This is a genomic window from Streptomyces sp. NPDC026394 (genome assembly GCF_055567735.1).
This window is the reverse complement of the sequence record NZ_JBVHPX010000021.1, coordinates 67,869-125,539: the sequence shown is the minus strand read 5'-3', so window position 1 is coordinate 125,539 and position 57,671 is coordinate 67,869. Positions and strand designations below refer to the sequence as shown.

Here is a 57,671-nt window from a genome sequence, read left to right as displayed (position 1 = left end):
GGGTCATGGCAGGTGTCCGTGTGATGGCCCGTTTATCAATTGCTTTACCGGTATTACGTATTCCGGATTGCTGATACCTATTGTCGGCAGCCTTCCGTTGCTTCCTCGTAGGGTGTCGTCTCCCTGTGTCCCCCTCTTTGTGCTGCGCAATTGCCAGTAGGTGGCCGCTGCGTCATCCCTTTGCTGTGCGTGCTTTCTGTCGGTGGGATCACGCGGTTCTGCGCCTGCTGGCCGCGGTTCGGTGCTGCCGTCCGCGGCATTCTCGGCAGCGTTCCTCCTCGGCTCGCATCCGCCTTTTCGGTCAAGCGAAATCGGCCGAGACGGAAACCGGCCACGAACCGCTGGACACCGCGGTGGCAGCGACTGGCCGTTCTCGCCGGCGGTGGCAGAGCGCGTCACATAGCCGACGCTGATCGTGCCCTTGACGGGCTCCTTGACGGTGGCGTCCCCTCGATGACGACCGCGCCCAGCTCCCCGGCCCGGTCCAGGATCAGTGAGTTCAGGTCGGCCCGCCGGGTGCGGAAGGCGTATTCGTGCCCGCCGCCGTCGATCAACGAGAAATTCCACGGCACCTGTTTGCCGCCCCAGACCAGCGTGCCGCCGTATTTCCGCTCGAATCCCCGGGTGTCCATGCGTTCGGTTATGTCCATCTCCTGCATGGGCCGCATGAAGGTCGGGATGAGCGATTCCCGGCTTTGTGGTCGCGTCCAGAAGCCGGAAAGGGAACCTTCGTATCCGGCCGGAACGCGCAGCCAGTGTGCAGGAGCCGTTCTGCAAGGGGTCTACATGTTGTCTGGAGCCTTTCTGGGGCGGAGGAGGCCCGGACTCGGAAACGCCGGGCGACGGCAGGCGCACCACGGGTTCGGTCGCCCTGTTGCCGGATCTGCGGCTGCTGTCCGGGCCCCGTCCGTGATATCGGTGAACGAGGTGAATGGCCGGTGTGCCGGACCTCCGGCGGTGCCGGGCGGTCCGGACGGACGAAGGGCGTCAGCGCATGGAGCAGCCGTGACCAGGGCCTGGGAAGTGGCCGTCGCCGCGCCGGCCCGGCTCGGTGAGGGCCCCACATGGGACGCCGGCGCCGGGCGGCTCATCTGGGTGGACATCCTCTCCGCCCGCGTCCACACCTTCGACCCGGCCACCGGCCGCCGTACCGTGCTGGCCACCGAGCAGCACGTCGGCGCGGCCAAGCCCCGTACCGGGGGCGGACTGGTCGTCAACCTGCGGGACGGCGTGGGCGCCTACGACGCGGCGGGCGCCTTCACATGGCTGTGCCGCGAACCCGTGGCGGGGTGCCGGGGCAACGACGCGGCCGTGGCGCCCGACGGGGCGCTGTGGGCGGGCACGATGGCGTACGACGAGGCGCCGGGCCGCGGCACGCTCACCCGGGTCGCGCCGGACGGCCGGGCCACCCGGGTCCTGTCGGACGTCACGGTGAGCAACGGCACCGGCTGGAGCCCGGACGGCCGGCGGATGTACTACATCGACACGCCCACGCGGCGGGTCGACGTCTTCGACGTCACGGACGACGGACTGGTGACCGGCCGCCGTCCCTTCGTGCGGATCGAGGACCCGGCGGACACGGCGGGCTACCCGGACGGGCTGACGGTGGACGCCGACGGCGGCGTGTGGGTGGCGATGTTCAAGGGCGCGCAGGTGCGGCACTACGGCGCCGACGGCGTACTGGAACGGGTCGTGCCGATGCCGGCCGGCCGCCCCACGGCCTGCGCGTTCGGTGGCACCGCGCTCACCGACCTGTACGTCACCACGGCGCGCGGCGGGCCGGGGCGGTCGCCGCTCGGCGGGTCGTTGCTGGTGGTGCCGGGCGCCGGGCAGGGGCTGGAGCAGCCCGGGTTCGCGGGGTGACACGGGGGGCCTCGGAGGCGGCTGTGCGAGCGGAAGAAAATGAGGGGCGTACGGGTGGGGCGGCCGGGTACACGGAGCGCAGTTGATCCTGGACGGTGGCGAACAAGGAGGCCCCTGATGTTGCTGGCTCACCCTGCTGTACTGCGTGATCTGGTCGAGCAGTACGAGACGCTGCGCGTACTGAACGCGGCGGACGGGAGCCCGGAGGTCCGGCAGCGGATGGACGACGTCGCCTACACCCTGTGCGTCTCCACCGGCACCCGCGACGTCGACACGGCCCTGATCGCGGCCCGGCACCGGCTGCCCGGCGCCCGGGTCCAGGACGATTCCGTGCTCTCCGCCGCACCTGCCCCGGGAGACGCGGTGGCTCCCATCGCGACCGCCGAGGCCGGCAGCGGGACAGCGCTTCCCGCCGCGTGACCGCCCTACGGGCGCGCAGCGCCGGGCCGGAACGCCCGCCGTGCGCGCCACCACCCGACACGCCGGGGCCCCGCCGATCGACGGCGGGGCCCCGGCGCGTTGTCGGCGGCACACCACCCACTCGGCCGAGCCGTCCGGCGTTCCGCACCCCGCCCGGGGCGCGGTGCGGGCGGCCCGAAACGATACTGGGCAGAGCTGCTCAATCCATGATCTCGGGGGCACCCTGGGGAGTCGCCGTAGGGTTGCTGACGGCGCAGGACCCGGTCGGCGAGTCGAAGGGGCGAAGCGATGGACGCACCGGTGCCGGAGTTCACCGAGCGGCCGGAGGACCCGTTCGCGCTGCGCCGGGCCGCTTCGGCGGTGCTCGACGACGAGGGCACCGTCGTGGGCTGGAGCGAGCGCGCCGAGACCCTGCTCGGCCATCCGGCGCGCGAGGCGCTCGGGCAGCGGGCGGACACGTTCCTGCTCGCCGCGGACGGCCGGGCCGCCGCCGCGGAAGCCGCCCTGGTGGCCCGGCGCGAGGCGGGCTGGTCCGGCATCCTGCCCGTCCGGCACCGTGACGGGCAGCGCGTCGAGCTGGGCCTGCGGGTCCGCCCCGTCGAGCGGGGCGACTCCCGGCACGAGTGGTTCGTCGTCGCCGCGCCCGCCGCGGAGGTCGTCCAGTGGGAGATCGACCGCTCGGTCCTGGACGGCCTGTTCCGGCGCTCCCCGATCGGCCTGGCCGTGCACGCCCCCGACCTGAGCATCATCCGCATCAACCGGGCCATCGCGGGCATCAGCCGGCGACCGGCCGCGGCGCACCGGGGTCTGCGCATGGAGGACTTCCTGATCGGCCCGGACGTGGCCACCATCGAGGAGCGGCTGCGCAGGGTGCTGGAGACGGGCGAACCGCTGATCTTCACCGAGCAGTCCTGCCGCCTGCGGGCCGATCCCGGCCATGAACGGGTGGTGTCCGTGTCCGCGTTCCGGATGCGGGACGCCTCCGGCGCGGTGCTCGGCGTCACCCAAATGGTGGAAGACGTCACCGACCGGCACCGGGCCCAGCACCGGCTCGCGGTGCTCAACCGGGCGAGCGCCCGCATCGGGACGACGCTGGACGTGTCCCAGACCGCCCGTGAACTCGCCGAGGTCGCGGTCCCCGACCTGGCCGACGCGGTCTCCGTGGACCTGCTGGAGCCGGTCACCCGTGGCCAGGACCCCACCCGGGGGACGTATGTGCCGGTGCACCGTACGGCCGTACGGTCCGTCGTGCCGGAGGGTCTGGACGTGATGTACCCGGTGGGCGAGGTGTTCCGCTTCGCCCCGGGAACGCCGCAGGCCCGGTGCCTGACCGCGCAGCAGCCGATCCTCGAACCGGAACTGGCCGACAGCCCCGGCTGGTACATCCAGGACCCCGAACGGTCGGAGCGGGCCCTGCGCCTGGGCGCCCACTCGCTGATCGTGGTGCCGCTGGCCGCCCGCGGCCTGGTGCTGGGCCTGGTGAGCCTGTGGCGGGCGAAACGGCCGCAGGCGTTCGAGCAGGACGACCTCGTACTGGCCCAGGAGTTCGTCTCCCGCGCCGCCATCTGCATCGACAACGCCCGCCGCTACACCCAGGAGCACTACGGGGCCCTGACCCTGCAACGCAGCCTGCTGCCGCGCGAGCTGCCCGAACAACTGGCCGTCGAGGTCGCCCACCGCTACCTGCCCGCCGACCCCGCGGCGGGCGTCGGCGGCGACTGGTTCGACGTCATCCCGGTCTCCAGCTCCCGGGTCGCCCTGGTCGTCGGCGACGTCGTCGGGCACGGGCTGCACGCCGCCGCCACGATGGGCCGGCTGCGTACGGCGGTGCACACCCTGGCCAACCTCGACCTCGCGCCCGACGAAGTCCTCTCCCACCTGGACGACCTCGTCAACCGGCTGGCCGAGGAGCAGGAGACGGCCGACGGCGGCCCGCAGAGCCCGCAGGTCATCGGCGCGACCTGCCTGTACGCGGTGTACGACCCGGTCTCCCGCCGCTGCAACATCGCCCGCGCGGGCCACCTGCCGCCCGCCGTGGTCGCTCCCGACGGCCGGATGACCCTGCCCGACCTGCCCGCGGGGCCGCCGCTCGGGCTGGGCGGCCTGCCGTTCGAGTCCGTCGAGATCGAACTCGCCGAGGGCAGCCTGCTGGCCCTCTACACCGACGGGCTGCTGGAGGTACGCGGCCGGGACCTCGACGCCGGGCTGGCGCTGCTCCGCGAAGCGCTGGAGCGGCCCGCACGCGGCCTGGAGGACTGCTGCAAGGCTGCGGTCGACGCACTGCTTCCCGACCACCCCCGGGACGACGTCGCGCTGCTCGTCGCCCGGACGCGTGCGCTGCCTCCGGAGAGTGTCGCCTCGTGGGAGCTGTCCGCCGAGCCGACCGCCGCGGCGGAGGCGCGCGAACTGACGTCCGCCAAGCTGACCGAGTGGGGCCTGGAGGAGCTGGCGTTCACCGCCGAGCTGGTGGTGAGCGAACTGGTCACCAACGCCTACCGGTACGGCGGCACGCCGATCACCCTGCGGCTCATCCGCGACCGCTCACTGATCTGCGAGGTCTCCGACCCCAGCAGCACCGCCCCGCACCTGCGGCGCGCCCACAGCACGGACGAAGGAGGCCGCGGCCTCCTCCTGGTCGCCCAGCTCACGGACCGCTGGGGCGCCCGCCACACCCGCGACGGCAAGACCGTGTGGACGGAACTCCCGCTGCCGTCGCCCGCGGACGACTCGGACGATTCGGGCGGCTGAGAGGGCTGGGGTGGCTGGGGTCGTCTCTGGGGTGGCCGGGACGGGCGACCGAGTGGACCGAGGCGGCTGAAAAACGTCTGTACTTCCGGGCGGGCGGGAGGCAATGTCGTCCCCGTACTTGCCGAAATGGAAAGTACTTGGCGGCTCGGCAAGGCTGAGCGGTGGGTCCGGATGACGCGGTGCGTGACGGAGGGCAGATCGTGTACGGAGCCGGTGACAGCAGGGGCGCCTTGGACCGGGCCGCCGCGACGGAGAGAGCCGCGCGGGCGCGAAGCGGCTGGTACGCGCGCTATCTGTGGATCTTCGCCGCGGGCCAGTCGGTGCTCGTCCCGATGGCGCTGCTGTGGCACGGGCCTGCCGCCGCGCTGACGTTCACGCTGGCCATGACCGCCCTGGTGACCGGGCTTTCGCTGTACGCCGTCCGGCAGCGGATCGTGCGCCGCGGGTTCGGGGTCCGGCACGGTGTGCTGATCGGCAGTTGGGCCGCGGTCTACTCCGCATCGATCCTGTTCGGGCAGTTGGTGTTCGTGGACAGTCGTCCGTTCGCGGTCGTGGCGGCGTCGGCGTGCGCCCTGCCACTTGTCGCAGGGGCCGTCCTCGAAAGGCGACGGTCGTCGTGACGGAGGGGAACGCCCAGGCCGGTCCGGGCGGCAGCCACCCCCGGCACGCCCTCGTGCCGCTGCTCAACTCTCCCGTCCGGCTGTCCGTGGTGGCGGCGCTGTCGCCGGTGGACCGGGCCGGGTTCGCCGTGGTGCGCGATCTGGTCGAGGTCACCGACTCCGCCCTCTCCAAGCAGGTCTCCGCGCTGGAAGCGGCGGGCTGGGTGGCCGTGTCCAAGGACCGGGTCGGCCGCCGTCCCCTGACCTGGCTGGCGCTGACCGCCGAGGGGCGCGCCGTGTACCAGCGGCACCTGGCGGCGCTGCGGGCGATCGCCGAGGGCGACGGAGCGGGGTGCGTTCCGGGTCCGGCCGGAGCTGCCCCGGGCGCAGGCGCCGGGTTCAACGGCGTTGTCAGTGCCTCGTGTCACGATGACGGACATGAACACACCTGAACGCATGTTCCCGCCCATGACCGCCGATGAGCGGACCACCCTGGAAGCCTGGCTCGACTTCTACCGCGCCACCCTCGCCCGGAAGTGCGACGGCCTGACGGAGGAGCAGCTCCGTACGGCGTCGGCGGAGCCCTCCTCGCTCACCCTGCTCGGACTCGTCCAGCACCTGACGGAGGTCGAGCGGACCTGGTTCCGCAGGGTGCTGACCGGGGAGGACGCCCCGACGGTCTTCAGCGCCGACGCCGATGTCCAGCCCGCCGACCGCGGTTTCGGCCTCGAAGCGGACGCCACCTACGCGAAGTCCTGCCTCCTCTGGCAGGCCGAGGTGGAGCACGCCCGGAAGAACTGCGCCGCCCACGCGCTGGAGGACACCGGTCTGTGGCGGGAGAACGAGGTCAGCCTGCGCTGGATCTACTCCCACATGATCGCCGAGTACGCCCGTCACTGCGGTCACGCCGACCTCATACGGGAGCGCATCGACGGCAGTACGGGCGTCTGACCGCCACTGGGCACCGGCAAGCCGGACCCGGGCGAGGAACGGGGCAGCGGGGGAGGGGAGTGGAGGCTGGGACGAGGGGAGGCGGGCACGGGGGCGTCGGACATCGGGACACCGGGACGGTGAGGCTTCGGGGTCAAAGGTGCGGGCAGGGGCGGGCGGTGAGGCGGGTTTACGTATACCGCGCGGCAGCCGGGACTCAGCAGACTGGCGCGCGAGCACGGGACACCGCGCCACCGGTGCGGTGCGACGGCAGCGGTACCGCACGCCGGCGCGGCCGCCCACCGCACCCCAGGTCACACCGAGCGGAGGGCATCGTGGCGGACGACTCGACGGCACAGGACCGGCAACTGCTGCACGACTACTCCCGGGAGACCCGCGACCCGTACGTCCAGCGTCTGCTCGGGGAGCTGCTCGGCCACGTCAACCGGGCGGAGTTCGAGCGGACGGCGGGCGCGGGCGGCGGCAACACCCGCGACCTCGGCCAGGGGCGGTACACCATCTCCTACGCCCACACCCCGGGCATGTCGCGCGGCGACCACCTCGCGGTGATGGTCCACGAGCTGACCCACGTCGCGGTCGACCAGGCGTACGACTCCCGAATGCTGAACTTCCCGGTGCCACGGCTCTCCGCGGCGGAGGAGGACCGGGTGCGGAACGAGACACCCGGCCGCGAGGAGGACCACCAGAACGCCCGGCTGGGGCGGGTGGACGCGCGGCGCCGTGACGCCTTCGTGGACCTGGTCGTCGGCAATGTGCAGCGGCTGCTGGACGAACTGCCCTCCTCCCGGCTGACGCCCGAGCGGCAGCGGGCGATCCGGACCAAGCTCACCGACCACATGCGGGCCCGCCCGTACCACGAGTACGACGGCGTCCTCTCGCACCTTCTGACCTGGGCCGACCTGGACGGGGCCGACCGGTCCTCGGCCTTCTACCGGAGCCTGACCGCGATGGTGGCCCAGGCGGCCGACTGGCGGGCCGCCGGCGCCGTCACCCCGTCCCGGCGCCGACGCGGCCTCGTCCGCCGGATGGTCGGCGCGCTGGGTCGGTCGCTGCACATCTTCCGCCGCTGAGCGCGCTGTCCGGTCGGACGGAACCGTTGGTGACAGGTGTCCCGAACCTGTGAATCATGACGGTTCGATTGACGTGCCCAGCAGCCCGCGGGGATAAAAGATTGCATCGATATCGGATGCGCTCCGTCCTCGGGAGGTCGTCATGGAAGAACAGGAAGCTCCGCAAACCGTCTACCAACCGCCGATGCTGGTCGAGCTCGGCGAATTCAGTGAAGACACGCTGGGAATCGGCCACTTCTTCTCGGACGGCGCCGGCGGTTACATCGTTGTCTGAATCCGTGCCGGGACCGGGATTCGCGGTGCTGCCGGACACGCCTGCCGGAGCGGCCGCGCGATCGGCTGTCCCGATCGCCGCACCGCAGGTGGTGGCGCACGCGTCCGGGCGCCCCTGGCTGGTCGGCAGGTGGGGCCGTGACCAGTGCGTCACGGCCGCGGCCGGACCGGTACGGGTGGCGGTCATCGGCGTCCGTCCGATGACCGCCGCGCAACTGTCCCGCCTGGCCGCCCAGGTGGGCTCGCCGGCCGACGTGGACCGCCTGGCGGCGGCCCTGCCCGGCGCCTGCCACCTGGGGGTTTCGCTCGACGGGCGGATGCGTCTGCAAGGCAGCGCCACCGGGCTGCGCAGGGTCGTCCATGCCCGGCTGCACGGCACCACGGTGGCCGCCGACCGGGCCGACCTGCTCGCGGCGATGACCAGGGCCCAAGTGGACGAACACGCCCTGGCGGTGCGGGCGGCCTGCAGGGGCGTTCTGCCGTCGCCGCTGAGCGAACAGACCATGTGGAACGGGGTCGTCCCGCTGCCCCCGGGACACTACCTGGCCTGGGACGGGGACCGGACCCGTGAGGGACGGTGGTGGCGTCCCCCGGAACCGCGGGAGCCGCTGGCGGCCGGTGCGCGAGCGGTACGCGCCGGACTGGAGGCCGCGACAAGCCGGCGGCCCGCCGCCGGAGAGGGCCTGAGCAGCGACCTGTCGGGCGGGATGGACTCGACCTCGCTGTGCTTCCTCGCCGCCCGCCACACCCCGGACCTGACGACCGTGCGCTGGGCCGAGGCCGAGGCGGGCAACGACGACCCCGCCTTCGCCTCGCACGCCGCGGACCTCCTCGACCGTGCCGAGCACCTCGTCGTACCGCAGCGGCAATTGCCGAGAATTTTCGACGACCCGCAGGTACTCGCCGACACCGAGCAGCCTTTTCCGTTCACGCGCACGGCTGCCAGATTCCGGCACCTGGGAAATCTGCTCGCCCGGTCGGGTTCCCGGCGGCATCTGGCCGGACACGGCGGCGACGAACTGTTCAGCGCGCTTCCCGGTTATCTGCACAGATTGCTGTGGCGGCACCCGGTCACCGCGATCCGGCACACACGCGGCTGTGCGGCGCTCAAGCGCTGGCCGCTGGGTGCGACGTTCGCCGGACTGCTCCGCCCCGGCGACGTCACGGGGTGGTGGCGCGCACAGGCCGAGCACCTCACCGCACCGCCGCCGCCGCGCCGACGGCCCGTTCTGGGGTGGGGCCTGTGGCCGATGCGGGTGACGCCGTGGGTCACCGACGCCGGCGTCGAGCTGACCCGGGAGGCCCTGCGGCGCACCGCCGACCACGCCGAGACCTGGGCGGACGACCCCGGCCAGCACCAGGCCCTGCTCGTCCTGCGCTCCAGTACGTCCCTCTACCGGCCGCTGGCCCGGATGCTCGCCGGCGCCGGCGTCGAACTGGACATGCCGTACTTCGACGACAGCGTGGTCGAAGCGGTGCTCGGCGTGCGGCTGCACGAGCGGTCCACGCCCTGGCGGTACAAGCCGCTCCTGGCCGACGCCATGCGCGGCATCGTGCCGGACAAGGTGCTGGGCCGGTCCACGAAGGGCGAGTACGGCGAGGACCTGCGCATCGGATTCCGCCACAACCTGCCCGCCGTCCTGGACACGTTCGCCGACTCGGCCCTCGCCGGCCACGGCCTGATCGACACCGACATCCTGCGCGCCCACCTGCTCGCCCCGCAGGCCGACGAGACCACCGTGTTCGCCGTGGAGTCCCTGCTGGGGTGCGAGACCTGGCTGCGCGCCGAACGCAGCGCCCCTGCCTCCGGGAGGCCCGATGCCGCTACGACTGCACCCTGATGTGACGTCCACCGACACCGACGACGGAACCGTCCTGCTGCACCTGGGCACCGGACGGTACTGGCAACTCAACGCCACCGGTGCCACCGTGCTCCGCCACCTGCTCGACGGCGACGACCCCGACCGCATCGCCGCGGCGCTCGCCGCCCGGCACGGCATCGGGACGGACCGGGCCGCCCGCGACGTGCACGCCGTCGTCGGCCGGCTCCGCACCGCGAAGCTGGTGATCACCTCGTGAGCGTGCCCGTCGCCCTGGCCGAACGCCGCGCCCTGCCCGTACACCGCCGGGTGCTGCCGCTGCTGGCGGTCGCCGTCGCCCGCCCGCTGGCCGCGACCACCCCGGCCCGGCTGCGCCGGTTCCTGGAGTTCGCCCGCCGCGGCTCGGCGCCGGCCACCGCCGGACAGGCACTGGCCGCCCGGCAGCAGGTGGTCGCCGTATCCCTGCGCTGCGCCGGACAGGGCTGTCTGCAACGTTCCATCGCCACCGCCCTGCTCTGCCGCGCCCGCGGCACCTGGCCCACCTGGCGTACCGGCGTGCGCACCCACCCCTTCTCCGCCCACGCCTGGGTCGAAGCCGACGGGCAACTCATCGGCGAACCGTATCCCGCAGGCCACTACCGGCCGCTGCTGACCATCGGCCCGCCTCCAGCGGCGGACGAGGAGGCGTCGGCCCGGCAGGCGTGACGCCATCATCTCGGCCAGGAGAGCGGAGGCCGGCCCTAGGTAAAGCCTTGCCCACATTGTCGTAAGTGACGGCCCATCCGGCGCGCTCTCCCGCTCCCGCCGCCACCTGCCGAACTCGCAGCTCAGGACCACTGCCCGCTCCTCGACCCCGTCCATCGGGCGGGGCGTCGGGCGACTCTCCCCGTGTTACGGCCAGGTTGACGGTGCGGCACCGCGAGGAACACCCTCGTTATATAGGTGCTCGATACAACTGATCCGTGGGAGTGCCGGGCCGCCGGGCAGCGCCATGCCCGAAACGCGGCGCGCGCCACCGGCCGCGCCGTCACCGGCCGGACCGCCGTCGGACGCACTGCCGTCGGCGGCCGGACCGCCGCCGGACCGTCCGCCTCCCCGGACCGGACACAGGAGGACATGGCATGTGTGGCATCACCGGCTGGATTTCCTTCGATCGTGACCTGCGTTCCGAGCAGGAGACCGTCGACGCGATGACGGAGACGATGTCCTGCCGCGGGCCCGACGACCGCGGAACGTGGGTGCAGGGCCCGGCCGCCCTCGGGCACCGCCGCCTCGCGATCATCGACCTGCCGGGCGGCCGCCAGCCGATGACCGCGCAGCAGGCGGACGGCAGCTCCGTGGCCATCGTCTACTCGGGCGAGGCGTACAACTTCCGCGAGCTGCGCGAGGAACTCGTCTCCCGGGGCCACCGGTTCACCACCGAGTCCGACACCGAGGTCGTGCTGCGCGGCTACCTCGAATGGGGCGAGGCGGTCGCCGAGCGGCTCAACGGCATGTACGCGTTCGCCGTCTGGGACGAGCGGCGGCAGCGGCTCGTCATGGTCCGCGACCGCATGGGCATCAAGCCGTTCTACTACTACGAGACCCCCGACGGCGTGCTGTTCGGGTCCGAGCCCAAGGCGATCCTCGCCAACCCGCTCGCCGAGCCCCGCGTGGGCCTCGACGGCGTCCGCGAAATGTTCGCCTTCGTCAAGACGCCCGGCCACGCCGTGTGGGACGGCATGTACGAGGTCGAGCCCGGCACGGTCGTCACCGTCGACCGCGGTGGTCTGCGCCGCCACGTGTACTGGTCGCTGGAGACCCGCGCCCACGAGGACGACCGCGACACCTCCGTGGCCCATGTCCGTACGCTGCTCGACGACATCGTCCGCCGTCAGCTCGTCTCCGACGTCCCGCGCTGCACCTTGCTCTCCGGTGGTCTCGACTCCTCCGCCATGACCGCGCTGGCGGCCCGGCAACTGGGCGAGACGGGGGAGATCGTACGCAGCTTCGCCGTCGACTTCGTCGGCCAGACCGAACACTTCGTGGCCGACGACCTGCGCGCCACCCCGGACACGCCGTACGTCCACGACGTGGCCCGACTCTCCGGCACCGACCACCAGGACATCGTCCTGGACTCGGACGCGCTGGCCGACCCCGAGGTGCGCGCGAAAGTCATACGGGCGCGCGACATCCCCATGGGCTTCGGCGACATGGACTCCTCGCTCTACCTCCTCTTCAAGGCGATCCGGCAGCACTCGACCGTCGCCCTCTCCGGGGAGTCCGCCGACGAGGTGTTCGGCGGCTACAAGCAGTTCTTCGACGAGCAGGCCCGCCGGGCCGACACCTTCCCCTGGCTCGTCCGCGTCGCCGAGCACTTCGGCGACGACGGCGACATCCTCGTCCCCGCGCTCGCCGACTCGCTCGACCTGCCCTCGTACGTACGGGACGGCTACCGGACCGCGGTCAAGAACGTCCGGCGGCTCGACGACGAGAGCGACTTCGAGTACCGGATGCGCAAGATGAGCTACCTGCACCTGACGCGGTTCGTCCGCATCCTCCTCGACCGCAAGGACCGCGCGAGCATGGCCGTGGGCCTGGAGGTGCGGGTGCCGTTCTGCGACCACCGGCTGGTCGAGTACGTCTACAACACGCCGTGGGCGCTGAAGTCCTTCGACGGGCGCGAGAAGAGCCTGCTGCGCGAGGCCACCGCCGACGTCCTGCCGAAGTCGGTGTACGACCGGGTCAAGAGCCCCTACCCGTCGACGCAGGACCCCAAGTACGCGGTCGCGCTCCAGCAGCAGGCCAAGGAACTGCTGGCACGCTCCTCGCACCCGGTCTTCGAGATCGTGGACCGCAACTGGCTCAAGCGCGCCGCCGAACACGCCGCACCGCAGAGCACCCAGGCGTCCCGGAAGGGCCTCGAAAAGACGCTGGACCTGGCCCAGTGGTTGGACATCTACCAGCCCCGGCTTACCCTTTCCTGACCCGGACAGGGCGCGCGATGGGCTGAACGATGACAATCGGTGACGATGCGGCACTCCAGTTGGTGGTCTCCCTCAACCGGCTGACCCGCAGCCTGCGCAGGGCCGCCGCCGCGGGCGGCATCCAGCCGACACAGCGCGCCGTCCTCGCCATGCTGACGCAGCGTGGCCCCTCCCGGATCGGCGAGATCGCGGCCTGGGTCCCCTGCTCCCAGCCGACCGCCACCGCGGCGGTGCTGGGCCTGGAGACCGCCGGCCTGATCCGCCGCGAACCGGACCCCACGGACGGCCGGGCCAGCCGCGTCCTGGCCACCGACCGCGGCACGGCCGCGCTCGCCGAGGTCGCCCGCGGCGAGGCCGAGGTGCTGGCCAAGCGCCTCGGATCGCTGCGGCCCGACGAGGTCCGCCGGCTCGCCGAGATCGAACCGCTGCTGCGACGCCTGGCCGAGGCGGCGGACTGACCGGTCGGCGGACGGACGGAGCCGGCGCGGTGCGGGCCGCCGGGTGATTCCCCTGGTGAGGCCCGCAGGGCCGGTCGGAGTAGGGGGAATGACCTACCGTGCACACCGTCGTTTTCCAGCCATGATCAGACATAGGACCGTCACAACCCTCGCGGTCACGGCCGCGGCGGCAGCGGTATCGCTCGCCGGCGCGGCCCCCGCGTCGGCAGGCGGCGTCATCGTCCTCGGGTCTCCGTCCCACGACAACACCTGCCGGAACGGGGCGGGCACGGCCGTGCGCGGGGCCGCCACGCACGGCAACGGGAGCGCGGCCGGTCTGCTCGGGCAGATTCCTTTCGGCAGCCCGCTCAACCACTGCGGCGGTGCCGACCTGCCCGGCAACAAGCAGGGCAACGAAGCGCCGGACGACGACCCCGGGCATGAATACATGGCGAATCAGCCGCCCTCCGACACCAGGTACCCCGGTGCGGGCCATGCGGACTTCCTCAAGCTGTTCAGGTAGTCACTGCCGACGGCTCGTTGAGCCACCACTGCCGACGGTTCGGCCGGCCACCGCCGAGCCGGCCGGTCGGGGCGGCCCCGCTCCCCGCCGGCACCCTTCCGTATCGATGGAACACGTTCTACTGTGCCCACGACCCACAACCCGACGGCCCGTCAGGAACTCGCTTCCGCGCCGTGCCGCACCGGCCGTGCGCCGGGGCGCGCACGGGTCACCGCACGATCCGGGCCGGGCACACCAGGAGGGGCCGTGCACCTCGAATACACGCCGGAACAGCAGCGGCTGCGGTCCGAACTGCGGGAGTACTTCGCCGCCCTGACCCCCGACAACGCACACGCCCGGTTCCACGGCGCCGAGGCCGGTGCGCGGGAAGCCACGGGCGCCGGTCCGCAGAAACGGTTCTACCGCGAGACGATCCGGCAGCTCGGTACGGACGGCTGGCTCGGGGTCGGCTGGCCCGAGGAGTACGGCGGCCGGGGCCTGACGCCGATGGAGCAGTTCATCTTCTTCGACGAGGCCGCGCAGGCGGGTGTGCCGCTGCCGCTGATGGCGCTGAACACCGTCGGTCCGACGATCATGCGGTACGGCACCGACGAGCAGAAGGCGTACTTCCTGCCCAGGATCCTGGCCGGGGAGATCGACTTCGCGATCGGCTACAGCGAACCGGAAGCCGGTACGGACCTGGCGTCCCTGAAGACCCGGGCCGTACGCGACGGCGACGGCTACCTCGTCAACGGGCAGAAGATCTGGACCACCAACGGCGACACGGCCGACTGGGTCTGGCTCGCCGTGCGCACCGCCCCCGTCGAGGACGGCGTACCGTCCCACAAGGGCATCAGCCTGCTCCTCGTGCCCACCTCCGACCCCGGCTACTCCTGCACCCGCATCAACACCCTCGCCTCGCACGACACCACCGCCAGCTACTACGAGAACATCCGCGTCCCCCTCACCCGCCGCGTCGGCGAGGAGAACCAGGGCTGGCGCATCATCACCAACCAGCTCAACCACGAACGCGTCACCCTCGCCGCCCACGGCACGATGGCCGTCCGCGCCCTGCACGACGTACAGCGCTGGGCCACCGAGACCAAGCTGGCCGACGGACGGCGCGTCATCGACCTCGGCTGGGTACGCGGCCGGCTGGCCCGTACGCACACCGGACTGGACGCCATGAAGCTGCTGAACTGGCAGATGGTCGACGCCCTCCAGCACGGCACCCTCACCCCGCAGGACGCCTCCGCGGTCAAGGTCCACGGCTCGGAGGCCCGCCGCGACGCGTACGCCTGGCTGATGGAGATCGTCGGCGCGGCAGGCCCCCTGAAGGACGGCTCGGCCGGCGCCGTCCTCCACGGCGAACTGGAACGCGGCTACCGCTCCGCGGTCATCTTCACCTTCGGCGGCGGCAACAACGAGATCCAGCGCGAGATCATCGCGTGGATCGGACTGGGGATGCCGCGGGTGCGGCGGTAGCGCGCGGTGACCACGGAGCGTGGTCGTCGGCCATGCTCCAGCGGAAGTCCGGCAGCTACGGGCCGGGACGCGCCTTTGCGGCCTGCTGCCCCGGCGGGACGAGGTGGATGCGGTAAGGAGCGGCCCGCGAAGACGTGGAACAGTGACCCGGGACGTAGCCGGGCCTGCGGAAACCAGTTGCGTACCCGGTCGCCTTGGCCCGATTCGTCGGCGATCTCACCCAAGACGCGTCCGATGCCCTCCCTCGTAGACATGCGGCAGACGGACCCTGCCGGTGGCCCGGATGCTCAGGAACCCGGCGATCACCGGACGGCCGTGGGCGGTGGCGCTGGTGGCCCGGGCTCTGAGGCTCGGGCTTGCGTCGAGGATGTCGGTGACCGCGTTCGATGTCTGCACGTGGTGCCACACATCCAGGGTCGTGTCGAATTGACCAGGCTTCGTGGCTTCTTCGTCCAGGCGTACGAGTACACCATGAACCGGACCATCAGCATGGCGTTGTGTGCGGCCGCGACCGGGACCTGCGTGCCGAGCACCGCCAGGGCGCCTTCCCGCAGCAGGAGACCCGTGATGGCCCCGGAGCCGCGGGGGCGCTGATGACGAGGATGCCGGGGCGGTGATCGGCCACGGACCGCTGGAGCGCTGTGGCGTGGGGCAGTTGCGAGTAGGGGGGCGTGGGCAGCGCGAATCCCAGTGCCGAGGCGCGTTGCCCGGCCACGTCCGGCTACTCGTCCGGGCAAACGGCGATCACGGGGTGGTGGTGGCGGAGTTGGCGGCCGAGCAGGTCCTCGTCGAACATGTCGATCGGTACCGGGACGATGTGGTGGTCAAGGCGCAGGTTCTGGGCCGCCTTCGGTTTCCAGGCGTCGACATCGACGATGTCCAGGAGCGAGGCGGGCAGGTGCAGGCAGTACCGGAGTCCGGATAGCGGCGACCAACTCACTGGCTACGAATGCGTTTTGCGGGTTTCGGTCATGGCTCTTGCGCCTCACCCCGTCCCGAGCCGTCCCCGCCCCCACGGTGCCTCCTCAGCGCCCTACACCCCGCGCCCCCGCCCCGCCATACTGAACGGGCGGAGCGCCCAGGGGCACCCGGGGGCACCGAGGGGGATCGCGGCGGACGCGGTGGGGACGGGGGCGCGGGCGGGCGATGGTGGAGAGCAGGCTGGTCCAGGGGCGTTACCGGTTGCTCGACCTGATCGGGCGCGGCGGCATGGGCGAGGTGTGGCGGGCGCGGGACGAGTCGCTGGGGCGGCAGGTCGCGGTCAAGTGCCTCAAGCCGCTGGGGCCGCAGCACGATCCGTCGTTCCTGCGGGTGCTGCGGGAGCGCTTTCGGCGGGAGGCGCGGGTGGCGGCGGCCCTTCAGCACCGCGGCATCACGGTCGTCCACGACTTCGGCGAGGACGACGGCATCCTGTTTCTCGTGATGGAGCTGCTCGACGGGCGGAACCTGAGCCAGTTGCTGGAGGACAACCGGCACGATCCGCTGCCCGTACCGGATTTCGCCGACATCGCCGAGCAGGTCGCGGCGGCCCTCGCGTACACCCACGAGCAGTCCATCGTGCACCGTGACCTCAAGCCCGCGAACATCGTGCGGATCGCCGACGGGACGGTGAAGATCTGCGACTTCGGCATCGCCAGGCTGGGGCACGACATCGGCTTCACCGCCCGGCTGACCGGCACCGGCATAGCGATGGGCACACCGCACTACATGTCGCCGGAGCAGATCGGCGCCGGGACGGTCGATCACCGCAGCGATCTGTATTCGCTGGGGTGCGTGCTGTACGAGCTGGCGACGGGGGTGCCGCCGTTCGACCTGGACGATGCCTGGGCGGTGCTCGTCGGCCACCGTGACACGCCGCCGGAGCCGCCGCGCGGCCACCGCCCCGACCTGCCCGAAGCGTACGAGCGCATCGTCCTGGACCTGCTGGCGAAGGACCCCGAGGACCGGCCCCGGGACGCCGCGGAACTGGTGAAACGACTTGTCTCGGCCCGCAGGCCGCCGGAGTACCCCACGGTGGAGGCGACGCTCCCGGCGCGGCCGGACGGGCGCACGCCGACGCGCGCCGCGTACCGCCTGCCGTCCTGGACGCAGGGGATGCGGGGCGGGTCCCCGGCGGGCTCCCGCGTGCCACGGGCGTCCGGTGCCGAGGGCGCCGCCGGGCTCACCGGCTCGTGGACGAGCGGCCTGCCGCCGCTCAGCCGCGACACCCCGGCCCCGTACGTCTCCGAGCGCCCCGCGCCCTCGCCCGGCCACCTCGCCGCGCTGGCCGCCCGCCACAACGCCGGGCTCAGCCTCGGGCGGCTCGGCCGGTGGGCGGAGGCGGGGGAGGTGCACCGCTCGGTCGCCGCCGAACGGGAGCACGCGCTCGGGCCCGACCACCCCGACACCCTCGCCAGCCGGTTCGAGGTGGCCTTCACCCTCGCCCGGTCCGGCCGGCCCGCCGACGCGCTGCGCGAGTACGAGCGGGTGGCCGCCGGGCGCGAACGCAGTCTCGGCCCCGACCACGTGGACACCCTGGCCGCCCGCCAGGAGACGGCGTACGCGCTGGGCCGGCTCGGGCGGCACTTCGAGGCGCACCAGGTGTACGTGTCCGTCCTCGCGGCGCGGGAGCGCACGATGGGCCCCGGGCACCCGGACGCGCTGCGCTGCCGGCACAATCTCGCCTTCAACCTCAGCCGTCTCGGCCGCCTGGAGGACGCGTACCGGATGGCGCGCGACGTGGCGTCGGCCCGCGCCCGGGTGCTGGGGGCGCAGCACCCCGACACGCTCGTGACGCGGTACGAAGTGGCGTACCTGCTCGGCCAGTTGGGGCGCTGGGCGGAAGCGTTGCAGACATACCGGGAGGTGGCCGCCGACCGCGCCCAGGCGCTGGGGCCCGGTCATCCGGACACGCTCGCCGCCCGCTACGAGGTCGGCATAAGCCTGGGACGCCTCGGACGCAGCGCCGAGGCGCTGGAGCTGTACCGGGGCCTCGTCGACGCCCGTACGGCCGCGCAGGGGCCCGCCGACCCCGAGACGCTGCGCGCCCGGCACGGCCTCGGTGTCAATCTCGGCCGCCTCGGCCGCTGGGAGGAGGCGCTGGCCGAGGCCCGGTCGGTGGCCGCGCTGCGCGAACAGGTGTTGGGCGCCGACCATCCCGACACCCTCGTCAGCCGCCGGGAGATCGCCGTCGCCCTGGGGTGGCTGGGCCGCTGGCCCGACGCGCTGGCCGTCTACCGGCAGGTCGCGGCGGCCCGCGAACGGGTGCTGGGCGCCGACCACCCCGACGCCCTCGCCAGCCGCGGTGACGAGGCCCAGTGCCTGGAGCAACTGGGGCGCTCCGCCGAGGCGGTGGCGCTGTACCGCCGGGTCGCCGCGCTGCGGCAGCGGCGTGCGCCGGGCCGGGGGTGAAGGAGGGCTGCGCCTTCGGTCCCGGCCCGGCGGCCCGCTCGGCTGCCCGAGGCGCCGGCCCCGGCGGCCGTTCAGTGCCTTCGGGCACCGGCCCGGCGGCCGGTCAGCGCACCGGGTGCACCCGGTAGAGCACCGTCGCGTGCGCCGGTACCCGTGCGGAGATCTCCCCGTCGGTGTGGGAGGTGCGCTTGGTGACCAGGTCGCGCAGCTCGTACCTGCCCGCCTTCCGCAGACCGGCCGTCTTCGACGTGGTGGACAGCGTCCGCGGCGCGTCGCCCGAGTTGAAGAGCGCGACGGCCCGGTCACCGTTCTGCAGCGGCTTGGACAGGATGTCGTACCCGGGCCCCTGTTGGACCACGCGCCCCTGGACGCCCTTCGGGTCCTGGTCCACGGCGATGACGTCCCGGTTGCCGAGGACCCGCAGCGCGGCCGGTGAGATCTTCGTCAGGTCCGTGCTGGAGATCAGCGGTGCGGCCATCACGGCCCACAGCGCCATCTGGCTCTGGATCTGCCGGGTGGACAGTCCGGAGTCGCCGGCCAGCAGGAAGTCGGGGTCGTTCCAGCGACCCGGCCGCTGGAAGGATGCCAGCTTGGCGTTGTACGCGTAGTTGTACTTGATCGACGACCACTTCCTGGCCCCGCTGTGCTTCTCCACCGCGATGTCGCGGCCCTCCCGCCACAGGTTGCCGACCTGCGAAGACCAGCGGATGACCTGGTGCCAGACCCGGTCGCCGTCGTACTGGAAGTAGGCGGGCGCCGACACCGAGAAGACGATGTCGCGGCCGGTCTTCCGCAGGGCCTGGCTGACTGCCCGGTAGGCGTCCTGGTAGGTCCGCTCCTTCGTCTTGCCGGGGGCGGTGGGCAGGTTGCACCCGTCCATCTTCAGGTAGTCGACCTTCCACTTCGCGAAGAGGTCGGCGTCCTGCTGGTAGTGGCCGAAGCTGCCCGGGTACTTCTCGCAGGTCAGCTTGCCGACGTCCTCGTAGATGCCGAACTTCAGCCCCATCCGGTGCAGTTCGCGCCCGACGTACGCCATACCGCGCGGGAACCGGGCCGGGTCCGGGACGAGGTTGCCCCTGGCGTCGCGCTGCTTGAGCATCCAGCAGTCGTCGACGGTGACCGTGTCGTAGCCCTTGGCCGCGAGACCGGACTTCACCAGGGCCCGCGCGTTGCCGAGGATCACCTTCTCGTCGATGTCGCACATGTAGTACGACCAGTTGTTCCAGCCCATCGGGGGTCTCGGGGTGAGGTTCGGGTAGACCGCCGCGGCCCGCGCGCCGGACGGGGGCCCGGCCGGGCCGGGAGCCGTGGGGGTGGCCGCCGCCGGGAGGGCGGCGGCCGCGGACAGGACACCTGCCGCGCACAGGGCGGCGGCGCTCAGGCGGGTCAGGGTGCGCCTCGGGGGACGCGTTGCCGACGAAACGTGCACAGGTCACCTCACGGGGGGACGGAGCAGGCCGATACAACGCATCGTCGGACGTTAGGAACGTAGGAGGAGGGCGGGCAAGGCGCCGCGCTGCGGGGGTCACGGAATTCAGCCGTCCGCACCTGGCGGCGCCGATCACCGCGTGCTACCAAGAGACATGCCGGAACGGACTTCGTACGACGTGGTCATCGTCGGCGGCGGGCACAACGGCCTGGTCGCCGCCGCCTACCTCGCCCGCGCCGGGCGCCGGGTGCTGGTCCTGGAGCGGCTCGGCCACACCGGCGGCGCCGCGGTCTCCGAGCGCGCCTTCCGCGGCGTGGACGCACGGCTGTCCCGCTACTCCTACCTCGTCAGCCTGCTGCCGCCGAAGATCGTGGACGACCTCGGCCTGCGCTTCGCGGTCCGCCGGCGCTCGGTCTCCTCCTACACCCCCGCGGTCCGCGGCGGCCGCCCCACGGGCCTGTACGTGAGCACCGACGAGGCCGCGACCCGCGCCTCGTTCGCCCGGATCACCGGCTCGGAGCGGGAGTACGCGGCCTGGCGGCGGTTCTACGGCATGACCCGGCGGGTCGCTGAACGTGTCTTCCCCACCCTCACCGAACCGCTGCCGACCCGCGCCGCGCTGCGCGCCCGGATCGGCGACGACACGGCCTGGGACGCGCTGTTCGAGCGGCCGCTCGGCGAGACGGTCGAGTCGGTGTTCGATGACGACCTGGTACGGGGCGTGGTGCTCACGGACGGTTTGATCGGCACGTTCGCGCACGCCCACGACCCGACGCTGGCGCAGAATCGTTGCTTCCTCTACCACGTCATCGGTGGCGGCACCGGCGACTGGGACGTACCGATCGGCGGTATGGGCGCCCTGACCGACGCGCTCGCCGACGCCGCGCGCAAAGCCGGCGCGGAGATCGTCACCGACTGCCCGGTGACCGGCATCGCCACCGACGGCCGCACGGCCGAGGTGACCGGCGCGCACGGTACGGTCGGCGCGCGGCACGTCCTGGTCAACGCCGCCCCGCAGGTCCTCGCCGGGCTCCTCGGCCAGCCGTCCCCGCAGCCCGCCGAGGGCGCCCAGCTCAAGGTCAACATGCTGCTCACCCGGCTGCCCCGGCTGCGGGACACCGGTGTCGACCCGCGGCTGGCCTTCTCCGGAACCTTCCACGTCGCCGAGGGCTACCAGCAACTGGAGACCGCCTACCGGCAGGCGGCCGCCGGCGAACTCCCCGCCGCGCCGCCGTCGGAGATCTACTGCCACTCCCTGACGGATCCCTCCATCCTCGGCTCCGACCTGGTACGCCAGGGCTACCAGACGCTGACCCTCTTCGGCCTGCACACCCCGGCCCGGCTCTTCGCCGAGGACCACGACGGCACCCGGGAGCGCCTGCTCACGGCGACCCTCGCCCAGCTCGACGCCGTACTGGCCGAACCGCTCACCGACTGCCTGGCCACCGACGCGGACGGCCGCCCGTGCATCGAGGCCCGCACCCCGCTCGACCTGGAACGCGACCTCTGTCTGCCGGGCGGCAACATCTTCCACCGCGAGCTGGCCTTTCCGTACCGGGTGGAGGACAGCGCGGAGGACGGCACGAAAGCCGGCGCGGAGGTGGACGGCACGGCGAACGGCGCGGACGGCCCGGCGGCCCGGTGGGGGGTGCGGACCGCGCACGCCAATGTGCTGCTGTGCGGGGCGGGCGCGGTCCGGGGCGGCGGGGTGAGCGGCGTGCCGGGGCACAACGCCGCCATGGCCGTGCTCGGTCAGGAGTGACGCCCGGGGCCCTCAAGCGGCGCCCGCGGTCCCGCGGCCGGTGACCCCGGCCGCCCGCAGCGCCCCCGCGGCGGCCCGTACGGCGCTGTTGATCGCGATCTCACCGCGCATTCCGGGCGCCGCGACCATGTCCCCCGCCAGGAAGACCCCGTCCCCGCGGTCGATCGCCGGGCGGTCCCGCCAGGTCAGCCCCGGCAGGTCCAGAGCACCGGTACGGCCGCGCGCGGTGCCCTGGCGGTGCCACACCGCGCGGTCGCGCCACCCGGGTACGGTCAGTCCGGCGAAACGTTCCAGCCGCTGTCGTGCGTCGGTCAGGCTCTCCCCGCCGCGTACGGGCATGTCCAACTGGAACAGCGACGTGCCGGGCGGCGCGGTGGTCGGGTCCTGCATCGAGTAGCTCTCGTGGAAGCCGCCCGCGTCGAGATCGAAGGCGAGGAAACGATCCCGCGCGCTGCTGGGCACCGCGAGGTCCAGCAGGACGCAATGACCGCTCTCCCAGCGCAGTGCGGCGTCGGCCAACAGGGCGCGTGCGGAGGAGAGTTCCGTGGCGACGATGGTGGGACGGTCCGGGAGCGCGGTGAGCCGGGAGCCCAGCTCGACGCGTACGCCGAGCTCCCGGGCGCGGCCCGCCAGCCGGTCCACGACCGCCTGCCAGCCTCCGGCCACCCAGCGCACGGTCGGCACGCCGGGCGCGAACACCCGGCGGACCAGCTCCCACACGAACGCCGCCGAGAGCCGCCCGGTGTCCGCGTCGTACGTCACGACGGCGATCGCGTTGGCCGCGGCGCGCGCCGCCTCCTCGCCGAAGTGCCGGGACGCCCAACCGTGGAAGTCCTCGTCCACGGGGGCGGTACGGGACCGGCCCACCGTGATCATCCGCAGGAACCCGGCCGGCGGCCGGAGGGTGCGCCGCCCGTCCCGTACGAAGGAGACCCGCAACAGGTCGCGGGCGGACGGACGGACCGGCCGGCCGGTCAGGCCACGCTCCGCGAGCCAGGTCCAGTGCGGGCCGTCGCAGTAGAAGACGTGCGGCCCCTCGTGGGCGACGTAGGGAGCGGCCGTGGCGCGTCCGCGCCCGCCCAGGGAGCCGTGCGCCTCGTGGAGCGTCACGGCCGCCCCGGCCTCCGCGCAGGCGATGGCGGCCACCAGGCCCGCCGTACCGCCGCCGATGACGGTGATGTCCGTCCGCATGATGTGCCTCCTGGGTCCGCTGTGCAGGTGTCCGCCCTTCCGGACGGATCGCGCCCGGCGGATGTGACACGGGGGCGCGCTGTCCTTGCGGGAGCTGGCCTGCCCTAACGGGGCCGCGCTGTCCATACGGGGGCCGTGCTGTCCTTACGGGGCCGCGCTGTCCTTACGGGAGCTGCCCTGTCCTTACGGGGGTCGCCCTGCCCTAATGGGAGCTGTGCCGTCTCCTCACAGGAGCTGTGTTGTCTCCTTACGGGAGCTGCGCCGTCCTCACGGAAGCCGCCCCGCCCTACCGGTGTCCCTCTGCCTTTTCCTGACGGGGCATCAGAAAGCCCTTCCCCCGGACGCGTCCCTGCGGCATCCTGCCGCCATGCAGACGGAGCTGAGCAACCGGCTGGGAGTCGAGCACGCCGTCTTCGGGTTCACCCCGTTCCCGGCGGTGGCCGCCGCGATCACCCGCGCCGGGGGCTTCGGCGTGCTCGGCGCGGTCCGTTACACGGCCGCCGACGAACTGACCCGCGACCTGGACTGGATCGAGCGGCACACCGACGGCAAACCGTACGGCCTCGACGTCGTGATGCCCGCGAAAAAGGTCGAGGGTGTCACGGAGGCGGACATCGAGGCGATGATCCCGCCCGAGCACCGCCGCTTCGTCGCGCGGACCCTGGCCGCACACCAGGTGCCCGAACTGCCCCCGGGCGAGGCGTCCGGCTGGCGCATCACCGGCTGGCTGGAGCAGGTCGCCCGCTCCCAGCTCGACGTCGCCTTCGAATACCCGATCAAACTCCTGGCCAACGCGCTCGGCTCACCCCCCGCCGACGTGGTCGAGCGCGCCCACGCGCACGGCGTCCTCGTAGCCGCCCTCGCGGGCAGCCCCCGGCACGCGCGGCACCACCGGGACGCCGGTATCGACATCGTCGTCGCCCAGGGCTACGAGGCCGGCGGCCACACCGGCGAAATCGCCACCATGGTGCTCACCCCCGAAGTCGTCCGCGCGGTCGACCCGCTGCCCGTGCTCGCGGCCGGCGGCATCGGTACGGGCGAACAGGTGGCCGCCGGGCTGGCCCTGGGCGCCCAGGGCGTCTGGCTCGGATCCGTCTGGCTGACCACCGAGGAGGCCGGGCTGCACTCCCGGCGGCTCACCGAGAAACTGCTCGCGGCGGGCTCCGGCGACACCGTCCGCTCGCGCGCGCTGACCGGCAAACCCGCCCGGCAGCTCCGTACGGCGTGGACGGACGCCTGGGACGACCCGTCCAGTCCGGCACCGCTGCCCATGCCCCTCCAGGGACTGCTGGTCGCCGAGGCCGTCTCCCGTATCCAGAAGTACGAGGTCGAGCCGCTGCTCGGCACGCCGGTCGGCCAGATCGTCGGGCAGATGAACTCCGAACGCAGTGTGCAGGCGGTCTTCGACGAGCTGACCCGCGGCTTCGAGCGGGCCGTCGACCGCATCGACCGCATCGCCGGGCGCGCGGCCGGGCGTTCGGCCGAGTTCTGACCACCGGCTCCGAGCCGAGGAGGGACACGTATGTCGGCACCCATGGCGTCACCCACCCCGAACGGCTTCTGGGCGCAGGCCGCCGCCGACCCGGGGCGTACGGTCCTGATCGCCCCGGACGGCGAGGAGTGGACCGCCGCCCGGCTGCACGCCGCCTGCAACCGCCTGGTGCACGGCCTGCGCGCCGCGGGCCTGGAGCGGGGCGACGCGTTCGCGGTGGTGCTGCCCAACGGAGTGGAGCTGTTCACCGCCTATCTCGCCGCCACCCAGGCGGGCTTCTACCTCGTACCGGTCAACCACCACGCGGTCGGCCCGGAGATCGCCTGGATCGCCGGGGACGCGGAAGCCAAGGTCCTGATCGCGCACGAACGGTTCGCCGGCGCGGCCCGCGCCGCCGCCGACGAGGCGGGACTGCCACCGCGACACTGCTATTCCGTCGGCGAGGTGCCCGGGTTCCGCCCGTACCCCGCACTCCTCGACGGACAGCCGGAGACCGCGCCCGACGACCGCACTCTCGGCTGGGTCATGAACTACACCTCCGGCACCACCGGCCGCCCCCGCGGCATCCGCCGCCCGCTCCCCGGGAGGCTGCCCGAGGAGTCCCCGCTCGGCGGCTTCCTCGGCATCTTCGGCATCCGCCCCTTCGGCGGCAACGTGCACCTGGTGTGCTCACCGCTGTACCACACGGCCGTACTCCAATTCGCCGGCGCCTCCCTGCACATCGGGCACCAGGTCGTCCTGATGGACAAGTGGACGCCCGAGGAGATGCTGCGCCTGATCGACACGTACCGCTGCACCCACACGCACATGGTGCCGACCCAGTTCCACCGTCTGCTCGCCCTCCCGGAGGAGGTACGGGCACGCTACGACGTGACCTCGATGCGGCACGCGATCCACGGCGCCGCGCCCTGTCCCGACCACGTCAAACGGGCCATGATCGACTGGTGGGGGAGCTGCGTCGAGGAGTACTACGCGGCGAGCGAGGGCGGCGGCGCCTTCGCCACGGCCGAGGACTGGCTCAAGAAGCCCGGTACGGTCGGCAGGGCCTGGCCCATCAGCGAACTGGCGGTCTTCGACGACGACGGCGAGCGCCTGCCGCCCGGCGAACTGGGCACCGTCTACATGAAGATGACCACCGGCGGCTTCAGCTACCACAAGGACGAGAACAAGACCCGCGAGAACCGCATCGGCGACTTCTTCACCGTCGGCGACCTCGGGCACCTGGACGAGGACGGCTACCTCTTCCTCCGGGACCGCAAGATCGACATGATCATCTCGGGTGGCGTCAACATCTACCCCGCCGAGATCGAGGCCGCCCTGCTCGCCCATCCCGCCGTCGCCGACGCGGCCGCCTTCGGCATCCCGCACGACGACTGGGGCGAGCAGGTCAAGGCCGTCGTCGAACCCGCCGACGGCTACGCGCCGGAGCCGGCGCTCGCCGACGCGATCCTGGCCCACTGCGCGGAGCGGCTGGCGGGCTACAAGTGCCCCAGGTCGGTCGACTTCGTCGCGACCCTGCCCCGCGACCCGAACGGCAAGCTGTACAAGCGGCGGCTCCGTGATCCGTACTGGGCGGGGCGGGGGCGCGTCGTGTAGCCGGGAGCGGCGGTGTCCCCGTGTCCCTGTGCCCATGACCTGTCGGGGGGCGTCCTCGACCTGTCGGGGGGTGTCCTTGACCTGTCGCGGGCCGGGGCACAGGATCGCGCCCATGACGGGAGTACGGACGAACACGGTCGACGGCGTCCTGCGGCGCAGCGCGCGCCGGACACCCGAGCGCACGGCGGTGATCCACGGCGACCGGCTCTGGACCTACCGCGAACTGGACGACGCGGTGACGGCCGCCGCGTACGCCCTGCTGGACACGGGGCTCCGGCCCGGCGACCGGGTCGCCGCGTACGGGCACAACTCCGACGCGTACGTGATCGGCTTCCTGGCCTGCGCCCGCGCGGGCCTGGTGCACGTACCCGTCAACCACCACCTCGTCCGTGACGAACTGCGCTACATCGTCGAACAGTCGGGCAGCACCCTCGTCCTCACCGACCCCGCTCTGGAGCACCGGCTGCCGTCCGGAGCACGCACCATGCCGCTGCGCGACGCCACCGGCTCCCTTCTGGAACGCGCGCGGCAAGGGCCGCCGGAGGGGGCAGCGGACCTGCCCGCGGGGGGCTCGGACGACTCGTACGGTCCGTACGGCTCAAGCTCCGACGACCTGGCCCAGCTCCTCTACACCTCCGGCACGACCGGGCTGCCCAAGGGCGCGATGATGACGCACGGCGCGCTGGTGCACGCGTACGCGTCCGCCGTCGCCGCCCTGGATCTCAAGGCCGCCGACCGGCCCGTGCACTGCCTGCCGCTCTACCATTCGGCGCAACTGCACGTCTTCCTGATGCCGTACCTGGCCGTGGGCGCGGTGAACGTCATCCTCGACACCCCGGACCCGCAGCGGATCTTCGACCTGGTGGAGGCGGGCCGGGCCGACAGCCTCTTCGCGCCGCCCACCGTCTGGATCGGCCTCTCACAGCACCCGGGGTTCGGCACACGGGACCTCAGCGGCCTGCGCAAGGCGTACTACGGCGCCTCCGTCATGCCGGTGCCCGTGCTGGAACGGCTGCGCGCCCGGCTGCCCGGCCTCGCCTTCTACAACTGTTTCGGGCAGAGCGAGATCGGCCCGCTGGCCACCGTCCTGGGGCCGGACGAGCACGAGGGGCGGATGGACTCGTGCGGCCGCCCGGTGCTGTTCGTGGAGGCCCGGGTGGTGGACGAGCACGGCACCGAAGTGCCGGACGGCACCCCCGGGGAGATCGTCTACCGCTCGCCCCAACTGTGCTCGGGCTACTGGGACAAGCCGGAGGAGACCGCGGCGGCCTTCCGGGACGGCTGGTTCCGCTCGGGGGACCTGGCGACGCGCGACGCGGCCGGCTGCTTCACCGTCGTCGACCGGGTCAAGGACGTCATCAACTCGGGCGGTGTACTGGTCGCCTCGCGGCAGGTCGAGGACGCGCTGTACGCGCATCCCGCGGTCGCCGAGGTGGCGGTGATCGGGCTGCCGGACGAGCGCTGGATCGAGGCGGTGACCGCCGTGGTCGTACCGCGGGCGGAGGCCGGGGTGCCGGGGGAGGCGGAGCTGATCGCGGTCGCGCGGGAGCGGCTGGCCGGATTCCAGGTGCCCAAGCGGGTGCTGTTCGTCGAGGCGCTCCCGCGCAACGCCAGCGGCAAGATCCTCAAGCGGGAACTCCGGGACCGGTTCCGCTCCGGCGGAGCGTGAGCGGCCGATCGTGTTCCGGAGCGGCCGATCGTGTTCCGGGCGGCCGCCGAGGGCGATTGTCAGACCCCCCTGCCATGCTGAGAAGTGCCGGGGGAAAGGCACCGACCGACACCGCGTGTTCCCCGGTGACGAGGGCGTACGTGCTCGCTCGGCGGCCGCCCGCGTCGCGGCACGACGACCGCACGCCGGAGGAGATCACCATGCTCACGACCCAGTACGTCCCAGGTGCGCCGAACTGGCTCGACCTCGGGGCCACCGACATCGACGCGGCCGTCGCGTTCTACGGCGGCGTCTTCGGCTGGACCTTCCGCTCGGCCGGCCCCGACGCCGGCGGGTACGGCTTCTTCCAGCTCGACGGGAAGACCGTCGCCGGGGCCGGACCACTGACCGAGGAGGGCGCGACGCCGGCCTGGACCGTCCACTTCCACAGCCCCGACGTGGACGCCCTGGCCAAGACCGTGGAGCAGGCCGGCGGTACGGTCCGCTTCGGCCCGTGCGACGTCTTCACCGCCGGCCGGCTGGCCGGGTTCACCGACCCGGCCGGCGCCGAGTTCGCGGTCTGGCAGCCCGGCGACGTCCCGGGGATGGAAGTGGTCGGCGCCTCGAACGCCGTCTGCTGGACCGAGCTCTACACGACCGACCCGGCCGCCGCGAAGAACTTCTACCGCACGGTCTTCGGGTGGGAGACGGCCGACAACGCGATGGGCGAGAACCTGGTCTACACGGTCGCCTCGCCCGCCGGCACCGACCCGAACGGCGACGCGGGCCACGCCGGCATCACGCAACTGCCTCCCGAGAACCTCGCGGCGGGCTCCACGTCGGAGTGGCACCCGTACTTCGCCGTGGAGGACTGCGACGCGACGGCCGCCGCCTCCACGGAACGCGGCGCGACGGCCCTCGTCCCGCCGGTGGACGCCGAAGGCATAGGCAGGCTGGCCATGCTGCGGGATCCGTTCGGCGCTCCGTACGCGCTGCTCACGCCGAGCCCGAGGTAGGGAGACCGGAGGGAGGCACCAGGGGAGCGCCGTCAGGCTGGGCCAGAGGCGTGTTCAGGCGGCCCAGCCGCTGGTGTTCGAGTACGACTCGTAGCAATAGCGGGTGTTGCGGTCCCATTCTTCGCCGGTGATGCGTTCGTAGGCCTGGTCCGGTGCGTAGAGCAGGCTCTCGGCCCGGACGAGGTCGGTGGCGAACGGGGTGAAGGTGCGCGGGTCCCGCAGTACGCCTTCGAACACCTCACGGCCGGCGGCGACGACTGCGCAGCGCGTGTAGAGGAACGAGTCACCGGAGAGGCCCAGACCGAGCTCCTTGCGGTCCAGGCGGTAAAGGGCCCAGGACAGGTGCTCGGCGAAGCCGGTGACCACGAACACCGGGGACCGGGCAAGGTGATCGGTCAGCGCGGCCGCGAGGCGTTCGGAGTCAGGGTCCGGCCCGGTGGGCCTGCATGCGTCGATGAGCTGCCAGAAGGTGTCTTCGTTCATGGCAGTGAGCATGACGCAGGGGTCTGACATTCCGGGGCCGTGGCCACGGTGGCAGGACTGCGCGGCTTCCCGACGGACGGTGCGCCGCCCGCCGGGAAGCCGCGGCTCCGCGTCTCCGGATCTCCGGGCCTCCGGCAGTCGGATGAGAGCGGGCCGACATCTGCTCCTCAGCCGCGGGCGTCCACGATGCGTTTCAGTTTGCCGACGGAGCGTTCCAGGGTCTCCGGGTCGACGATGTCCACGGCGACCGAGACACCGATGCCGTCCTTGACGCCGCGGATGATCCGGCCGACGGCGGCCGTGCGCTCCTCCGGGGTCGCGTCCGGTCGTGCTTCCGCCCGTACGGTCAGGTGGTCCATCCGGCCTTCCCGGGTCAGCCGGAGCTGGAAGTGCGGCGCGACGCCCGGTGTACGCAGCACGATCTCCTCGACCTGGGCGGGGAAGAGGTTCACGCCCCGCAGGATGATCATGTCGTCGCAGCGGCCGGTGATCCTCTCCATCCGGCGGAAGGCGGGCCAGGCGGTGCCGGGCAGCAGCCGGGTCAGGTCCCGGGTGCGGTAGCGGACCACCGGCAGGGCCTCCTTGGTCAGCGAGGTGAACACCAGCTCGCCGTGCTCGCCGTCGGGCAGGGGGACGCCGGTGACCGGATCCACCACTTCCGGATAGAAGTGGTCCTCCCAGATGTGCAGCCCGTCCTTGGTCTCCACGCACTCCTGCGCGACACCGGGGCCCATCACCTCCGAGAGGCCGTAGATGTCGACCGCGTCGATCGCGAAGCGCTCCTCGATCTCGCGGCGCATCTCCTCCGTCCACGGCTCCGCGCCGAACAGCCCCGTCCTGAGGGAGGTGGTCTTCGGGTCGACGCCCTGCCGTTCGAACTCGTCGAGGAGGGTGAGCAGGTAGGACGGCGTCACCATGATGATCTCGGGGCGGAAGTCCTGGATGATCCGCACCTGCCGCGCGGTCATGCCTCCGGAGGCCGGGACGACCGTACAGCCGAGCCGTTCCGCGCCGTAGTGCGCGCCGAGGCCGCCGGTGAACAGGCCGTACCCGTACGCGATGTGCACCTTGTGGCCGGGCCGGCCGCCCGCCGCGTGGATCGAACGGGCCACGACGTCGGCCCAGACGGCCAGGTCCTGCCCGGTGTAGCCGACGACCGTCGGACGGCCCGTCGTCCCGCTGGAGGCGTGGATGCGGCGGATCTCGTCCTGCGGCACGGCGAACATGCCGAAGGGGTAGTTGGCCCGCAGGTCGTCCTTGACGGTGAAGGGGAAGCGGGAGAGGTCCGCGAGCGACCGGCAGTCCTCGGGGCGGATTCCGGCCCGGTCGAAGGACTGCCGGTAGAAGGGGACGTTCTCGTACGCGTGCCGCAACGAGGCGCGCAGCCGTTCCAGTTGCCGGGCCCGCAGCTCGTCGGCGGACAGTTGCCGCGCGGCGTCGACCGCGCCCGCGTCCGAGTAGGGGCCGAACGTGCCCGTGCCGCCACTCATTTCGTACTCGATCTTCGCGCATCCGGCATGGGTGTCACCGTTCCGTGTCCCGACCGATCAGTCGGTGGCTGAGTGCGCTCCAAGTAATCAGCGGGCGGCGGAACGCGTCAAGGGGCGTGACGAACTCCTGCGCGGGTAGTTTCGAGCGCATGAGTGATGTTCGGAAGGTGCAGGTCGGTGACGTCCGCCTGGCGTACCGGTGCTGGGGTGACGCGGGCGCGCCTCCGGCGGTGCTGCTGCACTGCCTCGGCGAGGACGGTGAGGACTGGCGCGGCGTGGTCGGCCAGCTCGCGGCCACCCACCGGGTGTACGCGCTGGACCTCCGGGGGCACGGGCACAGCGACTGGCCGGGGGAGTACGGCTTCGAGCGGTGGCGCGACGACGTGGCCGGGTTCCTCCGGGAACTGCGGCTCGGACCCGTGGCGCTCGTCGGACACTCCCTCGGCGCGGTCGCCGCGCTGCTGCTGGCCGCCGACCGCCCGGAGCTGGTGGAGCGGCTGGTGCTGGAGGAGGCCGCGCCGCCCCTCCCGGCGGCACCGCCGCAGGAGATCCCGGACCCGCCACCGGGCCCGCCGGCGTTCGACTGGCAGGCCAAGGTGGCCGTGGTGGCCCAGCGCAACGCGCCGGACCCCGGGTGGTGGGACGGCCTGGCGAAGATCACCGCGCCGACCCTGGTGATCGCCGGCGGCCCCACCAGCCACATCCCGCAGCAGCAGCTCCAGGACATGGCCGCACGCATCCCGGACTGCCGTCTGGTGACGGTCGAGGGGGCGGGGCATCTCGTGCACGAGGAGCGCCCGCTGGAATACCTCGACGCGGTCCGGGCTTTCCTGGTGCCCAACCCCTGAAGATTCCCGGGTGCGGACCGTCGTACGCGCCCACGATCGGCCCAATGCCGCAACGGTGTCCCTTCCCCGTGGTGCGCTGACCGCGCACCCCTCGAAAGGAACATCATGCGTACATCACTTCGTATGACCATCCGTGCGGCGGTCGGTCTGCTGGTCGCCGTGGCCCTGTCCGGCGCGGTACTGCCCGCCGTGGCGCACGCCGACTCGGACGACGGGGCGGGCTCGGGCGCCCGCCCAGCCTCCGGCAGCCACGGAGATTCCGGGGCGCCGTCGAAGAGCGGGTTCCTGTTCCCGGTCGACGGCCTCGCCCAGAACGCCAACGTGGGCGTCACCAGCGTGTCGGACCATGACTGACCGGGCCTGGCCATGACTGACCGGGCCCGACCGGGACCGGCTGGGCCTGATCGGGTCCGGACGGGTCGGACCTGACCGGGACCGGCTGAGCCTGACCGGGGCTGGACGGGCCGGACCTGATCGGGCCGGGGCGGGCCGGACCCAGCCGGTCTCCGCGCCGACGCCGCCGGCCGCCCGGCCGTATCGTGATCGCCGGGCGGGCGGTGGCGCGATGCCAGGAGGGGGCGGGTATGAGCGCGGAAGAGCGCGCGGGCCAGGGGGCGCGCGGGGAGGACGAGCGGGCGGAGGCCGCGGTCCTTGCGGGGGACGAGCAGGCGTTCGCGCATCTCGCCGAGCGGTACCGGCACGAACTGCGCGTGCACTGCTACCGGATGCTCGGGTCGTTCGACGACGCGGAAGACCTCGTACAGGAAGCCCTGCTGCGGGCCTGGCGCAAGAGGGCGGGCTTCGAGGGGCGGGGGACGTTCCGGGCCTGGCTGTACCGGATCGCGACCCACGCCTGTCTGGACGCGCTGTCCAGCCCGGCCCGCACCAGGGAGATCGCGGTGGCGGTCGACAGCGCGGGCGTGCCGAAACGTTCCGCGCCGGCCGAGGTGACCTGGCTTCAGCCCTACCCCGACGCCCTGCTGGACCTGGCCGCGCCGGACGGCAGCGGCCCGGAGGCCGCGGCGATCGCCAGGGAAACCGTCGAGCTGGCCTTCCTGGCGGCGATCCAGCACCTGCCGCCACAGCAGCGGGCCGTGCTGATCCTGCGCGACGTCGTGGGTCTGCCCACCGCGGAGACGGCCGGCATGCTCGAAGTGAGCGGCGCCGCGGTCAAGAGCGCGCTGCAACGCGCCCGCGCCACGCTGCGCGAGCAGTTGCCCGAGCGGCGCACCGACTGGGGGCGGGGCGCCATCGGCCCCACCGAGGCCGAGCGCGCACTTCTCCAGCAGTTCGTCGACGCCTCACGGGCCGCCGATGTCGCGGCGCTGGCCGCACTGTTGCGTGCGGACGTCCGGCAGACCATGCCGCCCGCCCACCTGGTGTTCGACGGGCGCGCGGCCGTCATCGGCATGTGGCGCGCGGTCCTGGAGGGGGACCAGGCGTGGGGCGACTGGTTCGCCGTGCCGCTCGCCGTGAACCGGCAGCCGGCCGTCGCGAACTACGTACGGCCGCCAGCGGCGCCGGCGTACACCGCGGTCAACATCGACGTTCTGCGTATGGAGCACGGCAGGATCGCCGAGATCACCACCTTCGCGCCGGACCTGCTGCCGGCCCTCGGCCTCGCCTCCGTCCTGACGCCCGCCGAAGTCGAGGACGACCCGGACGGTCAGTGACGCAGATCACTTCCGTCCGCCGATTCCTTTCCGGGGGCCCGCCGGTCGTACGAGGACGAGCACGAGGACGAGCCGTGACGGAAAGGAAGGAACCGTGATGACGGAGCAGCGGGACGGAAGCGGCGAAGTGGCGGGGACGAACGAGGGGATCGGGGAACTGGAGCGACTGCTGGGCCGTTGGCGGGTCGAGGGCGGGGTGACCGGTACGGTCACCTACCGCCGCCTCGACGGAGGGTTCTTCCTGGTGCAGGAGGTGGAGCTGGAGCAGCACGGCCGGCGGATCGCCGGCATCGAAGTGATCGGCAGGGAGAAGCCTTTCGGCGCCGTGACTCCGGGGGAGGACATCGCGTCACGTTTCTACGACAACGAAGGGCACACCTTCGACTACGTGTACGAGATGGAGGGGGACACCCTGACCATCTGGGGCGGCGAGAAGGGCTCGCCCGCGTACTTCCGGGGCACCTTCACCGCGGACGGCAATGCGCTTGCGGGTGCGTGGGTCTACCCGGGCGGCGGAGGGTACGAGTCCACGATGACCCGGATCGGCTGACCAACTGCCGGGGCCGGGGGGACTCAGCGGAGTTCCCCCGGCCTTCGGCTCCGGCCTCGGCTCCCGGTTTCGGCCTCCGGCCTCGGCTCCCGGCCTCGGTCCCGGCTCCGGCCCCTGGCTTTGGCCGCGGCCTCGGCCCCCGGCCTCGGCCGCGCCGTCGCGGGATGCGCGGGCGTCCGTTCCGCACCGAGTGGCGGGATCTTGTTCACCCAAGGGGACGCACACCCGCCTGCCGTCACCGTCCGGCCCGCCGAACTCGCCAGTATGAGCGCGTGATCTCTTTCCCTCGCCATCGCGGACGGCACCGCCGGTCCGCCCCGCTCGTACTGGGTGCGGGCGTCCTGGCAGTGCTGTCGTTGCTGCCGTCCTCCGCGCTCGCCGCACCACCGGCCCCGGAGGTGACCGCCGCCCCGGACCCCGCCGCCCCGGGTCCGGCGGTCCCGGGCACGCCCGCCGCCGACGCGGCTCTCCCGGGCACGGCCTCCGCTCCCACCGGCGCCGAACGCCGGGTCTCCGCCTACCTCGACGGGATCAGGAAGCGGCCCGCGGCGCTGCGCGCCTTCTTCCGCGACCTGCCCAAGGGCGCCGACCTGCACAACCACCTGTCCGGCGCGGCCTCGACCGAGCTGCTGATCAAGCTGGCCGGGGACGACGGCCTGTGCATCGAGACCAGGACGATGACCGCTCGGCCCGCTCCGTGCGGGCCGGGTACGCGTCCGGCGGCGCAGGCCAGGCAGGACCGTTCCTTCCACCGGCAGATCCTGCGCGCCTGGTCGATGCAGGACTTTTCGTCGGCGTCCGGCGAGTCCGGGCACGACCACTTCTTCGCGGCCTTCGGGAAGTTCGGTGAGGTGAGCTGGCGCCACGGCGGCGAACTGCTGGCCGACGTCGCCAACACCGCCGCCCGGCAGCACCAGTTCTACCTGGAGACGATGCTGACGCCCGCCTCCGGGGGCAGCAAGAAGCTGGCCGAACAGGTCGGCTACCACGCGGACCTGCGGCGGATGCATCAACTGCTGACGGCAGGTGGCAAGTTGGACAAGCTCGTACGCGACGCGGGCCGGGAGATCGACAAGGACACCGCGGCGTTCCGCAAGGCGGCGCGCTGCGACACCGCCAGGCCGGGCCCCGGTTGCCGGCTGACCGTCCGCTACATCTCGCAGGTGTCGCGCGGCTCCACACCGGAACGGGTCTTCACCCAGATGGCGCTCGGTATGCGCCTCGCCGAACGCGACCACCGCTACGTCGCGGTGAACCTCGTGCAGCCGGAGGACGAGCGGAACGCGCTGCGCAACTACCGGCTCCACATGCGGATGCTGGACTACCTGCACGGTGTCTACCCGCGCGCCCACATCACCCTGCACGCCGGTGAACTCGTCCCCGGCCTGGTCAAGCCCGAGGACCTGCGCTTCCACATCAACGAGGCGGTCCGCACCGGGCACGCGGAGCGCATCGGTCACGGCGTCGACGTGGCGCACGAGGACGGTGCGCCCGCCCTGCTGCGCACCATGGCGCGGCGCGGCATCGCGGTGGAAGTGCCGTTCACGAGCAACCGGCAGATCCTCGGGGTCTCCGGTGCCGACCACCCGTTCCCGCTGTACCGGCGCTACGGCGTTCCGGTCGTGCTCGCCACCGACGACCCCGGGATCTCGCGCAGCGACATCAGCGCCGAGTACCGGTACGCGTCCGGCACGTACGGCCTGCGGTACCGCGAACTGAAGGACCTGGCGCGCGCGTCCTTGGAGCATGCCTTCCTCCCGGGCCGCAGTCTGTGGGGCGACCGGAACCACGGGAAGCGCGCGTACGAACTGGCGCGCCCGTGCCGCATGGAGCGTCCGGGCGGGCACCAGCCACGCGCGGCTTGCACCCGGTTCCTCGCCAAGAACCTGAAAGCGGCTCTCGAATGGCGGCAGGAGGTCGCTTTCGCCCGCTTCGAGCACCGCATCCTGCACGCGCGGCACTGAGCGCGGCGCAGCGACGAACAGCGGGAGCGGGGACGCTTCCTCGCTCCCGTGCCGCCGTCAGTAGGATCGCCAGGGCAAACCCGAGTCCGTGCCGGTGTCCGGGAGGCCGACGGTGGTACCGAACGCGCGAACGTCCCTGCGCCGCCTGCTGATCGCAGGCGCGGCCACGACCGCTCTCCTCACCGCCGTACCGGCTCCGGCGTCGGCGGGCACCGCGTCCACCTCGGCCGTCGTACGGCCCGCAACAGCGAACTCCGCGCCCGCCGCGCCCCCTCGGGAAGCGGACGCGCTGCGCCCCCTCGCCGCCTTGTCCGCCCGGCGCCTCGCCACCGCCGACCTGGTGGCCGCGGCCAAGTGGGGCACCGGCAGCCCTGTCGACGACCCGGTGCGTGAGCAGCAGGTCCTGGACGCGGTGGCGCGGCAGGCGGCGGAACTCGGGACCGATCCGCGGTGGACCGCGCGGATCTTCCGGGACCAGATCGAGGCCAACAAGACCGTGCAGCGCGGACTGCACCGCCGGTGGGCCGCGGATCCCGCGCGGGCGCCGGGCGAGCGGCCGGACCTCGGTGAGGTGCGCAAGGAGATCAACCGCGTCAACGACGCGCTGGTACGCGCGATCGCCGCGTCCGGCGCGGTACGCACCTCGCCGCGCTGCGTTCCCTCGCTGGTGGGCGCCGCCGCACACGTACGCCGCGAACAGCGCCTGGACGCCCTGCACACGGTGGCGCTGGCCCGCTCCGTACGGTCCGTGTGCGGCGGTGAGGCCCTGGTACCGGCCTCAGCACCGGCTCGGGCGTCCTGACGGCTCCGCCGCCAGGCGCCCCTGCGAAACGTCACGAACCGGGTGCCAGGAGCACCGGCATTTCCCCGAACCCGTTGAAGACCAGCGACGGACGACGGGCGGGCGGCCGTTCCGGTTCGTGCAGGCGCAGGTCCGGGAAGCGGGCGAAGAGCGCGGGCAGGGCGACGGCCGCTTCCAGCCGGGCGAGGGGCGCGCCGAGGCAGTGGTGGATGCCGTGCCCGAAGGTGAGGTGACGGGTGGTGGCCCGGGTGTCGAAACACCCGGCCGCGGGCCCGTGCTGCCGGGGGTCGCGGCCGAACGCGGTGTACGAGAGCATCACCGGATCGCCCGCGCGGACGGTCCGGCCGGCCACGTCCACGTCGCACAGCGCGTAGCGGAACGGGAAGTGGGCCACCGGCGGGTCCCAGCGCAGCGTCTCTTCGACCACGGCGCTCCAGGGCACCTGTCCGCTGCCCGCGAGGGCGAGCTGGCCGGGGTGGGTCAGCAGTGCGTGCACGGCGTTGACCAGCAGGTTCACGGTGGTTTCATGCCCGGCCACGATCATCAGCAGGAGCGTGTCGACGAGTTCGGTGCCGCTGAGCGGGTGGGGGCCGGGAGCGACCAGCGCACTCGTCAGGTCGTCCCCGGGACGGGCCCGCTTCTCGTCCAGGAGGCCGGCGAGCGCGGTGCGCAGCTCGCGGTGGACCGCCGGCGTCCCGGACGGGTCGGAGGGAGCGCCGAACAGGGCACCGCACAGTGACCGCAACCGGTCGCGGCGGTCGCCGGGTACGCCGAACAGCTCGCAGACGACCCGTATCGGCAGCGGGTGGGCGTAGCGGGCCCGCAGATCGACCGGCTCCCCGGGCGGGCCGGCGGCGAGGCCGTCCAGCAGTTCTCCCGCCAGCTCCTCGACGCGCGGCCTGAGCAGCTCCACGCGGCGCACGGTGAACGCGCGGGCCAGCGGCGCCCGGAGCCGGGTGTGGTCGCCCGCCGTCGCGGTGGTCATGTTGGCGACGGTCAGCAGCGGCGCCAGCGGCCAGGAGCGCGGGACCTCGCCGCTGCGCCAGGCGCGCCAGGCGCCGATGTCCTTGACGAAGCGGCTGTCGGCGAGCACCTCCCGTCCGGCCTGATGGTGGGTCACCAGCCAGGCGGACACTCCGCCGGGCAGCAGAACGGGCACCACCGGCCCCGCCGCGCACAGCGAGGCCGTGCCGGAGCAGGGATCGTGCTCAGCGGGGTCGAGCCGTACCGGAATGCCGTACGTGCCGGAGAGTTCGTCTCCGAGCTCCACGCCGTCGAAGTCCATGCTTCAGGTTAGAACCGTCACCGGGCCCCTTCCCACCCTCGGCGTGGGCCATGGCTTGCTGCATTCGCGGGTCATGGGCTGCTGCATTCGGGGGGAGCGGCGTGTGCCAAGCGGGTGAAGGGCGGGGGCCGGTTGTCGACCTGGCGCGGGGTGCGGGCAACCGTGCGGGTGTCCCCTTCTTCCCACTCAGGAGAACACCCTCATGTCGAAGTTTCTCGCCGTCATACCCCGGCCCGGCGCGGCGCACACCGGTTCCCGGTCGTGTGGGCCGCGCCGCCATCACCGCCGTACCGTCTGAACCAGCCGGTCAGGGGCTCCGGCCGCCGTCGGGGCGGCGGCCGGAGCCCGGCTGGAACGGTGCGGGAGCCGTGTCCCGCGGTGTCCGCCGGAGCCCCGCGGAAGGCCGCACGCGGCGGACCTCGGACCGCCACGCGGACCGCACCCGCTACGGAGCGCCCGCCCCGGAAGCCACCGCCTTCGCCCACCGGTAGTCCGCCTTGCCACTGGGGGAGCGCTGGATGCGTTCGGTGAACACCACCGAACGCGGAATCTTGTAACCGGCCAGCCGTGTGCGGCAGTGGTCCTGCACCGCGGCCAGGGCCAGCGGCGCCGCACCGTGGCGGAGTTGCACGACCGCGGCCACCCGGCTGCCCCACCGCTCGTCCGGTACCCCCGCCACCAGCGCGTCGTAGATGTCCGGATGCGCCTTCAGTGCCTGTTCGACCTCCTCCGGGTACACCTTCTCGCCGCCGGAGTTGATGCACTGTGAGCCCCGGCCGAGGACCGTGACGATGCCCGCCTCGTCGACGGTCGCCATGTCACCGAGGAGCACCCACCGCTCGCCGTCCGCCTCGAAGAACGTCTCGGCGGTCTTGCGCGGGTCGTTGTAGTAGCCCAGCGGCACATGTCCGCGCAGCGCGAGCCGCCCCACCTCGCCCGCCGCCACCCGGGCGTGCGCGGGGGAGGCGGGATCGACCACCGCAGTATGCGCGTTGACGCGCAACCGGAAGCCCCGGCCGGGGCCCGAGTCCTCGGTGGCGGTGCCGTTGAAGCCGGACTCGGAGGAGCCGAAGTTGTTGAGCAGCAGGGCGCCCGGCACCAGCGCGGCGAACTGCTCCCGTACGGTCTCCGAGAGGATCGCCCCGGAGCTGCTGACGCTGAACAGCGAGGAGCAGTCCGTGCCCTTCAGCGGACCGGCCAGCGCGTCCGCGAGCGGGCGCAGCATCGCGTCACCGACCAGCGACATACTGGTCACCTTCTCCCGTTCGACGGTGCGCAGCACCTCCTCCGGGACGAACTTGCGGTGCAGGACCACCTTCTGGCCGAAGTGGAAGGCGATGAAGGCGGTGAGGGTGGAGGTGCCGTGCATCAGCGGGGGAGTGGGGAAGAAGACCAGGCCCTCGCCGCCCGCGGCGACGCGTTCGGCCAGTTCCTCGGGGCGCCGTACCGGTTCGCCGGTGGGCGCGCCGCCGCCCATGCCGGAGAAGAAGATGTCCTCGTGCCGCCACAGCACGCCCTTGGGCATGCCGGTGGTGCCGCCGGTGTAGATGACGAGCCGGTCGCCGCCGGAGCGCGGAGCGAAGTCGCGCCCGGACGAGCCGGACGCCTCGGCGTCGGTGAACGGCACCGGCGCGACGGCGGGCTCCGGGGCGCCGGCGGGCGGCGCGCCCACCCGTACGAGGTGGCGCAGCCGGTCAGCGCGCGGCAGGGCGGCCGCCACCCGGCCGGTGAACTCCGCGTCGAAGACCAGGGCGACGAGGTCGGCGTCCTGGTAGAGATAGGCCAGCTCGTCCTCGACGTAGCGGTAGTTGACGTTGACCGGTACGGCGCGGATCTTCAGGCAGGCGTAGAGGGTCTGGAGGTACTCCACGCCGTTGTAGAGGTGCAGGCCGACGTGCGAGCCGGGGGTGACGCCGTGGTCGCGCAGGTGGTGAGCGAGCCGGTTGGCGGCGCGGTCCAGCTCCCCGTACGTGAGGCGGCGCTCCGCGCCGGTGCCGGGGTGGTCGAGGAACACCAGCGCCTCACGCCCGGGAACCGTGTCCACGACCGACTCGAACAGATCGGCCAGGTTGTATTCCACGTCTCCTCCAGAACGGGCGGCGGCGTCGGCTCGCGGTCATTAGAGCGCCGCACGCCGTACGGGGGAAGGGGCACGGCGCCGTAAACTGACTGTCTGTCAGGAAACTCTTGAAGTCGGCCCCCGGCTCCTGCAACCTGTTCTACGTTCCGGGGCGGACGGGCGGCTCTCGGTGGCGGCGGGCACGGACCGCGGCCGCACGGACAGGAGGACGCATGGGCGGGACCGAACATCTGACGGTGACACGCGAGGGCGCGACCCTGGTGCTCACCCTCGACCGGCCGGAGGCGAAGAACGCGCTGTCGCTGCCGATGCTGGTGGGCCTGTACGACGGCTGGACCGCCGCGGACGCGGACGACTCCGTGCGCTCGGTCGTGCTCACCGGCGCGGGCGGCGCCTTCTGCGCCGGTATGGACCTCAAGGCGCTGGCCGGCCGGGGCATGGACGGCGAGCCGTACCGCGAGCGCCTGAAAGCCGACCCCGACCTGCACTGGAAGGCGATGCTGCGCCATCACCGCCCGCGCAAACCGGTCATCGCCGCCGTCGAAGGGCCCTGCGTCGCCGGCGGCACGGAGATCCTCCAGGGCACCGACATCCGGGTGGCCGGGCGGAGCGCCACGTTCGGGCTCTTCGAGGTACGGCGCGGCCTGTTCCCCATCGGCGGTTCCACCGTCCGCCTCGCCCGCCAGATCCCGCGCACCCACGCCCTGGAAATGCTGCTCACCGGGCGCCCCTACACCGCGGAGGAGGCCGCGCGCATCGGGCTGATCGGCCATGTCGTGCCGGACGGCGACGCGCTCGGCAAGAGCCTGGAGATCGCCGCGCGGATCAACGACTGCGGCCCGCTCGCCGTCGAGGCGGTCAAGGCGTCCGTCTACGAGACCGCCGCGATGACCGAGGAGGACGGGCTGAAGGCCGAACTCGCCCGCGGCTGGCCGGTATTCGACACGGACGACGCGAAGGAAGGCGCCCGGGCCTTCGCCGAGAAGCGCCCGCCCGTCTTCCGGCGCGCCTGATCCGGCGCGCCGGCCCCCGGCCGTGCCCGCCCCCCGTACGGAAGCGAGGAGCCCGTATGCCCCCGACCTCCCGCACCGCCGCCCCCGACGCACCCGACCCCGACGCCCCTGACGTGCTGTCGGCCCCGCTCGTCGTCGCGTTCCCCTTCACCCGGTCCCTCGGGCCCGTGCAGAGCGCCTTCCTCACCGGGCTGCGCGAACGGGCCGTGCTGGGCGTCCGGACCGGGGACGGGCGGGTGCTGGTGCCACCCGTCGAGTACGACCCGGCCACCGCCGAGGAGATACGCGACCTCGTCGAGGTCGGCAGCACGGGGACCGTCACCACCTGGGCCTGGAACCCGGCCCCGCGCCGCCACCAGCCGCTGGACACCCCGTTCGCCTGGGTACTCGTCCGTCTCGACGGCGCCGACACGGCCCTGCTGCACGCCTTGGACGCCCCCGGCCCCGACGCCGTGCGCACCGGGATGCGGGTCCGCGTGCGGTGGGCGGCGGAGCGTACCGGGTCGATCACCGACATCGCGTGTTTCGAGCCGTACGAGGGCGACGGGAGCGCGGAAACCGCCCCGCACGCCGGCGAGTTCCCCGACCCCGTCACCGGCATCACCGCCCCCGCCCGCCTCGACTACACCTACTCACCCGGCCGCGCCCAGTCCCGCTACCTCGCCGCCCTCGCCGGACACCGGACCGTCGGAGAGCGCTGCCCCTCCTGCCGCAAGGTGTACGTACCGCCCCGCGGCGCCTGCCCCACCTGCGGCGTGGCCACCCGTGACCAGGTCGAAGTCGGTCCCAAGGGCACCGTCACCACCTTCTGCATCGTGAACATCAAGGCGAAGAACCTCGACATCGACGTGCCGTACGTCTACGCGCACATCGCCCTGGACGGCGCCGACCTGGCCCTGCACGCCCGTATCGGCGGCATCCCGTACGACGAGGTGCGCATGGGCCTGCGGGTGGAGCCGGTGTGGCGCGGCGACGGCCGCTACCCGGACCACTACCGGCCCACCGGCGAACCCGACGCCGACTACGACAGCTACAAGGAGCTGGTCTGATGCCCGCGACCCCCGGCCCGCCCGCGGAGCGACGCGAGGTCGCGGTCGTCGCCTTCGCGCAGAGCGACCACGCCCGCGACACCGCCGAGGTCTCCGAGGCCGAACTGCTGCTGCCGGTGCTCCAGGACGCCCTGGGCCAGGCCGGCCTGCGGGCCGGGGAGATCGACTTCACCTGCTCGGGGTCGTCGGACTACCTGGCCGGACGGGCCTTCTCCTTCACCATGGCACTGGACAGCGTCGGCGCCTGGCCGCCCATCGCCGAGTCGCACGTCGAGACGGACGGCGCCTGGGCGCTGTACGAGGCGTGGGTCAAGCTGCTGACCGGGGCCGCCGAAACCGCGCTCGTGTACGCGTACGGCAAGTCCTCGTCCGGCGCGGTCCGCGACGTGCTCACCCGCCAGCTCGACCCGTACTACCTCGCACCCCTGTGGCCCGACTCCGTCTCCCTCGCCGCCCTCCAGGCCCAGGCCCTCATCGACGCGGGTGACACGGACGAGGCGGCACTCGCCGGCATCGCGGCACGCGTCCGCGCCGATGCGGCCGCCCGTCCGCACGCCCGGCACAGCGGGCCGGTGCCGCCCGGCGACTACGTCGTCCAGCCCCTGCGCACCACCGACTGCCCGCCCGTCACCGACGGCGCCGCCGCCGTCGTCCTCGCGGCCGGGGACACCGCGCGGCGGCTGTGCGACCGGCCCGCCTGGATCCGCGGCATGGACCACCGCATCGAGGCCCACGCACTCGGCGTACGGGACCTCACCGACTCGCCGTCCACCCGGCTGGCCGCGGAGCGCGCCGGAGCCTTCGAACAGCCGGTGGACACCGCCGAACTGCACGCCCCCTTCACCGCGCAGGAGGTCGTGCTCCGCAAGGCACTGCGGCTGGACGACCGGGTACGGATCAACCCGTCCGGCGGCGCGCTCGCCGCCGACCCCATGATGGCCACCGGACTGATCCGGATCGGTGAGGCCGCGCAGGCCGTCCGGCGCGGCGCGTCCCGGCGGGCGCTGGCCCACGCCACGTCGGGGCCCTGCCTCCAGCAGAACCTGGTCGCCGTACTGGAAGGGGACCCGCGATGAGCAAGTCCGGAGCACCCGAGGGCGGAACACCCCGACCCGGAGCGTCCAGGGCCGCCGTGTCCAAGGAGCCCGTCGCCGTCGTCGGCATCGGCCAGACCCGGCACGTCGCCGCGCGCCGCGACGTCTCCCTGGCCGGCCTCGTCCGCGAGGCGGCCCGACGCGCCCTCGACGACGCCGAACTGACCTGGCCCGCCATCGACGCCGTGGTCATCGGCAAGGCCCCCGACTTCTTCGAGGGCGTCATGATGCCGGAGCTGTACCTCGCCGATGCCCTCGGCGCGGTCGGCAAGCCGATGCTGCGGGTGCACACCGCCGGCTCGGTCGGCGGCTCCACCGCCCTGGTCGCGGCCGACCTCGTCGCCGCCCGGGTGCACCGCACCGTCCTGACCCTGGCCTTCGAGAAGCAGTCCGAGTCCAACGCCATGTGGGGGCTGTCGCTCCCGGTCCCCTTCCAGCAGCCGCTGCTGGCCGGCGCGGGCGGCTTCTTCGCGCCGCACGTCCGCGCCTACATGCGGCGTACGGGCGCCCCCGCCACGGTCGGCTCCCTGGTCGCGTACAAGGACCGCCGCAACGCGCTGAAGAACCCGTACGCCCACCTCCACGAGCACGACATCACGCTGGAGAAGGTCCAGGCGTCCCCGATGCTCTGGGACCCGGTCCGCTACTCCGAGACCTGCCCGTCCTCCGACGGCGCCTGCGCGATGGTCCTGACCGACCGCGCGGGCGCACGGCGGGCGCCCCGCCCCGCCGCCTGGATGCACGGCGGGGCCATGCGCAGCGAACCGACCCTCTTCGCGGGCAAGGACTTCGTCTCCCCGCAGGCGGGCAAGGACTGCGCCACGGCCGTGTACCGGCAGGCCGGGATCACGGACCCGCGCCGGGAGATCGACGCGGTGGAGATGTACGTACCCTTCAGCTGGTACGAGCCGATGTGGCTGGAGAACCTGGGCTTCGCCGCGCCGGGCGAGGGCTGGAAGCTCACCGAGTCCGGGGTGACGGAACTCGACGGCGACCTGCCCGTCAACCCCTCCGGGGGGGTGCTCTCCGCCAACCCCATCGGCGCCTCCGGCATGATCCGCTTCGCCGAGGCGGCCCTCCAGGTCCGCGGGCAGGCGGGGGAACACCAGGTCCCCGGCGCGCGCCGGGCCCTGGGCCACGCCTACGGAGGCGGCTCGCAGTTCTTCTCGATGTGGCTGGTGGGCGCCGAGCCGCCCGCCACCTAAAGCGCGCCCTGTCCCGCACCGGGCGCGATGACTAGGCTGACCGCGACGCCGAACCGGGAGGAGCAGCGACGTGGCCGAGGGCATCATGGAACAGCGGCTCGTGGACGGGACCAGGCCGGAACTCGACCTGTCCGGCGCCGCCTGGCAGTCCAGCAGCCAGGGGATGGGCGATGTGCAGGTCGCCTTCGTCGAAGGCTGGATCGCGATGCGCAACCGGCGCACTCCGGACGTACCCGCGCTGGTCTTCACCCCCGCCGAGTGGCGCGGCTTCGTCCTGGGCGCCCGGGACGGCGAGTTCGACCTCACCTGACGCGCCACCCCCGCGCCGCGGCCCCTGCCCGGGGCAGGCGGCCGGACGACCGGACGGAGACGGCCGCCGGTCATCCGGCCGCGCGCGGCCGGGCGGCTACGCCCACAGCCCCAGCAGGAACGGATAGGCGTGCAGGACCGGCGCGGGCCCCTGGATGAGATCGCGCAGGGTGAAGACGATGTACTCGGTGCCCTTGGTGGCGAAGAAGTGCACCTCCTCGCTCACGGTGGCGGAGGCCACCGCGTCCGGCGCCGTCCAGCCCTTGGGCAGCTGGCCCAGCGGCACCGGCTGCACCTCACGCAGGTCCGGCGCGCGGAACCGGCCGTCGATCAGCACGGTCTGCTGCTCGCAGAACAGCAGGTACTGCGAGTCGTCGGGCCGGGCGGGCGTCGCCTCCAGGACCCGGCCGTACGGCTCCAGCTCCCGGGACGGGAAGTACTCCTCGGTCCGGTCGATGCCGTCGTTGTCCTTGTCGGAGAAGGCGACCGTCAGGTCCCCCTTGACCCCGAGGTAGGTCCGGCCGCTGCGCCGCGGGGCCCGGGTGACAAAGTCGAAGCCGCCGTGGAACTCCTTGGGCAGGTGCGGGAACCGCGCACTGATCTTCCGCGGCCCCTCCTCGACGCGGTTGCGCGAGGAGAACCGGATGACCTCGTCACCGCGGAAGCCCTCGAACCGTACGAACGGCGTGGTGTCGCCCGGCACATACTTGGCGACGGTGCCGAAGACACCCCCGGCGGCCTCCAGCGAGGCCTTGAAGACATGGGTGACGGTGGAGATGATGCCGCCGCCCGGCTCCACCAGCAGGCCGGTCAGCGCGTCGAAGACCGGGTCGCCGCCGCGCGCCTCGACCGGCTCGAAGGTCCACTGCTCGGCGGTGCGGTAGACGCCGGTGTTCTCCGTCGACTGGTCGACGACCGCGCCCACCGCGGCCGCGTTGTCGCGCACGTTCATCCACAGCCCGCTGTGCAGGTTGGCGACCCGGTACGGGTCCTCCTCGACGAGCTGCCACGACTGGCTGCGATACGCCGGAGTGTTCTCCTCCAGATGCTCCTGGACCAGGGGCGTGCCCTTGTCCTTGCCGCACCTACGGACCTGGAGGTAGCCGCCGCTGTGCTGGTTCTGCAGCCGGAAGGTGCGCTCGCCGCCCGGCGCGGACTCCAGCCGCCATGCCTGGGCGGCCCGCTGCGGCCAGTCGTACAGCCGCTCCTGGACGATGTCCGCGGGGGACTGTTTGGTGTGGCCCTTGACGGTCAGGTACAGGCCGCTGCTCACGTTTCGGATCAGGTACGTGCCCTTGGCGCTGACGCTCACGGGAACCTCCTGGGAGCGGACGGAAAGAGTTCCGGTTCCGGCGTCCCACCCTAGGAGCCCGCCTCCCGGGACGCGACGGTACGGCCACCAGACCCGGCCAAGGTCAGGTGCCGGCCCCCGCCCGGGTACGCACCGCCCACAAGGCCCGATTCCCGGCGGCCGCGCTCCGCCGCTCCGTCGGGCACCCCAGCAACGACCGGAACAGCACGCAGGAAAGCGGACCGCGGCCCGCCCGCCCCGGCAGCGGGGGCGCGGATCAGGGCTGGTTGGGAATGGAACGGGCCCGCTCCAGCGAGTTCGCGGCGACGGGGGCCGGGCCGGGCTCGGCGCGCGGAGCCGGGTCGGCCGCGCGGGACGCGTACGCGGTGGGCGGCTCCGGCGGCTGGGCCTGCTGGGTGTCCGCGAGGACCGTGGTGGCCAGGTGCCGCAGCACGTCCGCGTGCGCGTGCAGCATCTGGTGCGTACGGGTGTCCTCGGGATCGGCCAGCAGGATGCGGGCGGCGGTGTTCACGGCCCGCAGCCGCGGCTTCTGGGCCGTACGGTGCGCCCGGGGCAGCGACCGCCAGGCGGTGTTGGCGACGGTGATCAGCCGCCACAGGTCGTTGGTGGCCGGGTCGGTGTCGTAGAACCGCAGGCCGTACCGGCCGACGAGCCAGTACGAGAGGGACAGCGCCACGACCACCACGAGGTCGAACGTCACCCAGGCGCGCGCCATGTGGTCGCGGTCCATGGCCATGTCGACCAGCAGCGCCACCCCCGCGCCGCCCGCGCCGAACAGGACCGAGGCGAGCACGCCGAAGAAGGCGACGGCCGGAACGATGCCGATGCCGTTCTCACTGTCCACCCGGAGCAGTCCCTGCCAGTGCGGGGCCAGATAGCGGGCGTAGCGGACCGGCTTCGGGGCGGGTTCCGTGACAGCGATTCTCTTCGCCCAACTCACTGCCATCGCTGCACACTCCTTCGTCGGGCACTGACGCACGGCTTCACGCCTCGACCAACGAATAACGGAATTCCCGGATACGCTCGGCCGGGTCAAACAACGTTTCTGCGGTGGAGTTTCCTCCGGACAGCCGGGCGCACTGGGGGCGTGGGCACGGAGTTGTCCCGGAGCGCCCGGACGCGGTCGCGCGAAACGCCGCCGGGACCCGGAAAGACGCCGGAACGCACCCGGTCGGCAGGCTGATCGGAGGATCAACGGATTACTCCGGGCCGGTATGTGCACGACACCGTGCGCAGACCGGCCCGGAGCTGTTCCGGCCGCCGCCAGGAAACGCGGCCGCACGGAAAAAGAACCATGACCGGAAAACAAAAGCCGAAAAACGATGACCGTCCGCGCCCCGGCGACCCTCCGTGCGGAGGGCGCCGGAACGCGGACGGCTGCCGGGGCTCAGCGACCGGAACGGTGCCGGTGGGCGCCGCGGTTGGAGTACGCGTGCCGGGTGGACGCCGCCGGGGCATCGGGATCGAGCTGACGGATCAGCTGGTGGAAACAGAGCAGCACGGTCACCGGCGGCAGTCCCGCCACGGTGATCCCCGCCGGGGTGGTGGGGGCCTTGGCGATGCACAGCACCGTGGCGACGGCCGCGAAGAAGATCACGACGCACCAGGAGTGCGCGGTGCGGCGCCGGTGGGTGCGGGCCCGCAGGATGGACAGGATGGCGGCCACCCACGGCCCGTAGACCAGCAGCGGCCACAACTGGGCGATCCGCGGTGTCGTGGCCTCGCCCGCCAGGGCCCGCAGCGGCGGGTAGGACGCCACCGCGGCGAGCAGGGCGACCGCCATCACGATCACGGACGTCAGGGTGACGGTGACCAGGCTCAGGATGCGCCGCCACGACCGGGTGCCGCCCTCCCGGCCGCCGCGGGCGGCGCGCAGGAAGGACGGCTTGCGGTGGCTGTGCCGCTCGGACACCGGCAGGCCGGCGGTGACCGGCGGCTGTTCGGCGGTGTCCAGCAGCTGCGCCAGTTCGGCGTCGAGGTCGTCGGGGACGACCATCGGCTCCGCGTCGTAGACGTGCGCGTCGTAGGCGTCGGCCAGGCTCTCGTGGGCCGGCTGGTCACGGAAGAGAGGGCCGTCGGCGAGGCCGAAGGCGGCCGTCAGGTCGGGCTCGGAGGTGACTTGGGCGGGGATCCGGTACCCGTCGGCGGTGGACGGCGTCAGCAGGTGGAGGGTGGGGGGATCGTACACGGCAACTTCCCTGCGGGCTGGGCGGCGGCGTCGAGGCCCGGGCTGTCAGGCGGCTAGGCCGCCCTCAGCACCGCCGGGGCCCGGCGCCGTACTCGGCTTCGGCGGGTTGCGACCACATCGCCTTGATCCGGTCGAGTTCCGCGCCGAGGCGGTCCAGCAGATCGGCGGAGAGTTCCGGCCGGAAGTATTCCCTTTCGCATTCCGCCTCGGCCGGCGGCCGGTCGGTTGCGGGGGAGTCGGAGATGCCAACGGGCTTGAAGAAGCGCCGGCCGAGACGTCGGGCCGGCTGATCCACAGGAGTGTCAGGCATACATGCGGAACGAAAAGGGCCGACACAAAGGGACGGGTATCCGGTCCGGAGCGGCCCAAGTGAACTCAAGCAGACGTGGAGGGTACGAAGAGGAGGTGATCGGAAAGGTGGATGATTCGCTTCCGGGCCGCCGCGCCGGCGCGGCCCGCCGGACGGGTCACCGGCCGCCGGCGCGGGCTCCTATACCACCGATCCCCGTCGCGCGTCACCACAGCCTTGAACGGCGTGTTTGGGCGGACGGCCCCGGCGCGCCGCCGCGCCCGCACGAACGGTTGTGCGCCCGAGAGCGCCCACCTCGGAAGTAAAAGGTTTCTGCCGACGTCGGAGCGGCTCCGGCGCGCGCCGTACCGTTTCAGCGTATGCCGCTCCGGTGAGCTGACCCCCACTCCGACGCGCCCCCCGGAGAAAGTATGTCCAGGGGACCGGCCGGGCGCCCCGGGTAGGTAATGGTGCGTCACATCTACCCGTCTTCCGCTCCCGGGCCCGCTCGACGGCCGCCCGGGACACCGGCCGAACAACGAGGTGGTCCCCGATGGGAATACGTGGACAGGCAGACGTCCGCGCACCGCACGGCCCCGCGGCCGCCGCACCCGGCACCTGGGTGGTCTCGACCGCGCCCGGCGGCGTCCCGCTGCTCGGGCACGCGCTCCGGCTGTGGCGGCGCCCGCTCGAATTCCTCGCCTCGATGCCCGCCCACGGCGACCTGGTCGCGATCCGCCTCGGCCCGCAGCGCGTGTGGCTGGCCTGCGACCCGGCCCTGGTGCAGCAGATCCTCATGGACCCGCGCACGTACGACAAGGGCGGGCCGCTGTACGACACGATGCGCATGGTGCTCGGCAACGGTCTGGTCACCTGCCCGCAGAACGTGCACCGCCGGCAGCGCCGGCTGGCCCAGCCCTGCTTCCGCCCCTCCCGGATCGCCGACTACGCCGCGGTGATGAGCGCCGAGATCAGCTCCGCCGTCGAGGAGTGGCGGCCGGGCCGGGAACTGGACGTCACCGACGCGATGATGGACCTCTCCGCCCGGGTGACCACCGGCGTGCTGATGTCCACCTCCCTCGCCCCGGGCCTCGCCGCCGAGGTACGCGCGTGTCTGGCGACCGCCATGCGCGGCGTACTGCTGCGCGCGGTCGTCCCGCTCGGGCCCCTCTACAAGCTCCCGACCCCCGGCAACCGCCGCTTCGACCGGGCCCTGTCTCGGCTGCACCACATCATCGACCAGATCATCGCCCAACGCCGCGCCGGCCCTGCCGAGCACGACGACCTGCTGGCCACCCTCCTCGAAGCCACGGACGACGGCGGCACCGCCACCGGCAACGGCCCGGCACCGTACGGCGCTTCCGCACCGGACGCCTGCCCGGCCGGCCGCCCCACCCCTTCACCCACCACCCGGGAGGTACCCCACGACCAGGAACCGCTCACCGACCAAGAGGCCCACGACCAGCTGATGACCTTCCTGGTGGCCGGGATCGAGACCACCGCGCTGGCCCTCGCCTGGACCTTCCACCTCCTGGCGGCCCACCCCGAGGAGGAACGCCGGCTGCACGCCGAAGTCGACACCGTGCTCGCCGGCCGCCCGCCCGTCCCCGCGGACCTGCCCCGGCTCGCCCACGCCCGGCGCGTGGTCACCGAAGCCCTGCGCATGTATCCGCCCGGCTGGGCGCTGACCCGCGTCACCACCACCGAGACCACGCTGGCCGGTCACCGGCTGGCACCGGGAAGCACCGTTCTGTACAGCGCGTACGTGCTGCACCAGGACCCGGTGGCCTTCCCCGACCCCCAGCGGTTCGACCCCGACCGATGGTTGCCGGAACGCGCGGGGAGCGTTCCGAGCGGTGCGATGCTCCCGTTCGCCGCCGGCAACCGCAAGTGCATCGGCGACCACTTCGCGATGACCGAAGCCGTGCTCGCCCTTGCCGCCATCGCCGCGCGCTGGCGCCTGCGCCCGCCGGCCGCCAGGACCGTACGACCGGTCCCGGCCGCCGTGCTGAGCCCGGGCCCGCTGCCCATGGTCTGCGAGCTCCGCGGCAGGCCGGACGGCGGAGCAGCGCAGGCAGTGCCGTCTCAAGCACCGTGAACATGGAGAGAACCATGCAGGCAACAGGCTACGGCGCCCCGGAACACGAGATTCCCGCCGCCCGTTCGGCCGCGGTCCCCTTACCGGGGGCCGGGCCGGAGCACGACCTCGACGCGACGGCGCCGCACGCCGCCGTCGTCGTGCCCCAGCTCTTCTGCCCCATCCCGGCGGCGCCGCACCACGAGACCGCCGGCATCGAAGCGCGGGTGGTGGACTGGATGGCGCGGTTCGGGTTCTGCGACGACGACTTCCACCACGCCCAGGTACTGGCCAACCGCACCGCCGAGTGGGCGTGCCGGATCGCGCCCGACGGCGCCACCGATCCGCTGCAGATCGGGGCCGACTGGTCCTGCCTGGGCCTGCTGCTGGACGACGTCTACCTGGACGGCGGGCTCTTCAGCCGGAACCCGGAACGTTTCCTCCCGATGGCCGTCCAGGTCATCCACGGGGCCGACCACCCCGAGACCACCGACGGCCCGACGGCCGACCCCTACACCGCGGCCTTCGGCGAGGTCTCGCACCGCTACCGGCGGCACGCCACCGGCACGGTCGTACGGCGCTGGGTCGACGGCGTTGCCGAATGGTTTCTCGCCGCGTGCGTCGGCATGGGCCAGCGGGCCTCGGGGACCGTACCGAGCCTGGAGGAGTACTTCGTCATCGGCCCCCGGGACCGCGGTACCAAGGCGTCCATCGCCGTCATCGAGATGGCGGAGGGCACCTCGCTGCCCAGTGAGGCGGCCGAGACACCCCGAATACGAGCCCTGACCCAGATCGCCTCGGCGCTGGTGACCTTCGCCAACGACGTCTACTCGTACCACCGCGAGGTCAAGGAGCAGTCCCTGGAGTCCAACCTCGTCGGCATCCTGGAGCACGCGCTGCGCGTGCCGCCCCAGGAAGCCATGATCCGGGCGGCCGCGCTGCACGACCGCCTGATGTGCCTGTACGTCACCCTGCGGGACCAGACCGCCGTACGGGCCGCTCCCGAGGTGCGCTGCTACCTCGGCCAACTGGACCACTTCATCCGGGGCAACCTGGACTACAGCGCCGTGACCCCGCGCTACCGGTCCGACCCGAGTGCCGCCCCCGATCCGGCGCCCGCGTTCGGTGTCTGGGCGGACTCGCCCAGTGACGGGAGTCTCGAACCGCTGCCGCTGCGCCCGGTCGCGTGGTGGTGGGAGCAGCTGAGTCCCGCGATGTGAGCCAGGGGGACGTCGCTGTCCCCCGGCTCCGCGGTCCACGGGGCCGGCCCGTTCCCGGCGGCCCTTCGGACCCTTCGCCCCTGTCGCAACGTCCCGGTACCCGGACCGGCGCCCCGGCGGGCGCGGCCGGGCACCGGCAGGAAGGGTGAACCGTTGTGAGTGCAAAGCCCCGTGTCGTCGTGGTCGGCGGCGGGATAGCCGGCCTGTCCGCGGCCTTCCGCCTCCAGCAGGCCGGATGCGAGACCGTCGTCCTGGAGAGCGCCGGGCCGGAGATGGCCGGCGGCCGGATGGCCACCGTCAACGTCTCGGGATTCGCCGTCAACCGGGCGGCGACCATCCTCATCCACAGTTACCGCGAACTGATCCGTCTCATCGCCGCGGCCGGCCTGGCCGGCGAGGTCGTCCCCGGTAGCGACCTGTTCGGCCTGGTCCGCGGCGGCCGGGTGGACCGCGTCCGCCTCGGCTCCCGCCGACAGCTCGCCACCGGCGGTCTGCTGACCAGCTTCCCCCTCGGGGACATCGTCAAGCTGCTGCGCGACTACCGCCGTGCGCGCCCGCTGCTGACGCCGCACGACATGTCCCCGATGGCCGCGGCCGACTTCGAGTCCGTCCACCAGTACGCCACCCGCCGCGGCCTGCGGCCCGAGACCCTGGAGTACCTGCTCGACCCGCTCGTCTCCGGGCTGTGCCTGGGGGAGCCGGAAGAAGTGTCGGCCGCGATGCCGTTCGTCTTCATCGACGTCATCCTGTGCGGCGGCGGCTTCTTCACCTCCAAGGAAGGCGTCGGCTTCCTGCCCAAGGGACTGGCCCGGCAGCTCACCGTCGAATATCACGCCCGGGTCACCTCGGTCGAGGACCGCGGCGAGGAGGTGGCGGTCACCTGGCACCGGCCGGGCGAGGCGGAGCACCTGGAGACCGCCGCCGCCTGCGTCCTGGCCGTGCCGCCGCCCCAGGTGCCACCACTGTACGGACAACTCACGGCCGACCAGCGCGAGTTCCTGGACGACGCCCCGTACGCCCGCAGCATCCACGTCGCCTTCGGACTGGACCGCCCGACGGCGGAACGGGCCATGCTGGTGCAGGCGTCCCGTGTCGAACACCCGGACCTCTGTGCCTTCGTGCTGGAGCACAACCTCTCCCCTCGGCGCGTACCGGAAGGGACGGGGCTGGTCATGACCCACCTGCGCGGCGCGTGGTCGGACCGAAACTGGGACCTGGGGGACGACAAGGTGGTGGACCACGTCCTGGCGGGCGTCCGGCGGATGGGCGTCCTGCCCGAACTGGAACGCCACACCACGATGACGCACATCTGGCGCGTCTCGCCGTGCCTGATCGGCCGGCGTCCGGGGGACTACCGCGCCATCGCCCGTTTCGCGGCCGGATTCGACCCGCGCGGCCGGGTCCAACTGGCCGGCGGCGACATCCTGGGCCACTCCACCACCAACAGCAGCGTGGCGTCCGGCGAGCGGGCCGCCCGCAACCTGGTGACCCGGCTGCGCACCGAGGGGACGCTCACGCCGGAACGCCACTGACCCGCGCACCGGGCAGCTCAACTGCCCTCTTATCACCACCAGTTCACTCGTAAGAGTGGCCGCTTACGGGGGTGTCGGCCGGGCCGGTCCGTGCTACGTGCGGGCGCCTATAGCACGGTCCGGCCCCCGGTGTGCAGCATGTCACTCATCCTGGTTACCGCGGGTCCGTATGGGCGTACGCTCTGCGCTATCGCAGGCAGAGTGCGGCCGGACGGGCCCGCACTCGCGGCGGGCGGGAGCACCCACGCGGCGAACGGATTCAGTCATGGCCAACGGATGGGAGCAGGTGCGCAACGCACGGCGTGTCCTGCTCGAACGGAACGCCGAACTCGAAGCCCTGGAGACGGCCTTGGACCGCCTCTGCGGTCCTGGTTGCGGCCCCGCCGCCGCCCGGCGCGGCGGTCTGCTCTCCTTCGCCGCACCCGCCGGCATGGGCAAGACCGCACTGCTCGGCGAGGTCCGCGCCCGTGCCGCCGCGCACGGCTGCACCGTACTCTCCGCACGCGGCGGCGAGCAGGAACACGGCATGGCGTTCCACGTCGTACGCCAGCTCGTGCAGCCCGTCCTGGCCGCCTACGACGAGGCCGCCTCCCGCACCGTCCTGGGCAGCTGGTACGACATCGTCGCCCCGGCCCTCGGCCTGGTGGCCGACGCGGGCGGCAGCGTGCCCGACCCGACCGGGGTACGCGACGGCCTGGACTGGCTGGTGACCCGCCTCGCCGTGCAGCAGGCGCCCACCGTGCTGGTCCTGGACGACGCGCACTGGGCCGACCAGGAGTCCCTGAGCTGGCTCACCGCGTTCGCGCCCCGGGCCGAGGACCTCCCGATGCTCGTGGTGGTCGCCTACCGGCCCGAGGAACTGCCGCGCGACGCCGCCCCCTTCCGCAAGCTCGCCGAACGCCACGCCACCCGCCCCTTCACCCTCACCCCGTTCACCTGCGACGCGGTCGCCAGCATCGTCCGCGAGGCGATCGGCGGGGCAGCCGAGGACAAGTTCTGCACCGAATGCTGGGCGGTCACCGACGGCAACCCCTTCGAAGCCGTGGAACTCGCCGCCGGACTCCGCGAGCGCGGCCTCAAGGGCAGCCGGGACGACCTGCCCGCCCTGCGCGACGTCGCCTCCGCCGTCAAGGGCAAGGGCCTGATCGACCGGCTGGACAAGCTCGGCGGCGCCGCCGTCCGCCTCGCCTGGGCGATCGCCGTCCTGGGCACCTCGGCCGCTCCCGACATCACCGCCGGTGTCGCCGCGCTCGGCGCCGAGGCGGCGGCCGAGGCCGTCACCCAACTGCGTGAGGCGCGCATCCTGGCCCAGGCCGAGGCCCCCGACGGCATCCTGCAGTTCGCCCACCCGCTGATCGCCACCGCCGTCCACCGGGCGATCCCGACCGCGCTGCGCGTCGGCATGCACAACGTGGCCGCCGAAGCGGTGGTGGAAGCCGGACTGGGGCCGACGGTCGCCGCCCGGCATCTGCTGGAGGTGCCCTGCCAGTGAGACGACTGGGTGGTCCACCGGCTGCGCCAGGCCGCGCGGGAGTACGTACGGGCCGGCGCACCCGACGCCGCCCGCCGCTTCCTGGCCCGCGCCCTGCGCGAGCCGCCCTCGCCGGAGAACCGCGCCGCCGTCCTGTTCGAACTGGGCGCCGCCACCTTCCTCTCCGCCCCCGAGGTCACCGTCAACTACCTCCGCGAAGCCCTGGAGGAACCGGACGTCGACCCCGAGCTGCGCGAGGCCGTCACCTACCGCCTGGCCCAGGCGCTCGCCCACACCGACAAGGTCGCCGAGGCCGCCGCGCTCGCCGCCGACGAGGCCCGCCGCACCAGCGTCCCCGGCACCCGGCTGCGGATGCAGGCCGAGAACTTCGTCTGGAGCGCCTTCCGCGCCGACGAACCGGACTCGGCGGCCCGCTCCCGCAGGCTGACCCGGCTCGCCGACCACCTCACCGGCGACGGCCTCGCCGAGCGCTACATCCTGGGCCTGCGCGCCTGGGACTGCGTGGTGCACGGCGAGCCCGCCGCCACCGCCCTGCGCTACGCCGAGGCGGCCCTGGTCGGCGGGCTGAGCTGGACCGAGGACAACCGCGGGTTCGAGGTGCCGGTCGCCGTCGCCATGACGTTCATGTACTGCGACCAGCCCGGCCGCGCCGAGGAACTGTTCACCCGCGGCATGGCCGAGTGCGAGCGCAAGGGCTGGCGCGGCGCCCACCTGGCCTTCGGCCACGCCCTGCTCGGCTACATCCGCTACCGCCGCGGCGCGCTGACCGAGGCCGAGACCCTGGTGCGTGAAGGGCTGCGGATCGCCGAGCGGGTCGGCGGCGCGGTACCGGCCCGGTGGTACGCCATCGGCATCCTCATCGAGATCCTGCTCGCCCGCGGCCGCGTCGACGACGCCCAGGAACTCGCCGACCACTTCAGCTACGGCGACATCGTGCCCAACGCCGTCGTCTACCCCGACTCGCGCACCGTCTACAGCGAACTGCTGATGGCCCGCGGCCTGCACCGGCACGCCGAACACCACCTCAAGGCGGTCGGCAGGCGGCTGGAGGCCCGCGGCATGCGCAACCCCGCCTGGTGCCCCTGGCAACTGCACCTCGCCCGCGCCACGGCGCTCACCGACAGCCCGCGCGCCGTCCAGCTGGCCGAGGAAGGCGTACGGCGGGCCCGCAGGTTCGGCACCGCGACAGCCGTCGGCGAGGCCCTGCACTGCGCCGCCACCGTGATCGGCGGCGGCCGGGCCCTCAAACTGCTCGCCGAGGCCGTACGGGAACTGGAGCACTCACCCGCCGGCTACGCGCTGGCCGAAGCCCTGGTCGACCACGGAGCGGCGCTGCGCCGGGCCGGCCTGCCCCAGGACGCGGCCGAGCGCCTCTACCGCGGGCTGGAGGGCGCGGTCCACTGCGGAGCCGACGGTCTGGCGGAACGCGCCCGCGACGAGCTGTCGGCGGCCGGTCTGCGCCCGCTCCAGTTGCACAGCACCGGCACCGAGACCCTCACCGCCCAGGAGCGGGCGGCCGCCGAGCGGCTCGCCCTGGGCTGGCCCACCAGCCGCATCGCCGAGGAGCTGGCCACCCCGGAGACGGTCGTCACCCGCCTGCTGTCCAGTGTCTGCCGCAAGATGGGCACGGACTACGCGGGCCTGCCGCGGCTGCTGGAGACGGCCGCCCCGGGCGTCGCGCCGGCCGAGCCGCCACTGGGTTGACGCCGGGCCCGCCGGCCGCCGGCGGCCACGTACGATGGCGGTATGTCCTTCCTCCGCCGCCGCAGCGCAGCCACGCCCGCCGGGCCTGACTTCGACGTCCTCGCCATGGACCCCGGGGACTGGCCCGGCAATCTCGGAGCGGGACTCCTGCCCGCCCCCGACGGTAGCTGCCAGGGGGTCTTCCTCCGCTACGACCTGTTCGGCGGCCGCGGCCCCGCGATGATCATCGGCAATCTGCCGGAGGGCTCCCCGGCGCGCGACCTGGCGGACGGACAGGTGCCGTTCGAGGTGGCGCAACTGCTCGCGGCGCTGGAGAACGACGAGCCGGTCACCGTCGTCGAGACCGAGGACACCCCGGTCATGCACGACGACAACCTGCTGATCGTCAAGCGCATCAAGTGCTCCGAGGGCCGGATCTCCTGCGCCCAGTTCGACCGCAGCGACGGCGTCCTGGTCACCATCGCCAGTTGGGACCGGCCGATCACCGACGACCTGTACGCCCTCCTGAAGCCGCTGCCGGCGGAGATGTTCCAGCAGGGCTGACCCGAAGGCACGCCCCGGCCGTACCGGTTCCTGGCATCGTGGCCGCCATGGCCGAACTGGTGGACCGGGTGGACGAGCGGGACCGGGTGGTGGGCGTGGCCGTCCGCGCCGAGGCCGTCCGCGAGGGGTGGCTGCACCGGGTGGCGACCGTCGTGTGCCGCGACAGGCAGGGCCGGATACTGGTCCACCGGCGGACGTCTCACGGTTTCCGGGCCGGTACAACTGGCTGATCGGCGGCGCGGTGCACGCGGGGAGTCGTACGAGGAAGCCGCCGCCCGCGAACTGTCGGAGGAACTCGTCGTCCGGGCCGCGGCCCGGCTCGCCTTCACGTTCCTGTGCCGCGGGGCGATCGCCCCGTACCGGCTCGGCGTGCACGAAGCCGTCATCACGGGCGACGGGATGCCGGACCCGGCGGAGATCGCCTGGCACGACTGGCTGACCGAGCCCGCTCTCCGGGAGGCGTGCGGCGGGGGGACCTCGTCCCCGGCGGCCGGGAAGCCTTCACGAGGTACGCCGCCCTCGCCTGAGCGCTGATGCGGCCGGACGCCGTGCCGGGCCACTGAGAGCCCGGCACGGCGCTGCCCGCGTGCTACCGCTGCGAAGACCGCACGTCCACATCGGCCGCCCGCACATAGCCGACCCGGTGCCCCACCTGGATTTCGTAGTAGACGTCCTGGCCCCGCACGACCGCGTGTTGGGACAGGTCGTACGTCGGGGCGTAGAAGTACTCGCCGCGCACCCGGTTGCCGACGGCGTAGCGCTGGCCGGACAGCAGCTTGTACGGGAGCGGCGTGACGGCCTGTACCGGCAC

General features: G+C 72.9%; 52 protein-coding genes (1 of these 52 only partly in view). 39 read left to right on the top strand and 13 right to left on the bottom strand.

What is annotated here, in order from left to right; translation table 11 throughout:
* Positions 1–395: 395 nt before the first annotated feature.
* Complete coding sequence (locus ACZ4QV_RS33855) at positions 396–659, bottom strand: hypothetical protein (protein ID WP_361585856.1); 264 nt, start codon at positions 657–659, stop codon at positions 396–398.
* A gap of 346 nt (positions 660–1,005) precedes the next feature.
* On the opposite strand from ACZ4QV_RS33855, the gene ACZ4QV_RS33850 reads away from it, so the two are divergent.
* The 15 genes from ACZ4QV_RS33850 to ACZ4QV_RS33780 all read left to right on the top strand — a co-directional run bounded on the left by ACZ4QV_RS33850 (position 1,006) and on the right by ACZ4QV_RS33780 (position 15,134).
* A complete protein-coding gene (locus ACZ4QV_RS33850) occupies positions 1,006–1,863 on the top strand; it encodes an SMP-30/gluconolactonase/LRE family protein (RefSeq protein WP_361155105.1) in 858 nt (285 codons plus the stop codon).
* Positions 1,864–1,980: 117 nt separating this feature from the next.
* On the top strand, positions 1,981–2,283 hold the full coding sequence (locus ACZ4QV_RS33845; protein WP_361155106.1) for a DUF5133 domain-containing protein: 303 nt from the start codon (positions 1,981–1,983) through the stop codon (positions 2,281–2,283).
* Between the two features lie 288 nt (positions 2,284–2,571).
* On the top strand, positions 2,572–5,031 hold the full coding sequence (locus ACZ4QV_RS33840; protein ID WP_361155107.1) for a SpoIIE family protein phosphatase: 2,460 nt from the start codon (positions 2,572–2,574) through the stop codon (positions 5,029–5,031).
* A 179-nt stretch (positions 5,032–5,210) separates the two neighbouring features.
* Positions 5,211–5,651: a hypothetical protein gene (locus tag ACZ4QV_RS33835; protein WP_361155108.1), complete on the top strand. Its 441-nt coding sequence runs from the start codon at positions 5,211–5,213 to the stop codon at positions 5,649–5,651.
* Entirely contained in the window at positions 5,648–6,082 is a 435-nt protein-coding gene (locus ACZ4QV_RS33830) for a winged helix-turn-helix domain-containing protein (protein ID WP_361585864.1), read from the top strand. Before ACZ4QV_RS33835 ends, ACZ4QV_RS33830 begins: the two co-directional genes overlap by 4 nt.
* Positions 6,069–6,581 (top strand): DinB family protein, encoded by a 513-nt coding sequence (locus tag ACZ4QV_RS33825; protein WP_361155112.1) that lies wholly within the window; start codon positions 6,069–6,071, stop codon positions 6,579–6,581. Before ACZ4QV_RS33830 ends, ACZ4QV_RS33825 begins: the two co-directional genes overlap by 14 nt.
* 314 nt (positions 6,582–6,895) lie before the next feature.
* Entirely contained in the window at positions 6,896–7,651 is a 756-nt protein-coding gene (locus tag ACZ4QV_RS33820) for a hypothetical protein (protein ID WP_361155113.1), read from the top strand.
* A gap of 142 nt (positions 7,652–7,793) precedes the next feature.
* Positions 7,794–7,925: a lasso RiPP family leader peptide-containing protein gene (locus ACZ4QV_RS33815; protein WP_361155115.1), complete on the top strand. Its 132-nt coding sequence runs from the start codon at positions 7,794–7,796 to the stop codon at positions 7,923–7,925.
* Positions 7,926–7,929: 4 nt separating this feature from the next.
* Positions 7,930–9,765 (top strand): lasso peptide isopeptide bond-forming cyclase, encoded by a 1,836-nt coding sequence (locus ACZ4QV_RS33810; protein WP_467763826.1) that lies wholly within the window; start codon positions 7,930–7,932, stop codon positions 9,763–9,765.
* Positions 9,743–10,003: a lasso peptide biosynthesis PqqD family chaperone gene (locus ACZ4QV_RS33805; protein WP_361155117.1), complete on the top strand. Its 261-nt coding sequence runs from the start codon at positions 9,743–9,745 to the stop codon at positions 10,001–10,003. Before ACZ4QV_RS33810 ends, ACZ4QV_RS33805 begins: the two co-directional genes overlap by 23 nt.
* Positions 10,000–10,449: a lasso peptide biosynthesis B2 protein gene (locus ACZ4QV_RS33800; RefSeq protein WP_361155119.1), complete on the top strand. Its 450-nt coding sequence runs from the start codon at positions 10,000–10,002 to the stop codon at positions 10,447–10,449. Before ACZ4QV_RS33805 ends, ACZ4QV_RS33800 begins: the two co-directional genes overlap by 4 nt.
* Positions 10,450–10,865: 416 nt before the next feature.
* Positions 10,866–12,710, top strand: coding sequence for an asparagine synthase (glutamine-hydrolyzing) (gene asnB, locus ACZ4QV_RS33795; RefSeq protein ID WP_467763825.1), 1,845 nt, complete (start codon positions 10,866–10,868; stop codon positions 12,708–12,710).
* Between the two features lie 29 nt (positions 12,711–12,739).
* Entirely contained in the window at positions 12,740–13,168 is a 429-nt protein-coding gene (locus tag ACZ4QV_RS33790; protein ID WP_361155123.1) for a MarR family winged helix-turn-helix transcriptional regulator, read from the top strand.
* A gap of 121 nt (positions 13,169–13,289) precedes the next feature.
* Entirely contained in the window at positions 13,290–13,670 is a 381-nt protein-coding gene (locus tag ACZ4QV_RS33785; protein ID WP_361155125.1) for a hypothetical protein, read from the top strand.
* A gap of 246 nt (positions 13,671–13,916) precedes the next feature.
* Positions 13,917–15,134, top strand: coding sequence for an acyl-CoA dehydrogenase family protein (locus ACZ4QV_RS33780; RefSeq protein WP_467763824.1), 1,218 nt, complete (start codon positions 13,917–13,919; stop codon positions 15,132–15,134).
* Positions 15,135–15,855: 721 nt separating this feature from the next.
* Here ACZ4QV_RS33780 and ACZ4QV_RS33775 read toward each other — a convergent pair.
* Positions 15,856–16,074, bottom strand: coding sequence for a hypothetical protein (locus tag ACZ4QV_RS33775; RefSeq protein ID WP_361616114.1), 219 nt, complete (start codon positions 16,072–16,074; stop codon positions 15,856–15,858).
* Positions 16,075–16,280: 206 nt separating this feature from the next.
* Between ACZ4QV_RS33775 and ACZ4QV_RS33770 the strand changes: the two genes are divergently transcribed.
* Positions 16,281–18,524, top strand: coding sequence for a serine/threonine-protein kinase (locus ACZ4QV_RS33770; RefSeq protein ID WP_467763823.1), 2,244 nt, complete (start codon positions 16,281–16,283; stop codon positions 18,522–18,524).
* A 103-nt stretch (positions 18,525–18,627) separates the two neighbouring features.
* On the opposite strand, the gene ACZ4QV_RS33765 is transcribed toward ACZ4QV_RS33770, so the two are convergent.
* Entirely contained in the window at positions 18,628–19,953 is a 1,326-nt protein-coding gene (locus ACZ4QV_RS33765; RefSeq protein ID WP_361155133.1) for a glycoside hydrolase family 27 protein, read from the bottom strand.
* A gap of 154 nt (positions 19,954–20,107) precedes the next feature.
* On the opposite strand from ACZ4QV_RS33765, the gene ACZ4QV_RS33760 reads away from it, so the two are divergent.
* A complete protein-coding gene (locus ACZ4QV_RS33760) occupies positions 20,108–21,715 on the top strand; it encodes a phytoene desaturase family protein (RefSeq protein WP_467763822.1) in 1,608 nt (535 codons plus the stop codon).
* 12 nt (positions 21,716–21,727) lie between these two features.
* On the opposite strand, the gene ACZ4QV_RS33755 is transcribed toward ACZ4QV_RS33760, so the two are convergent.
* Positions 21,728–22,906, bottom strand: coding sequence for an FAD-dependent oxidoreductase (locus tag ACZ4QV_RS33755; RefSeq protein ID WP_361155136.1), 1,179 nt, complete (start codon positions 22,904–22,906; stop codon positions 21,728–21,730).
* Between the two features lie 367 nt (positions 22,907–23,273).
* On the opposite strand from ACZ4QV_RS33755, the gene ACZ4QV_RS33750 reads away from it, so the two are divergent.
* From ACZ4QV_RS33750 to ACZ4QV_RS33735, 4 genes are all read left to right on the top strand, one after another.
* Positions 23,274–24,398 carry an NAD(P)H-dependent flavin oxidoreductase gene (locus tag ACZ4QV_RS33750; RefSeq protein ID WP_361585896.1) on the top strand — a complete coding sequence of 375 codons (1,125 nt, stop codon included), beginning with the start codon at positions 23,274–23,276 and terminating at the stop codon, positions 24,396–24,398.
* 30 nt (positions 24,399–24,428) lie between these two features.
* Positions 24,429–25,994 (top strand): acyl-CoA synthetase, encoded by a 1,566-nt coding sequence (locus tag ACZ4QV_RS33745; RefSeq protein ID WP_467763821.1) that lies wholly within the window; start codon positions 24,429–24,431, stop codon positions 25,992–25,994.
* Between the two features lie 112 nt (positions 25,995–26,106).
* On the top strand, positions 26,107–27,663 hold the full coding sequence (locus ACZ4QV_RS33740) for an acyl-CoA synthetase (RefSeq protein ID WP_467763820.1): 1,557 nt from the start codon (positions 26,107–26,109) through the stop codon (positions 27,661–27,663).
* A gap of 200 nt (positions 27,664–27,863) precedes the next feature.
* Positions 27,864–28,658, top strand: coding sequence for a VOC family protein (locus ACZ4QV_RS33735; RefSeq protein ID WP_361616129.1), 795 nt, complete (start codon positions 27,864–27,866; stop codon positions 28,656–28,658).
* 54 nt (positions 28,659–28,712) lie between these two features.
* Here the strand turns inward: ACZ4QV_RS33735 and ACZ4QV_RS33730 are convergent, their stop codons facing one another.
* A complete protein-coding gene (locus tag ACZ4QV_RS33730) occupies positions 28,713–29,141 on the bottom strand; it encodes a DUF4240 domain-containing protein (RefSeq protein WP_467763819.1) in 429 nt (142 codons plus the stop codon).
* Positions 29,142–29,308: 167 nt separating this feature from the next.
* Positions 29,309–30,631, bottom strand: coding sequence for a phenylacetate--CoA ligase PaaK (paaK, locus tag ACZ4QV_RS33725; protein WP_361585908.1), 1,323 nt, complete (start codon positions 30,629–30,631; stop codon positions 29,309–29,311).
* A 149-nt stretch (positions 30,632–30,780) separates the two neighbouring features.
* Here paaK and ACZ4QV_RS33720 point away from each other — a divergent pair, with 149 nt between their 5' ends.
* From ACZ4QV_RS33720 to ACZ4QV_RS33695, 6 genes are all read left to right on the top strand, one after another.
* On the top strand, positions 30,781–31,479 hold the full coding sequence (locus ACZ4QV_RS33720) for an alpha/beta fold hydrolase (protein WP_361585911.1): 699 nt from the start codon (positions 30,781–30,783) through the stop codon (positions 31,477–31,479).
* A 105-nt stretch (positions 31,480–31,584) separates the two neighbouring features.
* Entirely contained in the window at positions 31,585–31,833 is a 249-nt protein-coding gene (locus tag ACZ4QV_RS33715; RefSeq protein ID WP_361155151.1) for a hypothetical protein, read from the top strand.
* A gap of 230 nt (positions 31,834–32,063) precedes the next feature.
* Positions 32,064–33,152 (top strand): RNA polymerase subunit sigma-70, encoded by a 1,089-nt coding sequence (locus tag ACZ4QV_RS33710; RefSeq protein WP_361585914.1) that lies wholly within the window; start codon positions 32,064–32,066, stop codon positions 33,150–33,152.
* Positions 33,153–33,249: 97 nt separating this feature from the next.
* A complete protein-coding gene (locus ACZ4QV_RS33705; RefSeq protein WP_467763818.1) occupies positions 33,250–33,702 on the top strand; it encodes a hypothetical protein in 453 nt (150 codons plus the stop codon).
* Positions 33,703–33,977: 275 nt separating this feature from the next.
* A complete protein-coding gene (locus ACZ4QV_RS33700) occupies positions 33,978–35,666 on the top strand; it encodes an adenosine deaminase family protein (RefSeq protein WP_467763835.1) in 1,689 nt (562 codons plus the stop codon).
* A 112-nt stretch (positions 35,667–35,778) separates the two neighbouring features.
* The gene (locus ACZ4QV_RS33695) at positions 35,779–36,468 is read left to right on the top strand and encodes a chorismate mutase (protein ID WP_361585920.1); all 690 of its coding nucleotides are present in this window, start codon (positions 35,779–35,781) and stop codon (positions 36,466–36,468) included.
* Between the two features lie 31 nt (positions 36,469–36,499).
* Here ACZ4QV_RS33695 and ACZ4QV_RS33690 read toward each other — a convergent pair whose 3' ends face one another.
* Positions 36,500–37,753, bottom strand: a complete 1,254-nt coding sequence (locus ACZ4QV_RS33690; RefSeq protein WP_467763817.1) for a cytochrome P450 family protein — start codon at positions 37,751–37,753, stop codon at positions 36,500–36,502.
* A 445-nt stretch (positions 37,754–38,198) separates the two neighbouring features.
* Positions 38,199–39,833, bottom strand: a complete 1,635-nt coding sequence (locus ACZ4QV_RS33685; RefSeq protein WP_361616963.1) for an acyl-CoA synthetase — start codon at positions 39,831–39,833, stop codon at positions 38,199–38,201.
* Between the two features lie 212 nt (positions 39,834–40,045).
* Here ACZ4QV_RS33685 and ACZ4QV_RS33680 point away from each other — a divergent pair, with 212 nt between their 5' ends.
* From ACZ4QV_RS33680 to ACZ4QV_RS33660, 5 genes are all read left to right on the top strand, one after another.
* The gene (locus ACZ4QV_RS33680; RefSeq protein ID WP_361155161.1) at positions 40,046–40,846 is read left to right on the top strand and encodes a crotonase/enoyl-CoA hydratase family protein; all 801 of its coding nucleotides are present in this window, start codon (positions 40,046–40,048) and stop codon (positions 40,844–40,846) included.
* A gap of 56 nt (positions 40,847–40,902) precedes the next feature.
* Positions 40,903–41,895, top strand: coding sequence for a Zn-ribbon domain-containing OB-fold protein (locus ACZ4QV_RS33675; protein WP_467763816.1), 993 nt, complete (start codon positions 40,903–40,905; stop codon positions 41,893–41,895).
* Entirely contained in the window at positions 41,895–42,971 is a 1,077-nt protein-coding gene (locus tag ACZ4QV_RS33670) for a thiolase domain-containing protein (RefSeq protein WP_361155164.1), read from the top strand. The genes ACZ4QV_RS33675 and ACZ4QV_RS33670 overlap by 1 nt, the downstream gene beginning before the upstream one ends.
* A gap of 56 nt (positions 42,972–43,027) precedes the next feature.
* Positions 43,028–44,194, top strand: a complete 1,167-nt coding sequence (locus tag ACZ4QV_RS33665; protein ID WP_361155269.1) for a thiolase domain-containing protein — start codon at positions 43,028–43,030, stop codon at positions 44,192–44,194.
* Between the two features lie 85 nt (positions 44,195–44,279).
* Complete coding sequence (locus ACZ4QV_RS33660; protein WP_467763834.1) at positions 44,280–44,504, top strand: DUF397 domain-containing protein; 225 nt, start codon at positions 44,280–44,282, stop codon at positions 44,502–44,504.
* Positions 44,505–44,600: 96 nt separating this feature from the next.
* Here ACZ4QV_RS33660 and ACZ4QV_RS33655 read toward each other — a convergent pair whose 3' ends face one another.
* The 4 genes from ACZ4QV_RS33655 to ACZ4QV_RS33640 all read right to left on the bottom strand — a co-directional run bounded on the left by ACZ4QV_RS33655 (position 44,601) and on the right by ACZ4QV_RS33640 (position 48,298).
* Positions 44,601–45,815 carry an RICIN domain-containing protein gene (locus ACZ4QV_RS33655; protein WP_467763815.1) on the bottom strand — a complete coding sequence of 405 codons (1,215 nt, stop codon included), beginning with the start codon at positions 45,813–45,815 and terminating at the stop codon, positions 44,601–44,603.
* A 256-nt stretch (positions 45,816–46,071) separates the two neighbouring features.
* Positions 46,072–46,761: a hypothetical protein gene (locus ACZ4QV_RS33650; RefSeq protein ID WP_361155168.1), complete on the bottom strand. Its 690-nt coding sequence runs from the start codon at positions 46,759–46,761 to the stop codon at positions 46,072–46,074.
* Between the two features lie 441 nt (positions 46,762–47,202).
* Positions 47,203–48,003, bottom strand: a complete 801-nt coding sequence (locus ACZ4QV_RS33645) for a DUF2637 domain-containing protein (protein ID WP_361155169.1) — start codon at positions 48,001–48,003, stop codon at positions 47,203–47,205.
* A gap of 64 nt (positions 48,004–48,067) precedes the next feature.
* On the bottom strand, positions 48,068–48,298 hold the full coding sequence (locus ACZ4QV_RS33640; protein ID WP_031002141.1) for a hypothetical protein: 231 nt from the start codon (positions 48,296–48,298) through the stop codon (positions 48,068–48,070).
* A gap of 547 nt (positions 48,299–48,845) precedes the next feature.
* Between ACZ4QV_RS33640 and ACZ4QV_RS33635 the strand changes: the two genes are divergently transcribed.
* The 7 genes from ACZ4QV_RS33635 (at position 48,846) to ACZ4QV_RS33605 (ending at position 57,090) form a co-directional block, all read left to right on the top strand.
* Positions 48,846–50,390, top strand: a complete 1,545-nt coding sequence (locus tag ACZ4QV_RS33635) for a cytochrome P450 (protein WP_467763814.1) — start codon at positions 48,846–48,848, stop codon at positions 50,388–50,390.
* Between the two features lie 14 nt (positions 50,391–50,404).
* Positions 50,405–51,589, top strand: a complete 1,185-nt coding sequence (locus tag ACZ4QV_RS33630) for a terpene synthase family protein (protein ID WP_361155173.1) — start codon at positions 50,405–50,407, stop codon at positions 51,587–51,589.
* A 155-nt stretch (positions 51,590–51,744) separates the two neighbouring features.
* Positions 51,745–53,121, top strand: a complete 1,377-nt coding sequence (locus ACZ4QV_RS33625) for a protoporphyrinogen/coproporphyrinogen oxidase (protein WP_361155175.1) — start codon at positions 51,745–51,747, stop codon at positions 53,119–53,121.
* Between the two features lie 265 nt (positions 53,122–53,386).
* Positions 53,387–54,613, top strand: coding sequence for an AAA family ATPase (locus tag ACZ4QV_RS33620; protein ID WP_467763813.1), 1,227 nt, complete (start codon positions 53,387–53,389; stop codon positions 54,611–54,613).
* 9 nt (positions 54,614–54,622) lie between these two features.
* A complete protein-coding gene (locus ACZ4QV_RS33615) occupies positions 54,623–56,317 on the top strand; it encodes a hypothetical protein (RefSeq protein WP_467763812.1) in 1,695 nt (564 codons plus the stop codon).
* A 42-nt stretch (positions 56,318–56,359) separates the two neighbouring features.
* Positions 56,360–56,860 carry a hypothetical protein gene (locus ACZ4QV_RS33610; protein ID WP_031002150.1) on the top strand — a complete coding sequence of 167 codons (501 nt, stop codon included), beginning with the start codon at positions 56,360–56,362 and terminating at the stop codon, positions 56,858–56,860.
* 47 nt (positions 56,861–56,907) lie between these two features.
* Positions 56,908–57,090, top strand: coding sequence for a hypothetical protein (locus ACZ4QV_RS33605; protein ID WP_467763811.1), 183 nt, complete (start codon positions 56,908–56,910; stop codon positions 57,088–57,090).
* A 359-nt stretch (positions 57,091–57,449) separates the two neighbouring features.
* Here ACZ4QV_RS33605 and ACZ4QV_RS33600 read toward each other — a convergent pair whose 3' ends face one another.
* Positions 57,450–57,671 carry the 3' end of an N-acetylmuramoyl-L-alanine amidase gene (locus ACZ4QV_RS33600; protein WP_467763810.1) on the bottom strand. It continues 1,779 nt past the right edge of the window, so the window shows 222 of its 2,001 coding nt (coding positions 1,780–2,001); its start codon lies beyond the right edge, outside the window; the stop codon is at positions 57,450–57,452.

Coding starts and splice junctions, on each gene's coding strand:
- ACZ4QV_RS33855 (WP_361585856.1), bottom strand. CDS start 659: ATGCAGGAGATGGACATAACCGAACGCATGGACACCCGGGGATTCGAG.
- ACZ4QV_RS33845 (WP_361155106.1), top strand. CDS start 1,981: ATGTTGCTGGCTCACCCTGCTGTACTGCGTGATCTGGTCGAGCAGTAC.
- ACZ4QV_RS33840 (WP_361155107.1), top strand. CDS start 2,572: ATGGACGCACCGGTGCCGGAGTTCACCGAGCGGCCGGAGGACCCGTTC.
- ACZ4QV_RS33825 (WP_361155112.1), top strand. CDS start 6,069: ATGAACACACCTGAACGCATGTTCCCGCCCATGACCGCCGATGAGCGG.
- ACZ4QV_RS33815 (WP_361155115.1), top strand. CDS start 7,794: ATGGAAGAACAGGAAGCTCCGCAAACCGTCTACCAACCGCCGATGCTG.
- ACZ4QV_RS33805 (WP_361155117.1), top strand. CDS start 9,743: ATGCCGCTACGACTGCACCCTGATGTGACGTCCACCGACACCGACGAC.
- asnB (WP_467763825.1), top strand. CDS start 10,866: ATGTGTGGCATCACCGGCTGGATTTCCTTCGATCGTGACCTGCGTTCC.
- ACZ4QV_RS33790 (WP_361155123.1), top strand. CDS start 12,740: ATGACAATCGGTGACGATGCGGCACTCCAGTTGGTGGTCTCCCTCAAC.
- ACZ4QV_RS33785 (WP_361155125.1), top strand. CDS start 13,290: ATGATCAGACATAGGACCGTCACAACCCTCGCGGTCACGGCCGCGGCG.
- ACZ4QV_RS33770 (WP_467763823.1), top strand. CDS start 16,281: ATGGTGGAGAGCAGGCTGGTCCAGGGGCGTTACCGGTTGCTCGACCTG.
- ACZ4QV_RS33760 (WP_467763822.1), top strand. CDS start 20,108: ATGCCGGAACGGACTTCGTACGACGTGGTCATCGTCGGCGGCGGGCAC.
- ACZ4QV_RS33755 (WP_361155136.1), bottom strand. CDS start 22,906: ATGCGGACGGACATCACCGTCATCGGCGGCGGTACGGCGGGCCTGGTG.
- ACZ4QV_RS33750 (WP_361585896.1), top strand. CDS start 23,274: ATGCAGACGGAGCTGAGCAACCGGCTGGGAGTCGAGCACGCCGTCTTC.
- ACZ4QV_RS33745 (WP_467763821.1), top strand. CDS start 24,429: ATGTCGGCACCCATGGCGTCACCCACCCCGAACGGCTTCTGGGCGCAG.
- ACZ4QV_RS33740 (WP_467763820.1), top strand. CDS start 26,107: ATGACGGGAGTACGGACGAACACGGTCGACGGCGTCCTGCGGCGCAGC.
- ACZ4QV_RS33735 (WP_361616129.1), top strand. CDS start 27,864: ATGCTCACGACCCAGTACGTCCCAGGTGCGCCGAACTGGCTCGACCTC.
- ACZ4QV_RS33730 (WP_467763819.1), bottom strand. CDS start 29,141: ATGAACGAAGACACCTTCTGGCAGCTCATCGACGCATGCAGGCCCACC.
- paaK (WP_361585908.1), bottom strand. CDS start 30,631: ATGAGTGGCGGCACGGGCACGTTCGGCCCCTACTCGGACGCGGGCGCG.
- ACZ4QV_RS33720 (WP_361585911.1), top strand. CDS start 30,781: ATGAGTGATGTTCGGAAGGTGCAGGTCGGTGACGTCCGCCTGGCGTAC.
- ACZ4QV_RS33715 (WP_361155151.1), top strand. CDS start 31,585: ATGCGTACATCACTTCGTATGACCATCCGTGCGGCGGTCGGTCTGCTG.
- ACZ4QV_RS33710 (WP_361585914.1), top strand. CDS start 32,064: ATGAGCGCGGAAGAGCGCGCGGGCCAGGGGGCGCGCGGGGAGGACGAG.
- ACZ4QV_RS33705 (WP_467763818.1), top strand. CDS start 33,250: ATGACGGAGCAGCGGGACGGAAGCGGCGAAGTGGCGGGGACGAACGAG.
- ACZ4QV_RS33690 (WP_467763817.1), bottom strand. CDS start 37,753: ATGGACTTCGACGGCGTGGAGCTCGGAGACGAACTCTCCGGCACGTAC.
- ACZ4QV_RS33680 (WP_361155161.1), top strand. CDS start 40,046: ATGGGCGGGACCGAACATCTGACGGTGACACGCGAGGGCGCGACCCTG.
- ACZ4QV_RS33675 (WP_467763816.1), top strand. CDS start 40,903: ATGCCCCCGACCTCCCGCACCGCCGCCCCCGACGCACCCGACCCCGAC.
- ACZ4QV_RS33670 (WP_361155164.1), top strand. CDS start 41,895: ATGCCCGCGACCCCCGGCCCGCCCGCGGAGCGACGCGAGGTCGCGGTC.
- ACZ4QV_RS33660 (WP_467763834.1), top strand. CDS start 44,280: ATGGAACAGCGGCTCGTGGACGGGACCAGGCCGGAACTCGACCTGTCC.
- ACZ4QV_RS33650 (WP_361155168.1), bottom strand. CDS start 46,761: ATGGCAGTGAGTTGGGCGAAGAGAATCGCTGTCACGGAACCCGCCCCG.
- ACZ4QV_RS33635 (WP_467763814.1), top strand. CDS start 48,846: ATGGGAATACGTGGACAGGCAGACGTCCGCGCACCGCACGGCCCCGCG.
- ACZ4QV_RS33630 (WP_361155173.1), top strand. CDS start 50,405: ATGCAGGCAACAGGCTACGGCGCCCCGGAACACGAGATTCCCGCCGCC.
- ACZ4QV_RS33620 (WP_467763813.1), top strand. CDS start 53,387: ATGGCCAACGGATGGGAGCAGGTGCGCAACGCACGGCGTGTCCTGCTC.
- ACZ4QV_RS33610 (WP_031002150.1), top strand. CDS start 56,360: ATGTCCTTCCTCCGCCGCCGCAGCGCAGCCACGCCCGCCGGGCCTGAC.
- ACZ4QV_RS33605 (WP_467763811.1), top strand. CDS start 56,908: ATGGCCGAACTGGTGGACCGGGTGGACGAGCGGGACCGGGTGGTGGGC.